At 64.4% G+C, this 56183-nt stretch carries 54 protein-coding genes and 1 tRNA gene (2 of these 55 cut by a window edge); 17 read left to right on the top strand and 38 right to left on the bottom strand.

Features of this window, described 5'->3' with window-relative positions; genetic code table 11:
- The 4 genes from VA599_RS16380 to VA599_RS16365 form a co-directional block, all read right to left on the bottom strand.
- Positions 1-321 carry the beginning of a fimbrial protein gene (locus VA599_RS16380; protein ID WP_346789534.1) on the bottom strand. The gene continues 645 nt to the left of window position 1, outside the view, so the window shows 321 of its 966 coding nt (coding positions 1-321); it begins with the start codon at positions 319-321; the stop codon falls past the left edge of the window.
- Positions 322-365: 44 nt separating this feature from the next.
- Positions 366-2939, bottom strand: a complete 2574-nt coding sequence (locus VA599_RS16375) for a fimbria/pilus outer membrane usher protein (protein WP_346789532.1) — start codon at positions 2937-2939, stop codon at positions 366-368.
- A gap of 55 nt (positions 2940-2994) precedes the next feature.
- Entirely contained in the window at positions 2995-3744 is a 750-nt protein-coding gene (locus VA599_RS16370; protein WP_346789531.1) for a fimbrial biogenesis chaperone, read from the bottom strand.
- A gap of 68 nt (positions 3745-3812) precedes the next feature.
- Positions 3813-4337: a fimbrial protein gene (locus tag VA599_RS16365; protein WP_021476998.1), complete on the bottom strand. Its 525-nt coding sequence runs from the start codon at positions 4335-4337 to the stop codon at positions 3813-3815.
- A 731-nt stretch (positions 4338-5068) separates the two neighbouring features.
- Between VA599_RS16365 and VA599_RS16360 the strand changes: the two genes are divergently transcribed.
- Positions 5069-5938, top strand: coding sequence for an alpha/beta fold hydrolase (locus VA599_RS16360; protein WP_346789529.1), 870 nt, complete (start codon positions 5069-5071; stop codon positions 5936-5938).
- Positions 5939-6083: 145 nt separating this feature from the next.
- Here the strand turns inward: VA599_RS16360 and VA599_RS16355 are convergent, their stop codons facing one another.
- The 10 genes from VA599_RS16355 to VA599_RS16310 form a co-directional block, all read right to left on the bottom strand.
- Entirely contained in the window at positions 6084-7571 is a 1488-nt protein-coding gene (locus VA599_RS16355) for a carboxypeptidase M32 (RefSeq protein ID WP_346789527.1), read from the bottom strand.
- A gap of 148 nt (positions 7572-7719) precedes the next feature.
- Positions 7720-8361, bottom strand: a complete 642-nt coding sequence (locus tag VA599_RS16350) for a hypothetical protein (RefSeq protein WP_021476995.1) — start codon at positions 8359-8361, stop codon at positions 7720-7722.
- 99 nt (positions 8362-8460) lie between these two features.
- Positions 8461-9567, bottom strand: a complete 1107-nt coding sequence (gene ribD / locus VA599_RS16345) for a bifunctional diaminohydroxyphosphoribosylaminopyrimidine deaminase/5-amino-6-(5-phosphoribosylamino)uracil reductase RibD (RefSeq protein ID WP_346789525.1) — start codon at positions 9565-9567, stop codon at positions 8461-8463.
- A complete protein-coding gene (locus VA599_RS16340; RefSeq protein WP_346789524.1) occupies positions 9564-10097 on the bottom strand; it encodes a GNAT family N-acetyltransferase in 534 nt (177 codons plus the stop codon). Before VA599_RS16340 ends, ribD begins: the two co-directional genes overlap by 4 nt.
- Positions 10094-10642 carry a GNAT family N-acetyltransferase gene (locus VA599_RS16335; RefSeq protein WP_346789523.1) on the bottom strand — a complete coding sequence of 183 codons (549 nt, stop codon included), beginning with the start codon at positions 10640-10642 and terminating at the stop codon, positions 10094-10096. The genes VA599_RS16340 and VA599_RS16335 overlap by 4 nt, the downstream gene beginning before the upstream one ends.
- A gap of 57 nt (positions 10643-10699) precedes the next feature.
- A complete protein-coding gene (gene nrdR, locus VA599_RS16330; protein WP_021476991.1) occupies positions 10700-11158 on the bottom strand; it encodes a transcriptional regulator NrdR in 459 nt (152 codons plus the stop codon).
- Between the two features lie 144 nt (positions 11159-11302).
- Positions 11303-12550, bottom strand: coding sequence for a serine hydroxymethyltransferase (glyA, locus tag VA599_RS16325; protein ID WP_046157138.1), 1248 nt, complete (start codon positions 12548-12550; stop codon positions 11303-11305).
- Between the two features lie 104 nt (positions 12551-12654).
- Complete coding sequence (locus VA599_RS16320; protein ID WP_346789521.1) at positions 12655-14535, bottom strand: amidohydrolase; 1881 nt, start codon at positions 14533-14535, stop codon at positions 12655-12657.
- A 64-nt stretch (positions 14536-14599) separates the two neighbouring features.
- Complete coding sequence (locus VA599_RS16315; RefSeq protein ID WP_346789519.1) at positions 14600-15253, bottom strand: hydrolase; 654 nt, start codon at positions 15251-15253, stop codon at positions 14600-14602.
- 87 nt (positions 15254-15340) lie between these two features.
- Positions 15341-16042: a pirin family protein gene (locus tag VA599_RS16310; protein WP_346789517.1), complete on the bottom strand. Its 702-nt coding sequence runs from the start codon at positions 16040-16042 to the stop codon at positions 15341-15343.
- A gap of 173 nt (positions 16043-16215) precedes the next feature.
- Between VA599_RS16310 and VA599_RS16305 the strand changes: the two genes are divergently transcribed.
- Positions 16216-17142 carry a LysR family transcriptional regulator gene (locus VA599_RS16305; protein WP_346789516.1) on the top strand — a complete coding sequence of 309 codons (927 nt, stop codon included), beginning with the start codon at positions 16216-16218 and terminating at the stop codon, positions 17140-17142.
- A gap of 53 nt (positions 17143-17195) precedes the next feature.
- Here the strand turns inward: VA599_RS16305 and VA599_RS16300 are convergent, their stop codons facing one another.
- Entirely contained in the window at positions 17196-18269 is a 1074-nt protein-coding gene (locus VA599_RS16300) for a hypothetical protein (RefSeq protein ID WP_346789514.1), read from the bottom strand.
- 831 nt (positions 18270-19100) lie between these two features.
- On the opposite strand from VA599_RS16300, the gene VA599_RS16295 reads away from it, so the two are divergent.
- The 3 genes from VA599_RS16295 to VA599_RS16285 all read left to right on the top strand — a co-directional run bounded on the left by VA599_RS16295 (position 19101) and on the right by VA599_RS16285 (position 21043).
- Positions 19101-20195, top strand: coding sequence for an AAA family ATPase (locus VA599_RS16295; RefSeq protein WP_021476984.1), 1095 nt, complete (start codon positions 19101-19103; stop codon positions 20193-20195).
- Between the two features lie 162 nt (positions 20196-20357).
- Positions 20358-20726, top strand: a complete 369-nt coding sequence (locus VA599_RS16290; protein WP_104946366.1) for an SMR family transporter — start codon at positions 20358-20360, stop codon at positions 20724-20726.
- Positions 20723-21043, top strand: a complete 321-nt coding sequence (locus VA599_RS16285; protein ID WP_021476982.1) for an SMR family transporter — start codon at positions 20723-20725, stop codon at positions 21041-21043. Before VA599_RS16290 ends, VA599_RS16285 begins: the two co-directional genes overlap by 4 nt.
- 161 nt (positions 21044-21204) lie before the next feature.
- On the opposite strand, the gene ilvD is transcribed toward VA599_RS16285, so the two are convergent.
- A complete protein-coding gene (ilvD, locus tag VA599_RS16280; protein ID WP_346789512.1) occupies positions 21205-23061 on the bottom strand; it encodes a dihydroxy-acid dehydratase in 1857 nt (618 codons plus the stop codon).
- A 197-nt stretch (positions 23062-23258) separates the two neighbouring features.
- Between ilvD and lgt the strand changes: the two genes are divergently transcribed.
- From lgt to VA599_RS16260, 4 genes are all read left to right on the top strand, one after another.
- Positions 23259-24110 carry a prolipoprotein diacylglyceryl transferase gene (gene lgt, locus VA599_RS16275; protein WP_104946364.1) on the top strand — a complete coding sequence of 284 codons (852 nt, stop codon included), beginning with the start codon at positions 23259-23261 and terminating at the stop codon, positions 24108-24110.
- Positions 24111-24293: 183 nt separating this feature from the next.
- Positions 24294-25097 (top strand): ABC transporter substrate-binding protein, encoded by an 804-nt coding sequence (locus VA599_RS16270; RefSeq protein WP_346789511.1) that lies wholly within the window; start codon positions 24294-24296, stop codon positions 25095-25097.
- 76 nt (positions 25098-25173) lie between these two features.
- The gene (locus VA599_RS16265) at positions 25174-25914 is read left to right on the top strand and encodes an amino acid ABC transporter permease (protein WP_221667679.1); all 741 of its coding nucleotides are present in this window, start codon (positions 25174-25176) and stop codon (positions 25912-25914) included.
- Positions 25896-26597 carry an amino acid ABC transporter permease gene (locus VA599_RS16260; RefSeq protein WP_346789509.1) on the top strand — a complete coding sequence of 234 codons (702 nt, stop codon included), beginning with the start codon at positions 25896-25898 and terminating at the stop codon, positions 26595-26597. The genes VA599_RS16265 and VA599_RS16260 overlap by 19 nt, the downstream gene beginning before the upstream one ends.
- A 49-nt stretch (positions 26598-26646) precedes the next feature.
- Here VA599_RS16260 and VA599_RS16255 read toward each other — a convergent pair whose 3' ends face one another.
- Positions 26647-28512, bottom strand: coding sequence for a S9 family peptidase (locus tag VA599_RS16255; RefSeq protein ID WP_346789508.1), 1866 nt, complete (start codon positions 28510-28512; stop codon positions 26647-26649).
- 274 nt (positions 28513-28786) lie between these two features.
- Between VA599_RS16255 and VA599_RS16250 the strand changes: the two genes are divergently transcribed.
- On the top strand, positions 28787-30682 hold the full coding sequence (locus VA599_RS16250) for a M14 family metallopeptidase (protein ID WP_346789507.1): 1896 nt from the start codon (positions 28787-28789) through the stop codon (positions 30680-30682).
- Positions 30683-30780: 98 nt separating this feature from the next.
- Positions 30781-31098, top strand: coding sequence for a DUF190 domain-containing protein (locus VA599_RS16245; protein WP_021476974.1), 318 nt, complete (start codon positions 30781-30783; stop codon positions 31096-31098).
- An 80-nt stretch (positions 31099-31178) separates the two neighbouring features.
- Here VA599_RS16245 and VA599_RS16240 read toward each other — a convergent pair whose 3' ends face one another.
- The gene (locus tag VA599_RS16240; RefSeq protein WP_021476973.1) at positions 31179-31388 is read right to left on the bottom strand and encodes a heavy-metal-associated domain-containing protein; all 210 of its coding nucleotides are present in this window, start codon (positions 31386-31388) and stop codon (positions 31179-31181) included.
- A gap of 38 nt (positions 31389-31426) precedes the next feature.
- Positions 31427-33772 (bottom strand): heavy metal translocating P-type ATPase, encoded by a 2346-nt coding sequence (locus tag VA599_RS16235; RefSeq protein WP_346789505.1) that lies wholly within the window; start codon positions 33770-33772, stop codon positions 31427-31429.
- A 127-nt stretch (positions 33773-33899) separates the two neighbouring features.
- On the opposite strand from VA599_RS16235, the gene pncA reads away from it, so the two are divergent.
- A complete protein-coding gene (pncA, locus tag VA599_RS16230; protein WP_346789503.1) occupies positions 33900-34532 on the top strand; it encodes a bifunctional nicotinamidase/pyrazinamidase in 633 nt (210 codons plus the stop codon).
- A gap of 233 nt (positions 34533-34765) precedes the next feature.
- Here the strand turns inward: pncA and VA599_RS16225 are convergent, their stop codons facing one another.
- The 10 genes from VA599_RS16225 to VA599_RS16180 form a co-directional block, all read right to left on the bottom strand.
- Positions 34766-34999: a DUF1902 domain-containing protein gene (locus tag VA599_RS16225; RefSeq protein ID WP_346789502.1), complete on the bottom strand. Its 234-nt coding sequence runs from the start codon at positions 34997-34999 to the stop codon at positions 34766-34768.
- Positions 35000-35077: 78 nt separating this feature from the next.
- Positions 35078-36142, bottom strand: a complete 1065-nt coding sequence (gene corA / locus VA599_RS16220; RefSeq protein ID WP_021476970.1) for a magnesium/cobalt transporter CorA — start codon at positions 36140-36142, stop codon at positions 35078-35080.
- 7 nt (positions 36143-36149) lie between these two features.
- Positions 36150-37643 (bottom strand): exopolyphosphatase, encoded by a 1494-nt coding sequence (gene ppx / locus VA599_RS16215; protein ID WP_234004553.1) that lies wholly within the window; start codon positions 37641-37643, stop codon positions 36150-36152.
- A 141-nt stretch (positions 37644-37784) separates the two neighbouring features.
- A complete protein-coding gene (gene phoU, locus VA599_RS16210) occupies positions 37785-38489 on the bottom strand; it encodes a phosphate signaling complex protein PhoU (protein ID WP_021476968.1) in 705 nt (234 codons plus the stop codon).
- A gap of 115 nt (positions 38490-38604) precedes the next feature.
- A complete protein-coding gene (gene rpiA, locus VA599_RS16205) occupies positions 38605-39264 on the bottom strand; it encodes a ribose-5-phosphate isomerase RpiA (protein WP_021476967.1) in 660 nt (219 codons plus the stop codon).
- Between the two features lie 221 nt (positions 39265-39485).
- On the bottom strand, positions 39486-39962 hold the full coding sequence (gene ispF / locus VA599_RS16200; RefSeq protein WP_346789500.1) for a 2-C-methyl-D-erythritol 2,4-cyclodiphosphate synthase: 477 nt from the start codon (positions 39960-39962) through the stop codon (positions 39486-39488).
- Between the two features lie 15 nt (positions 39963-39977).
- Positions 39978-40664, bottom strand: a complete 687-nt coding sequence (gene ispD, locus VA599_RS16195) for a 2-C-methyl-D-erythritol 4-phosphate cytidylyltransferase (protein WP_104946356.1) — start codon at positions 40662-40664, stop codon at positions 39978-39980.
- Between the two features lie 4 nt (positions 40665-40668).
- On the bottom strand, positions 40669-41385 hold the full coding sequence (gene dnaQ, locus VA599_RS16190; RefSeq protein WP_021476964.1) for a DNA polymerase III subunit epsilon: 717 nt from the start codon (positions 41383-41385) through the stop codon (positions 40669-40671).
- A 52-nt stretch (positions 41386-41437) separates the two neighbouring features.
- Positions 41438-41881, bottom strand: a complete 444-nt coding sequence (rnhA, locus tag VA599_RS16185; RefSeq protein WP_021476963.1) for a ribonuclease HI — start codon at positions 41879-41881, stop codon at positions 41438-41440.
- A 10-nt stretch (positions 41882-41891) separates the two neighbouring features.
- Positions 41892-42656, bottom strand: a complete 765-nt coding sequence (locus tag VA599_RS16180; protein WP_021476962.1) for a class I SAM-dependent methyltransferase — start codon at positions 42654-42656, stop codon at positions 41892-41894.
- 13 nt (positions 42657-42669) lie between these two features.
- On the opposite strand from VA599_RS16180, the gene gloB reads away from it, so the two are divergent.
- Positions 42670-43437, top strand: coding sequence for a hydroxyacylglutathione hydrolase (gene gloB, locus VA599_RS16175; RefSeq protein ID WP_346789498.1), 768 nt, complete (start codon positions 42670-42672; stop codon positions 43435-43437).
- Positions 43438-43606: 169 nt separating this feature from the next.
- Positions 43607-45433, top strand: a complete 1827-nt coding sequence (locus VA599_RS16170; RefSeq protein ID WP_346789497.1) for a lytic transglycosylase — start codon at positions 43607-43609, stop codon at positions 45431-45433.
- A 68-nt stretch (positions 45434-45501) separates the two neighbouring features.
- Here VA599_RS16170 and VA599_RS16165 read toward each other — a convergent pair whose 3' ends face one another.
- On the bottom strand, positions 45502-46563 hold the full coding sequence (locus tag VA599_RS16165; RefSeq protein WP_346789495.1) for an FUSC family protein: 1062 nt from the start codon (positions 46561-46563) through the stop codon (positions 45502-45504).
- Between the two features lie 4 nt (positions 46564-46567).
- The gene (gene dtd, locus VA599_RS16160) at positions 46568-47020 is read right to left on the bottom strand and encodes a D-aminoacyl-tRNA deacylase (protein ID WP_346789493.1); all 453 of its coding nucleotides are present in this window, start codon (positions 47018-47020) and stop codon (positions 46568-46570) included.
- Between the two features lie 110 nt (positions 47021-47130).
- Here dtd and yaaA point away from each other — a divergent pair, with 110 nt between their 5' ends.
- Positions 47131-47904: a peroxide stress protein YaaA gene (gene yaaA, locus VA599_RS16155; RefSeq protein WP_346789491.1), complete on the top strand. Its 774-nt coding sequence runs from the start codon at positions 47131-47133 to the stop codon at positions 47902-47904.
- A 57-nt stretch (positions 47905-47961) separates the two neighbouring features.
- Complete coding sequence (locus tag VA599_RS16150) at positions 47962-48441, top strand: GNAT family N-acetyltransferase (RefSeq protein ID WP_346789489.1); 480 nt, start codon at positions 47962-47964, stop codon at positions 48439-48441.
- 104 nt (positions 48442-48545) lie between these two features.
- Here VA599_RS16150 and VA599_RS16145 read toward each other — a convergent pair whose 3' ends face one another.
- The 7 genes from VA599_RS16145 to VA599_RS16115 all read right to left on the bottom strand — a co-directional run bounded on the left by VA599_RS16145 (position 48546) and on the right by VA599_RS16115 (position 55064).
- Entirely contained in the window at positions 48546-48749 is a 204-nt protein-coding gene (locus VA599_RS16145) for a cold-shock protein (protein WP_021476955.1), read from the bottom strand.
- Between the two features lie 416 nt (positions 48750-49165).
- On the bottom strand, positions 49166-49405 hold the full coding sequence (locus VA599_RS16140; protein ID WP_346789488.1) for a hypothetical protein: 240 nt from the start codon (positions 49403-49405) through the stop codon (positions 49166-49168).
- A gap of 240 nt (positions 49406-49645) precedes the next feature.
- Positions 49646-49722, bottom strand: a tRNA-Met gene (locus VA599_RS16135).
- Between the two features lie 436 nt (positions 49723-50158).
- Entirely contained in the window at positions 50159-50785 is a 627-nt protein-coding gene (locus tag VA599_RS16130; protein ID WP_346789487.1) for a VC0807 family protein, read from the bottom strand.
- A 153-nt stretch (positions 50786-50938) separates the two neighbouring features.
- Entirely contained in the window at positions 50939-51124 is a 186-nt protein-coding gene (locus tag VA599_RS16125; RefSeq protein ID WP_021476952.1) for a hypothetical protein, read from the bottom strand.
- 465 nt (positions 51125-51589) lie between these two features.
- Positions 51590-53659: a methionine--tRNA ligase gene (gene metG, locus VA599_RS16120; RefSeq protein ID WP_425536219.1), complete on the bottom strand. Its 2070-nt coding sequence runs from the start codon at positions 53657-53659 to the stop codon at positions 51590-51592.
- A 145-nt stretch (positions 53660-53804) separates the two neighbouring features.
- Entirely contained in the window at positions 53805-55064 is a 1260-nt protein-coding gene (locus VA599_RS16115; protein WP_346789486.1) for an MFS transporter, read from the bottom strand.
- 272 nt (positions 55065-55336) lie between these two features.
- Between VA599_RS16115 and apbC the strand changes: the two genes are divergently transcribed.
- Positions 55337-56183: the 5' portion of an iron-sulfur cluster carrier protein ApbC gene (gene apbC / locus VA599_RS16110; RefSeq protein WP_346789485.1), read on the top strand. It continues 305 nt past the right edge of the window; 847 of the gene's 1152 nt are visible here — the first part of the coding sequence; it begins with the start codon at positions 55337-55339; its stop codon lies beyond the right edge, outside the window.

The following is a 56183-nucleotide window of genomic DNA, read 5'->3' as shown; positions in this document are numbered from 1 at the left end:
GTAGGTCTGGCCATTGAAGATGATGCCGATCTGCAAGCCGGGAGCCAGCGTCCGCCCCTTGGGATTCACCCAAAAATACACATATTCGCCAACGCTCTGTGAGCAGTACAGGTTGAGGTTCTGCAATGACGACTGCCAGATGATGGTGCCGACCGGCGCGTTGGCGGAAACATACAAGTTGCCCGGCAGATTGAACGTGGAGGTGACATTGCCGGAACTGCTGCTGCCGTTCCAGCAACCCAGCGCGTAGCTGGTCGCCGGCATGGCCAGCATCAGCGCCAGCAGCCATCCATATACTCCGCAGCAGATCAGTTTCTTCATTTTCCTATCGCTTTCCCGGTATCTCTAGTGGCTCGCGCCAAACATCACAGCGGCTCGCAAACGGCATCGGTCCGCATATAGGCCGCGTCGCCCGTCTTCTGCGGCAGTTGATAGCTGAAACGGCATTGCTGGCCGGCGTCGCTGCCCCAGCTCGCCGTCAACGGCTTGCCTTCCACGCCGCGCAGGAAGGCGCGTCCGCCCTGCCCCACCATGGTGAGGAAATCGTCGCCGCCGCTGACCGTGGCGCCCACCGGCAGATGGCTGCCGTCCGGCCGCTTCAGCGTCACGATCACCGGCTTGCCCTGCTGGGTGTTGAATTTCAGCATCACGATGGCGCCGGCGCGCGGCGCGTCCTGCACGCTGGTTTCCTGCAATTCCACGTCTTGATCCATGCCTTTCGGATCCAGCGTGATCTCATTGCGGCGGTACGGCATCAGCGAGGACACCACCGCGTAGCCGTTCTTGTTGACGCGCACGCCGTTGGTGTTGCTCACTGCCGCGCCTTCGGCTCCCGGCGCCTCGACCACGGCGAAGGATTCGCCCAGCGACTGGGCCGCCGTCACGCCGCCCGGATGGAACACCAGCGCGCCGCTGATGCCGGCATTCGCCTGGGAGTTGCCGCCGCTCGAGCTCGCGCCCGCGGTCAGCGTCGCCACCGAGGTGGCGTACTGCACGCTGCCGCCGCCGCCGCGGCTGCTGTTGGCGCCGGCGCTGCTGCGGTTGCCGCTGGCGTAGACGTTGTAGCTGAGGTTGCGCAATTCGCCGGTGGTGCCGCTCAGATTGATCTGCGCGTTGCCGCTGCGATCGCTGCTGCCGCTGACGCTGGTGCTCAGCAGCGGGGAATACGGCTCGCGGCCCAGCGGCATCGACAGGCTCAGCATGTACTGGTTGACGATGCGGCCGGTCGAATCCTGGGTACGGCCGGCGGACAGGTTCAGGCTCACCGACTTGAAGCTGTTGCTGTAACCCAGCTGGTAAGTCAGATCCCGGCCCTTCTGGTTCCAGTAATCCTGGGTGGAGCCGGTGAAGAACAATTGTCCGCGGCCATCGCCCAGCGGCTGGTCGGCGTTGAGCTGGAATTTGTTCTTGGCGCGGTAAACCACGCCGACCTGGTTGATCAGGTTGGCATAGTCGCGCAGTTCCAGATAGCCATCGGTGGAGAAGCGATAGGCGGCCACCGTGAAGTTGGTGCGCGTCGACTCCATCAGCTTGCTGTAGGTCACCCGGTAGCTCTGGCCCTGCATATTGGCGGCGCTGGCGTTGAACGGCAGATTGCTGGCCCAGGACTGGGTGACATCCAGCGCCAGCGCGCCCAGCGGCGTATTGACGCCGGAGCCGAACAGCGCCGACTGGTAATGGTCGGCGGCGATCAGGCCGCCGTACAGGGTCAGGCTGTTGCTGATGCCGCGCTGGTAGGTCGCTTGCACGAAATCGGGGCGCTTGTTGAGCGAGTTGTCGCGCCATTGCGCCGCGGTGATCGCGTAACGGGATTGTCCTTCGCGCAGCAGCTGGGGCACGGCTGCGTAAGGCACGACGAATTTGCGCACGCGGCCGTCCGCCTCGGTGACCGTCACTTCCAGGTCGCCGGAGAAGCCGGTGTTGTAGAGATCGTCGATGCTGAACTCGCCCGGCGGCACCGCGTTTTCGTAAATCAGATTGCCGTTCTGGCGAATCGATACTTTGGCATTGGTCTCGGCGACGCCGCGCACCACCGGCGCGTAGCCCTGCATCGACTCCGGCAACATCCGGTCGTCGGAGCTCAGCTGCACGCCGCGGAAAGGCACACTGCTGAACATGTCGGAGGGCGTGAAGTAATCGCCCAGGGTCAGCACCGAGTGCCAGTCGGTGACATCGCGCTGGGTATAGGCGGACGCGCCCTGGTAGTTGCGCTGGCTCTGGCCGTTGCCGCTGTCCTGCTGCGTCAGCGAGCCGTTATAGCGGAAGCGCCACAAGCCGATGTTCAGGCCGGCATTGGCGCCGAAATAATACTGGGTCGACTTGCCGGCGGCGCCGTTGTCGTAGCGGTAGCCATTGGCGTTGTAATTAAGGAAGCCGGCGAACGGCGCGCCGGCGTCCCAGTATTCCGGCGCGACGTAGCCGCGCGCCTGGGCCCGCAGGTATTTCTGCGGAATGCTGACATCCAGGCGCAGATCCGAGCTGTTGAAGCTGGAGAATGCGCCGGGCACCACCGTGGCGATGTCGACGCAGCGGGCGGGCTCATCCCGTCCCGGTACGCCGGCCACACTCCCCACCTTGGTGAAGTCCACGCCCAGCTCGTCCATCATCGCGCGGTTGAAGCAGGCCAGCACCTTGCCTTCAGCCAGTTCCTTCATCTGCACGTCGCGGCGGCCGATCCAGACGGCGTTGGCGTAGACGTCGGCGCGGTAATTGCCGGGAAAAGCCCCGCCCATCTGGTTGAAGCGGGAAAGATCGACTTTTTTCCCGTTGGAATTCTGATTGATGAAGACAGGATTGAACTGCACATCGCCCAGCGCGGCGTTTTCCGCCGCGGACGTATCCGCCAAGGCAGCCTGGCCGCCGAACAAGCCGAAAATCAACAAGCTGAGCGGGCTAAGGGCCCAGCTGTTATCGGACTGTCGTGTCATCAAGTGCTTCATGGCTAGATCGTCTCCTGCGGGAGCGCGCAGCCCCGGCAGGCCTACGCTGGAATTATCAGGGAGCTAAGGGCGCGCTGTGCATGACTGGGGCGCCGTAATCGTTGATGCTTTCGTAGGTGAGCTTCGCGCCGGCGTCCGGCTTGAGCTTCAAGTCCTTTAGCGCGAAGTCGTGGCTGCCGCCCGGCGGCACCATGCCGCCGTCGGTTTCGTACTCATGCTTGCCCACCAGCAGCATCGCCCGGTTCAGCGAGACGTTGTACGCGGCGCGGTTGGACGCGCGCAGCATGTAGCCCTTGCCGCCGGCCTGCGGCAGCAAAGTCCAGGAAAGCTTGTCGGCTGCATCGTCCGGCGTGCCCTGCAGGCCGGTGGGACGATAGAACAACTTGATGCGGGAACGGAAAGCCACTTGCATGAAATTGCGCTGCTCGTTGCCGGCCTTCGGCAGCGGCGGCACATCCAGCACGTTCAGCCAGAACACCGACTCGCGCTCTTTGGGCAGATCGGCGCCGGTGAAGGTCAGGCGCAAGGTTTGGCCTTTGGCCGGGTCCACGCGGAAAATCGGCGGCATGATCAGGAAAGGCGCGTCGGCGGTGTCGGGAACGGATTTCTCGTTGCCGCTGTCGGCCCACACCTGCACCAGGGATGGTTCCTTGCCCGGGTTGCTGACCTTGACGGTCACTTCGCGGTCTTCCGCCTTGTACACGACGCGGGTTCCGGAAATCACCACGCCGGCCGAGGCCGCGCTGGTCCATACCGAGCCGGCGATCGCCAGGGCGAGCGCTCCTCGCCATACTGCTTGTTTCATTTCCTAACCCGCCTCCATGCAAAAGATACCGGCGGGCGGCTCGCAAGCCGCCTGCCGGATGACGCCTGTTACTGGTAGGTCATCGAGTACTGAACGCTGGTATTCACCGAACCCGCGCCAGCCGCGCCGGTGGCGATGTACTGGGCGTAGTAGCCCATGGTGGCTGCGCCGCCGCTGATGGCGACTTGCTGCGAGTTGGCGTTGGTGCTCAGGTTGATCGCGTTGAAGGTGTTGTTCAGCAGCTGTACTTCAACGTTGGAAGCCGAGCCGGCGCCGGTGCTGTTCAGCAGGTTGCCGGAAGTCGGGTTCACGGTCGGGCCCACTTCGAAGCGGGTCTGCGCGCTCTTCAGGCTGGACGGGCAGTTGCTCAGGTTGATCGCGAACGGGGTGGCGCCGGCGGTCTGGCCGGTGCTGGCCAGCGAGGAAGCGCCCACGGTCGGCAGGTTCACGGTGACGTTGGAGCCGGAAGTGCCGGCGATGGTGCAGGTCTGGGCAACGATGTTTCCAGTGACGGTGATTTTGCCGTCAGCGGCCATGGCGCCGGAAGAGTACACGCCCAAGCCGATCAGAGCTGCGGTTACGATCTTTTTCATTTAAATAGTCTCCGTTTAAATTGCAGGCAGTGCTGTTGCCCGATTGCCTGCCCGCCAGGGGCAGAAGTTGAAGAGCTGTCCGACACGTCAAGGCATCTTCGGCAATCTTGCGATCCCTGCCTGCACTTGAGATGTTCCGGCGCCGAGCCCGTCCGAAGCCGGCTTCGCTGCCGCCAATTTTCAATAAAACAATAATCAGATTTCACAAAATACATCAAATCTAATCAAAGCCATCTGACAGTCGTTCGTCATCAGATTGAAAAAACAGGCGGGCAAAACGCTGAAGATCGGCGGCGGACACTGTTGAAAATGGCTGTCTGTCGCCTTCCATGGCTGGACAATGCTCAGCTTCATCGCATCCGGCATCCCTTGCCGGGAGCCTCCGCTTGCGTGGTTTGGCTGCGATATGGACGTAAGGTTAAATCAAAAAAGACATAACTTTCAACATCCTCTTACTTGAGCATTTATGTAAAAATTAAAATCAATCCATTGATTAAAAAGGATTTTTATCAAGATAACAGTTTGTCATGACTGTGCTGGCGTGTCGCATTCTTGCATCAAATTAACAACATTTTAAACTTTTAATTTAATAAATACGCCAAATTCCAAAGAAAAGGCAAACCATAATGACATTTTCATTTCCATTGCCAATAATGCCCGAGCCGCCACTATCCGCACCGTCATCGCGCAGTTACACTGAACGGCTGCGCACCGAACGGAACCCGCCCGACATGCCCCCCGCCTCCAGCCAATACCTGACGCTCAATCAACGCCGCTGCCATCTGCGCCGCTGGGGCGCCGACGACGCGCCGCTGCTGGTGCTGCTGCACGGCTGGATGGACAGCTCCGCCACGTTTCAATTCATGGTGGACGCGCTGCAAGAAGAGTGGCGGGTCGTCGCGCCCGACTGGCGCGGCTTCGGCGATAGCCAATGGAATGACGGCAGCTATTATTTCCCCGACTACCTGGCCGACCTCGACGATCTGCTGCGCCAACTGTCGCCGGACCAGCCGGTCAAGCTGCTCGGGCACAGCATGGGCGCGATGATCGCCGGCATCTATGCCGGCGTCTGTCCGCAAAGAATAGAGAAGCTGGTACTGGCCGAAGGCTTCGGCCTCAACCCCACCCGCCCGGCCGAGGCGCCTGGCCGTTACGGCCGCTGGCTGCGGGAAACCAGCCAAGCCATGGGGTTCGAACCGATGGAGAGCCCGGAACAGGCGGCTAACAAGCTGGTTGCCCGCAATCCGGGGGTGACGCTCGAACGCGCGCGCTGGCTAGCCGCGGAGCTGACCCGGCCGGTAGACGGCGGCGTGGTCTACCGCGCCGACCCGCGCCACAAAATGGTCAATCCGGTGCTGTACCGGCTGGAGGAGGCGATGGCCTGTTGGCGCCGCATCAGCGCGCCGGTGCTGTGGCTGCTGGGCGAGCAGCCGTTCGGCCACCCAGTCGTCAGCGACGTGATGGCCACGCTGGACCAGCGCCGCGCCTGTTTCGCCCGCCTCAGCGAGGCCACGATCGCCGGCGCCGGCCATATGCTGCAATGGGAGAAGCCGGAACAGATGGCTGCCGAAGTCGAACGCTTCCTGCTGCGGCAAGACTAAGCGCCGCCGGCAAAGCCTCGCAAAGAAGCTGGGCCAAGGCGCGCCGACGCAAACCATGCCAGCCGTACGACAAGGAAGCGCAACGCGGGATCAGGGGGTTTGTCCGCGTGTCTAAAAGAGCCGGAACGACTCCGGCCCCCGGCGGCTAGCCCAGATAGCGCGCTTCCAGATGCGCGCGATAGTGCGCCGGGTTCAACGCTTCGCCGGTGGCGCGCCGGACCAGTTCGTCGGTGCTCCAGCGGCTGCCCTGGGTCCAGATGTTTTCGCGCAGCCAGCCGAACACCGGCTCCAGCTCCCCCCGGCCGATCTTGTCGTCCAGCCCCGGCTCCCGCCGCCGCAACGTCGCGAAATATTGCGCCGCGTACATCGCGCCCAGCGTATAGCTGGGAAAATAGCCGAATGTGTCAGTCCAGTGGATGTCCTGCAAACAACCGTCGCGATAGTTGCCGCGCGTGTCCACGCCCAGATAGGCCATCATCTTCTCGTCCCATAGCGCCGGCACGTCTTCAGCCTCGATTTCGCCGTCGATCAGCGCGCGCTCGATCTCGAAGCGCAGGATCACGTGCGCCGGGTAGCACAACTCGTCGGCGTCGACGCGGATGTAGCCGGGCTCGACCCGGGTGAACAGCTTGGCCAGGTTGTCGGCGTCGAAGGCCGGCTGAGCGCCGAAATGGCGGCGCAGCATCGGCGCCAGCAATTGCAGGAAGCCGCGGCTGCAACCCAGCTGCATTTCGAACGACAGGCTCTGGCTCTCGTGTATGCCCATCGAACGGGCGCGGCCGACCGGCAGCGACAGCAGATCGCGCGGCAGGCCCTGTTCGTAGCGGGCGTGGCCGGTTTCATGAATGATGCCCATCAGGCTCTGGACGAAATCGTCGTCGCGATAACGAGTGGTGATGCGCACGTCCTCCGGCACGCCGCCGCAGAACGGGTGGGCGCTGACATCCAGCCTACCGCCGTCGAAATCGAATCCCAGCAGTTTCATCGCCTCCAGGCCCAACTCGCGTTGCCGCTCGACTGGAAACGGCCCCTGTGGCCGGATCACCGTCTCGCCGACCTGCTTGGCGCGGACCTGGGCGATCAAGCCGGGCAGCCAGGTCTTCACGTCGTCGAAGATGCGCGCGATCTCGGCGCTCTTCACGCCCGGCTCGTACTTGTCCAGCAGCGCGTCGTAACGGCTGACGCCGTTGGCCTCGGCCAACAGCGCCGCCTCTTGCCGCGCCAGCCTCAGCACCTCGCGGAAATTGGGCAGAAAGCCCTTCCAGTCATTATTCTTGCGCTGGCTGCGCCAGGCATGCTCGCAGCGCGCGGCGGCCAGCGTTTTGGCCTCCACCAGCTCGGCGGGCAGCAAATTGGCCTGCTGCCATTCCCGGCGCATCTCGCGCAGATTGGCGCGTTGCAGCTCGTCCAGATCCTCCCGCTCGGCCCCGCTCAGTTGCTGCGCCAGCTCCGGAGCGGTGATCAACTGATGCATCAGCACCTGCAGCTCGGCCTGGGCGGCGGCGCGCGCCTCGTTGCCCTTGGCTGGCATCATCGCCGCCTGATCCCAGCTGGCGATGGAACCCAGATGGCCGAAATGATGCAGCCGTTGAAAAGTGCGGGTCAGGCTCTGATAGGCCGTCTGATGTCCCATCGCATTCTCCTTTGTGTAGAAAGCGCATGTTCACATCGCCAGCCTAGCGGGTCAATCATGGGAATTCATCCTTATGAACAAAGGATGGAAAGCACAACGCGCATGGCAGGCACAAAAACAACTGATGAGTTTTACTCACCAGAATCCTTCACCGCGCCCCGCTTTTCCGATGATGGGAAAAGGGGAAGGACTGCCAGTAGCCGAAATACTCACGCACCAGCGCCAGCAGCTGCTGCCGGGCCGCAGCGTCCGCCAGATGCTGCAACAGCGCATCCACCGCCATCCGGTAATGGCTGGAGGTGGGAGGATGGGGATCGAGCAGGAAAAGCAAGGCCTTGAGCAGATGTTCGCGCTGGCGGATATCGGCCTCGTCGGCGCCGTCTTCGAACGATTTTCCCAGATACAGGCCCAGCGAGGGCGGGAAGCGCGAAAAGCCGGACTCGCGCATCGCGCCCAGCAGCGCGTTGAAATCGCCATGCCAGGGAAAATCCGGGTTATGGATGGAAAAGCCGGCGCGGGCCGTCATTTCCACCATTTTCTTCATGTCGTCGAGCCAGAAATAATAGAACTCGCGGGCGCAGGTGATGGCCAGCACCCGCTCGGATTGCCCGCAATCCGCGACGAACCCCCCGACATGGGCGTGATAATCGCCGGAAGTCCGCTTCGCGCCGGCAAGCCGGGCCAGCAAACGCCGCAGCATTTCCCGCCGCGCCGCCACCACCCCGTCGTCGGCGCCCAGCCGGGCGATCAGCTTCAAATAGGCATCCAGCGTCGCCTCGCGGGGATTCATGCCCCAGCCCTCGCAACCATCGCACTCTCCCATGGCGGCGGAAACGCCGCGCCTCCGATAGCGATAACGCAGCCGGAGCCGGCAAGAAGACAGGCGGCGCTAAACGCGGCGCGGACGCAACGACAGCCGCAGATCCCGTCCAACTTTGCCGATGTCGGCGATATCCAGCTCGATCTTGTCGGCCAGATCGTCCAGCGCCGGCCAAGCGAACAGGCCGCGCGCGGCGTCGCCGGCCAGCGACGGCGCCAGGTACAGCACGATCTCGTCGACCAGCCCGGCCTGTAGCATCACGCCGTTGAGGCCGGCGCCGGCCTCCACCATCAGTTCGTTGACGCCGCGTCCGGCCAGCTGCTTCAGCAGATCGGCCAGATCGGCCTTGCCGTCGCGGCGCGCCAGCGCCAGGACGTCCACCCCGCGCTCGCGGAACGCGGCCAAGCGGCCCTCGTCCGTCTCGCAGCTGGCCAGCAATGCGCCGCCGCCCTGATAGACGCGCGCGCCGGCATCGGTGCGCAGATCGCCGTCCAGCACCACCCGCCAGGGCTGCGCCGCCACCTGCAGCTCGCGCACGGTCAATTGCGGATCGTCGGCCAGCACGGTGCCGCTGCCGGTCAGGATCGCGCCATGCGCGGCGCGCAGCCGCTGCACGTCCATCCTCGCCTCCGGCCCGGTGATCCACTTGCTGCGGCCGTTCAGCAGCGCGGTCTTGCCGTCCAGCGTGGCGGCCGCCTTCAACGTCACCCAGGGCCGGCCGCGCTCGACGCGCGACAGGAAGCCGCGGTGCGTCCAGCGCGCCTCCGCCTCCATCAACCCCGCCGACGCCTCTACGCCGGCCGCGCGCAGCATGGCGATGCCGCGGCCCGCCACTTCATGATAGGGGTCCACCATCGCCGCCACCACCCGCGCGACGCCTTCCGCGACCAGACGCTCCGCGCACGGCGGGGTGCGGCCATGGTGGCTGCACGGCTCCAGCGTCACGTAGGCGGTGGCGCCGCGCGGGCTTTCGCCGCGCGCCAGGCAGTCCTTGATCGCCTGGATCTCGGCGTGGTCGCCGCCCACCGCCAGCGTCGCGCCCTCGCCCACCACCCGGCCGTTGTTGACCAGCACGCAGCCGACGCCAGGGTTCGGCGCCGCCCGACGCGTCGCGCCCTCGGCCAAACGCAGCGCGCGCTGCATGTACAGGTAGTCGTCGGCGCGGTAGTCCGTCATGTTCGATTCTTCCACTCATCGGCCAATAGGCCGTAACAACGCATATTCCAGAAACGGCCGCGCAGAAACTGCGCGTCGCGCAGCTCTCCTTCCAGCTTGAAGCCCAGCCGCTCGGCGACGCGGCAACTGCGCAGATTCTCCGGCGCGCAGCCCAGCTCCACCCGATGCAGCTCCAGGTCTTCGAACGCGTAGTTCAACAATAGCGTCAACGCCTGCGACATCACGCCCCGGCCGACGTGGCTGTCGGCCAGCCAGTAGCCGAGGCGGGCATAGCGATGGGCGGCGCTGATGCCGTGCAGCGAACAGATGCCGGCGATTTCGCCATCCGCCAGAATCACCCGATGCGCGCAACGGCCCTCGTCGTTGCCCTCTGCCTGCGACCGGAGAAAGGCCTCGGTATCCGCCGTCGACTGCGGCCTGACGATGCCGGCCATCCATTGCGACAGAGTGGCGCGATAGCGTTCGATCAGCGCATAAATCCGTTCGGCGTCGCCCGCCGGATCCGGCGGGCGGATCTCCACCACGCTCATCGCCGCGCCCGCCACTCGCCGGCCAGCATGCTGTACTGGCAGGCGTCATGATAACGGCCATGCAGATGGAGCCCCTCGCGCTGCGCCCCCTCTTGGACAAACCCCAGGCGCTCGGCCACCGCGCGGCTGCGGGCATTCGCCACGCCCGCCAGGATGGCGATCCGGTTCAACTCCAACGTGCCGAAGCCCGCATCCAGAGCTTGCGCCGCGGCCTCGCCCATCACGCCCTTGCCGACGAAACGGTCGGCCAGCCAGTAGCCCAGAAAGCCTGATCGGTGCAGTTTGCTGATGCCATGGATGTCGATGCAGCCGGCCAGCTCCCCATCCAGCGCGATCAGCCAGGACGCGCAAGCCGATCCGCTGCGCGCGCCTTCGGCGACGCCGGCCAGGAACTGCCGGCTGTCCTCCGCGCTGAGGGTGGCGTCCACCCAGGGCAACCAGGCGCGCAGCGTCTCGCGGCTTTCGTCTATCAATGCGAACAGCCGCTCGGCGTGGATGACGTCGGGCGGCAGCAGGGCAATGCGTGTCTGGGCGATGGCGGTCATGGCATCTCGAAAAATGACAATTCAATTATCCAGCCTAATCAACCCAATATCGGACTGTCAATGCGACGACTTCTGAATTTCCTTGATCGCATCGGTAAATTCTGAAATATCCTGGAAACTGCGGTAAACCGACGCGAAACGGACATAGGCCACCTTGTCCAGCCGCGCCAGCTCGTTCATCACCATCTCGCCGATCTGGCGGCTGCTGACCTCGCGCTCGCCCAGCTGCAGCAGCTTGTGGCAGATGCGGTCTATCGCCTCGTCCACCAGCGTGGTGGACACCGGCCGCTTGTGCAGCGCGCGCAGGAAGCTGGTGCGCACTTTCTCAATGTCGAACTCGGACCGGTGGCCCGCGGTCTTCACCACCTGCGGCATGCGCACGTCGGCAGTCTCGAAGGTCGTGAAACGCTTGTCGCAGGCCGGGCAGCGGCGACGGCGGCGGATGCTGCTGCCGTCCTCGCTGACGCGGGAGTCGATCACCTGGGTGTCCGAGTTGCCGCAAAACGCGCATTTCATGACAATAATCCTGTGGGTTGCAATAGTTGGATGTTATCAGCAATGCCGTCCGCCCGCACCGCCGGCCGCCACCAGAATAGGACCCGCCGCAAACAAAAAGCCGCCCCTGCGGGCGGCTTTTCTGCATCCGGGCGAGCCGGCTGATTACTTGGCATACACCGGGAAGCGGTGGCACAGCGCGGTGGCCTTCTCCGCGATGCGGGCGATCAGCGCGTCGTCGTTCGGGTTGTCCAGCACGTCGGCGACCATATTGGCCACTTCGATGGCCTCGGCTTCCTTGAAGCCGCGGGTGGTGATGGCCGGAGAGCCGATGCGCACGCCGGAGGTGACGAACGGGGTTTCCGGGTCGTTCGGGATCGAGTTCTTGTTGACCGTGATGTGGGCGCGGCCCAGCAGCGCGTCGGCTTGCTTGCCGGTCAGGCCCTTGGGACGCAGGTCGACCAGGAACACGTGGCTCTCGGTGCGGCCGGACACGATGCGCAGACCGCGCTCGGCCAGGGTCTTGGCCATGATGGCGGCGTTCTTCAGCACCTGCTGCTGGTATTCCTTGAACTCCGGCTGCAGCGCTTCCTTGAAGGCCACGGCCTTGGCGGCGATCACGTGCTCCAGCGGGCCGCCTTGCAGCGTCGGGAACACATTGCTGTTGATGCTCTTCTCGAACTCGGCCTTGGCCAGAATGATGCCGCCGCGCGGACCGCGCAGGGTCTTGTGGGTGGTCGAGGTGACGAAGTCGGCGTGCGGCACCGGGTTCGGGTACAGACCCGCGGCCACCAGGCCGGCATAGTGAGCCATGTCCACCATGAAGTAAGCGCCGACCTTCTTGGCGATCTGGCCCATGCGCTCGAAGTCGAAGCGCAAGGCGTAAGCGGACGCGCCGCCGATGATCAGCTTCGGCTTGGTTTCCATCGCCACGCGCTCCATGTCGTCGTAGTCGATTTCTTCCTTGTCGTTCAAACCGTAGGCGACGATGTTGAACATCTTGCCGGACAGGTTGGCCGGGGAGCCGTGGGTCAGGTGGCCGCCGTGGCCGAGGTTCATGCCCATCACGGTGTCGCCCGGCTTCAGGATGGAGAAGTACACCGCCTGGTTGGCCTGGGAGCCGGAGTGCGGCTGCACGTTGGCGTATTCGGCGCCGAACAGCTGCTTGACGCGGTCGATGGCCAGTTGCTCAACGACGTCCACATGCTCGCAACCGCCGTAGAAGCGCTTGCCCGGATAGCCTTCGGCGTACTTGTTGGTCAGCTGGGAGCCTTGGGCTTCCATGACGGCCGGGCTGGTGTAGTTTTCCGAGGCGATCAGCTCGATGTGATCTTCCTGGCGTTGGCATTCAGCCGCGATGGCGGCGGCGAGTTCTGGGTCGAATTTGGCGATCGTCTGGTCAGCAGCGAACATCTTTGACTCATCCATCAAAGGGTTAACGATCCGGGCATTCTACACGAAATGCCTCGCGCGAAACCTTAACGTGAAGCAAGCTCGCCCAGGCTGCGCCGCGCCCCTCACACCGCCCAGCAGGAACAGCCCAAGGCGCCGAAAAAGCCCTTGGCGTCCGACACCGGCAGCTCCGCGCCCCAGGCCCGCGCATGCTGGTGGCCATGCAGGCCGCAGGCGCTGGCGCAGCCGCAAGCGGCCGCCGCCTGGCGATGAAGCGAATGGCGGCCGGCGCCTTGCGGATCGCCCCAGGCGGCGTAGCCCTTGAAGGTCCGCGCCGGCGACCAGTCCGGCATCGCCGGCGGCAGGGGATTATCGTCCAGCTCGGCGAAGCCGCCCGCGGCGTAGACGATGCGGCCGCCCACCATGGTCAGCTCGGACACCAGGAAAGAGACGTCGTCCTCCGGGCAGGCGAAGAAATCCCGGTCAGGCACGACCAGATCTGCCAGCTGGCCCGCTTCGATGCGCCCGCGCCCGCCCTCCTCGTTGGTGAACCAGGCGACGTTCTCGGTCCACATCCGCAGCGCGGTTTCGCGATCCAGGCAGTTGCGCTGCGGATAGAGCCGCATGCCGCCGACGGTCTTGCCGGTGATCATCCACGCCAGCGACACCCAGGGATTGTAAGAAGCGACGCGGGTGGCGTCGGTGCCGGCCGACACCTTCAAGCCCTTGTCCAGCATGCGGGCGATGGGCGGCGTCGCCTCGGCCGCCGCCGCGCCGTAACGCTCGACGAAATACTCGCCCTGGTAAGCCATCCGGTGCTGCACCGCGATGCCGCCGCCCAGCGCGGCGATGCGGTCCATCGAACGTTCGGAAATGGTCTCGGCGTGGTCGAAGAACCAGTTCAGCCCTTGCAGGGGAATGTCGCGGTCCACTTTCTCGAACACGTCCAGCGCGCGGGAGATGGTTTCGTCGTAGGTGGCGTGCAAGCGCCATGGCCAGCGGTTCTGCGCCAGGATGCGCACCACCTCTTCCAGCTCGCCCTCCATCTCCGGCGGCATATCGGGCCGCGGCTGGCGGAAATCCTCGAAATCGGCGGCGGAAAACACCAGCATCTCGCCGGCGCCGTTGTGGCGGAAATAATCGTCGCCCTGCTTGTAGCGGACGCTGCCGGTCCAGGCGAGGAAATCCTCTTTTTCGTCCTTGGGTTTCTGGGTAAACAGATTGTAGGCCAGCCGCACCGTCATCTGCCCGGCGTCGGCCAGCTGCTGGATCACCGCGTAATCGTCCGGGTAATTCTGGAAGCCGCCGCCGGCATCGATGACGCCGGTCACGCCCAGGCGGTTCAATTCGCGCATGAAGTGGCGGGTAGAGTTCAGCTGGTAATCGAACGGCAGCTTGGGGCCCTTGGCCAGCGTCGCGTACAGGATGGCGGCGTTGGGCTTGGCCAGCAGCAGGCCGGTGGGATTGCCATTGCCGTCGCGGACGATCTCCCCGCCCGGCGGCGCAGGCGTGTCGCGGCCGTAGCCGACGGTGCGCAGCGCGGCGCCGTTGAGCAGAGCGCGATCGTACAGATGCAGCAGGAAAACCGGCGTGTCCGGCGCGATGGCGTTGATCTCGTCCAGCGTGGGCAGGCGCTTCTCGACGAACTGGTGCTCGGTGAAGCCGCCCACCACCCGTACCCATTGCGGCGCGGGCGTGACGGCCACCTGCCGCCGCAGCATGTCCATCGCGTCGGCCAGCGAGCGCACGCCGTCCCAGCGCAGCTCCATATTGAAGTTGAGCCCGCCGCGCACCAGATGGGTGTGGTTGTCGATCAGGCCGGGCAGCGCGCGGCGTCCCTTGAGATCGACAACGCGGGTGGCCGGACCGGCCAGCGCCATGATCTCATGGTCCTCCCCCACCGCGAGGAAGCGGCCGTCCTTGACGGCGACTGCGCCGGCCAGCGGCTTGCGCCTGTCCAGCGTGGCGATGCGGCCATTGCGCAAAATCACATCGGCGGTAGCCATGATGGTTTCTCCCGGAATATTGGCCGCCGCCGGAAAGCGCCTGCTGCCGGCGGCGGCGCGGCGATCAGCCTTCGTGGCCGCCGAACATGGTTTTGGCGTAGCGGATGCCCAGGCCGTAGCCGCCGCCCAGCTTAGCGGCGATGCCGGTGGTCAGCTCATAGGTGTCGGCGCGCGCCCAGTCGCGCTGCAGCTCCAGCAGGTATTGCAGCGAGGTGATGGGCCGCGCGCCGGCCTGCACCATGCGCTGCATCGCGCGCTCGTGCGCCTCGGCCGAGATATCGCCGCAGGCATCGGCGATCACATAGACCTCGAAACCCTGATCCAGCGCGGACAAGGCCGGGCCGACGATGCAGACGCTGGTCCACAGGCCGGCCAGCACGATGCGGCCCTTGCCGATCTGATTGACGCGGGCGATCACCGCGGCGTCTTCCCAGGTGTTCATCGACGTGCGGTCCAGCATGCGCAAGTCCGGAAACGGCGCGGTCACCTCATCGAACATCGGGCCGGAGAAGCTTTTCTCCGCCACGGTGGTCAGGATGGTGGACACGCCGAATCCGGCGGCGGCGCTGGCGACCAGGCCGGCGTTGTTGCGCAGCGTCGGCATATCGATGGAATGGGTGGCGAAGGCCATCTGCGACTGGTAGTCGATCATGATCAGCGTGTGGTCGCGCGGGGCCAGCAGCAAGGGGCTGGGCACGGCGGTTGCGGTCGGTTTCATCACGGTTTCTCCATTGTAAATATGCTGGCGGCCGGTTAACTGGATGGGCGTCAGTGGGGGCCGCCGCCCCGCTGCTCGCCAAGCATGTCATTCCCGGGTGTCCACCAGGATCAGTTCGGCGTCTTCGCCGGCCTCCACTCGGACCACGTCCTCGTCGCGGATGGCCGCGCCGTCGCCTGCCCGCAGCGCCACGCCGTTCACCCGGGCCGAGCCGGCCGACAGCACCAGATAGCCGCTGCGGCCCGCGCCCAGCCGATAATCAGCGCTTTCGCCAGCCTTCAGCGTGGCCCCCAGCACCCGGGCGTCGGCCCGTATCGGCAAGGCGCCGTCATCGCCGGCCATACCGCTGGCCAGCGCGACGAAGGCGCCGGAGCGGTCGGCCTTGGGAAAAGGCTTGCTGCCCCAGGACGGCTCGCCGCCGCGGCTGTCCGGGTAGATCCAAATCTGGAAGATGCGGGTGGCGATCGGCTCCAGGTTGTATTCGGAATGGACGATGCCGCTGCCGGCGCTCATCACCTGCACGTCGCCGGCCTCGGTGCGGCCGCGGTTGCCCAGATTGTCCTCGTGGCTGATCGCGCCTTCGCGGACATAGGTGATGATTTCCATATCGGCGTGCGGATGCGGGGCGAAACCGCCGCCGGCGGCGATGGTGTCGTCGTTCCACACCCGCAGCGCGCCCCAGTGCATGCGCGCCGGGTCGCGGTAGTCGGCGAAGGAGAAATGGTGCTTGGCGTCGAGCCAGCCGTGGCGGGCGGCGCCCAGGCTGGCGTGGGGACGGTGTTCGATCATGGCGTGCTCCTGCGATGGCGGAAGAATGATGTAGCCACTATAAACAGCCGATATCAGGATTAAAATGGAATAGATTGAATAGCATCATTTCTATTTTCATCATGATCAATGCGCCATCCTGGCAGTTGACTGATAGACTTCGGCATCCATCCCAATTCTTTCCGGCATAGAACATGAAACGACTCCCCGATCTGGAAGCCTGGGCCATCTTCGCCAAAGTGGCCGAGTGCGGCTCCTTCGCCCGCGCGGCCGAGGAGCTCGCGTTGTCGCAGGCCACCGTGTCCAAGGCGGTGACGCGGCTGGAGGCGCGGATCAAGGCCACGCTGCTGCACCGCACCTCCCGCCGGCTGTCGCTGACGGCGGCCGGCGACGCCGCGCTGGAGCGGGCTGCGCGCATCCTGGCCGAAGGCGAGGCGGTGGAGGCCGATGTCGCCGAGCAGTCCGGCAGCCTGCGCGGAACGGTGCGCGTCGCCGCGCCGATGTCCTTCGGCATCTCCCACCTGTCGCCCCTGCTGCCGGAATTCATGGCCCGCCACCCCGAGGTGGAGTTGGATTTTCATTTCAGCGACGAACAGGTGGACCTGGTGGCGAACCGGATGGACCTGGCCTTGCGCATCGCCTCGCCGGCCGATTCCAGCCTGCTGGCCAGACGCCTGTGCGCGGTGCGCATCCTGCTGGTGGGCGCGCCCTCGTATTTCGAACGCCACGGCCGGCCGGTCCATCCGAGCCAACTGACCGGGCACCGCGCCTTGCGCTACAGCAACGCGCCAAACCGCCATTGGCGCTTCCGCCATCCGCAAGAAGGAGAGTTCGCGCTGGACATGCCGACGGCGCTGAGCGTCAACAACGCGGAAGCGCTGGCGCCGGCGCTGCGGGCGGGGCTGGGACTGGCCTTGCAGCCGGAATTTCTGGCCTGGGAAGACTTGCAAGCGGGGCGGCTGGAGGCGGCGATGCCGGGCTGGGAGGTCGACCCCATCGCGCTGTACATCCTGACGCCGCCGGGACGCGGACGGCCGGCGCGCGTGCAGGCGCTGATCGACTATCTGGCGGGAAAGCTAGCCGGCGCGCCCTGGGTGCGGAGGGAGGACGCCGCCGGCTGACAGGCAAAACAAAGCCCCGCGCCAGGCGGGGCTGATATTGCGAGGCTGCCGCCTTACAGATCGTCGGCGGTGAAGAACAGCGGGACGCCGTCGCGGCTTTCCGGCTGCAGCTCCGGCAGCACATGCACATCGCGCACATGGCATTCGCGCATCAGTTCGCGGAAGTTCTCTTCGATCAGCTTGACGTTGTCCAGCGACGCCAGCGGCCAGACGAAGCCTTCCCAATTGCGATCGTCGCCCTTGGCCGACAAGGTGAAATGCAGCTCGCCGTTGTCGTGGGCGGACAGGATGGCCACCGGCTCCTTGTCCAGCTCCCGCAGGCGGCGGATCTGGCTGCTGGCAAACACCTGCAGCGCCACTTCGAAACGGGCGAAATTGCCGGCCACCAGCGCCTGCATCGCCGGCAGCGGCGGACGGGCGATCGGGAACAGCGTCACGCCGTCGGTTTTCAGTTGCTCGCCGAGAAACTTCATCACCGGCATGCCCCAGGCGCCGACCGAGCCGCCCAGCTTCACCGGCGGCTCCGCGCCGTCGCGCAGAATCGCCGCTCCCAGCAGATAGCGCAGGAACACGCCCTCCTCTTTCACCGTGATCGGCGCCGGCTGATTCGGCAAGCTGGCGCGCGCATCCGCACCCTGGCGCGACATCTCGTACAGCTTGACGGCGTCGAGCCCGGTCAGGCTGTCCGGGTGCAGCAGCGCGCCGCCCAGCGCGGCGTCGCCGTCGGCGAACACGCCGTGCCGGCGCAACAGATCGTTCAGGCCGTCGATATCGGCGATTTCAGCCGGCAGCGTCGCCTGCTCGCGGCTGCCCGCCACCAGCACCAGCGGCAGCGCGAACAGCGCGACATTGGCGCTCCCGCCCTCCACGGTCTGGCGCAGCGCATCCCATACCACCTGGTAGCAGGCCTGCGACGGCACCATCGCCAGCGCGACGGAGATGGACAGCAGCTCGCGGCGCTGCAGCATTTCGTCCATCGCGCCCGCCAGCCCTTGGCGCCACATCTCGCGGTCGTCCGCGCTCGGCGCGTCCAGCACCGACTGGGCGTGATGGATCAGGCGGTTGGTCAGGGAAACCTGCGGGTGGTACTGGCGCGGATCGGGAAGAATATGGCGGACGGCGTCCATGGTGCTGACATCCTGCAACTATCGAAAACGCCTATTGTGGCACAGCCGCCACGTTCTTGCGCGGAGGGAAACGCGACATGCCAACGGGCTGAAGCAATGGAAAATCAGGCATTCCAGCAGGCAATGTATCAAGGCGCGACAAAAACTTACATTTCTCGACATTTTCGAAAACGCACATGTTGACACTCGGTACCGCAATCCGGATAATCCGTTCTCGTTGAGATGCAGCAATTGCTTCTTGATAGTTTCTCCTCTATTTCTCCTTTGTAGACTTGGCGCGGGCCGTAAGGCACCGCGCATTTTTTTTGCCTGCTCGTCACACAAACACCCCCGAAAATATTAAAAATCATTGCGATACGGACATTCCGTCACAATGAAACCACCTGGATCACCGCGCTCCCGCAGCCTGTCATCCAAGCGGCGATGCTTCTTTTCCATCAATGCTCAGCAGTCCATCAAAATGCCATTGGTGTACAATTGAAAATATATCAATTCCATATGCATTTAACAGATATTTCATTTTCGAAACAAAACGAATCTTCAACGGACAGTATTGTTCGGTTTTTCACGAAGTGAACCGAGCAAGCTGGGTGAAAGGCATGGGGAGGAATACCAGAACGGACCGCGCGCGGCTTGACGAGTTCCCAACTGTCAGACAGCGCAGGCGTATGCTAACAGGATCGCGCTGCGGCATTATGACAATAATCAATACCCAATAACTTTCCCCCCCCCCCCCCCCCCCCTCCCAGACTGGCGTCGCCATCCAGCGGCCCGGGAACCGCCATCCTTGCCGCGCGGTCTCAACCCTTCCCTTCGCCCAAACCTTTCCACATGCCGATACACAGCCTCCATCTCGCCGGGTTTCGCTCGATACGCAAGCTGACGCTTGAACTGGACTCGCTCAATGTCGTCGTCGGCCCCAATGGTTGCGGCAAATCGAATCTGTACAAGGCCATCCAGCTGCTGCACGCGGCGGCGGAGGGCCGGCTGTCCGCCGCGCTGGCCCAGGAAGGGGGCGCGCAGAAGGCGATGTGGGCCGGCGGCGCCCGACGCGGCGACAAGGCGCGCGCGCCGAAGAGGATGATCCTGTCCGCCCGCCTGGACGACTACGACTATGAACTGCAGCTGGGTTATCCGGAACCCAGTCTCAGCCTGTTCTCGCTGGACCCGCTGGTGAAGGAGGAAAGCCTGTGGCTGGCCGGGCACGGCCGGCGGCCTTCCACCCTGCTGCTGGAGCGCCGCAACCAGGCCGCCTTTCTATGCGGCGTGGAGGGCGAGCGCAACAGCTATCCCGCCAGCCTGCGCGCCGAGGAATCCATCTTCGGCCAGTTGGCCGAGCCCCACCGCTACCCGGAACTGTCGCAACTGCGCGAAACCCTGCGGAACTGGCGCTTCTACCACGAATTCGCCGTCTGGCCCGGCTCGCCGCTGCGCGCGCCCCAGGTCGGCATACGCTCGCCGGTGCTGGCGCACGACGGCGCCAATCTGGCCGCCGCGTTCCAGACCATCGTCGAGATCGGCGACCGCGAGCTGCTGGACAGCATGCTGGCGGATGCCTTCCCCGACTGCCGCTTTCTGGTGGACGCGCAGCAGGGGCGCTTCCAGATGCTGATGCAGCGCGACGGCCTGCTGAGGCCGCTGGAGGCCGCCGAATTGTCCGACGGCACCTTGCGCTTTCTGTGCCTGGCCGTGGCGCTGCTCAGCCCGCGGCCGCCCGCCTTCATGGCGCTGAACGAGCCGGAAAACAGCCTGCATCCGGCGCTGCTGCCGGCGCTGGCGCGGCTGATCGCCGAAGCCAGCCGCCACAGCCAGCTGTGGGTGACCAGCCACTCGCCGGAGTTGGCGGAACGCATCCGCCGCCATCGTCCGCTGAAAACCTTTCAGCTCACCCAGCAGGACGGCGAAACCCAGCTGCTGGACGACTGATCCTCCCCCTCCCCAAGCCGCCGCAAGGCGGCTTTTTTGCATGCTCTTTTTGGCTAAATTCGCCGATTTTCGCCCATATGCCAATCCAGTAACGCGATATGCGGGGAACTCCGGCCATAACGTCAAGGTCCTACCCCTGTCTTGTTTATTTTATTGAACACTATGTATAAAAAATTCTTCTCCCCTTTAATGGTTGCTTGGCTGATCCTGATGGCGGCCATCGTCTGTGAAATCGTCGGCACCTCGTTCATGGCGATAGCCGCCCGCAGCGGCGGCTATCTGGGTTATCTCTGGATGTCGTTGGCGCTGGCCCTGTCTTATTACTTGTTGTCCCTCGCCCTGCGCGCGATCTCGGTCGGCGTCGCCTACGCGGTATGGGAAGGTTTGGGCCTGGTCGGCCTGACCGCGGTCAGCGTCTGGCTGTTCGGCGAAAAGCTGGTGCCGCAGGAAGTGCTGGGCCTGGGCCTCGCGCTGCTGGGTCTGGTCTTTGTGACGATGGGCGAAACCCATGATGAGGAGGCCGCGGCATGAAAACCGTATACCTCTTGTTCGTGCTGGCCTCGGCCTTGATTGAAGTGGGCGCCAACCTGATGCTGGAAAAATCCGACGGCTTCCGCCGCCGCGCCTGGGGCATCGGTGCCATCCTGCTGGTGTGGCTGGCCTTTGCCTTGCTGGGCCAAGCGGTGAAGGGCATGGACCTGGCGATCGCCTACGCCTTGTGGGGCTCCATCGGCATTCTCGGCACCGCCATCGGCGGCCGCCTGCTGTACAAGCAAAAACTCAAGCCCATCGGTTGGGCCGGCATCGGCATCGTCGCGGCGGCGGTGGTGACCTTGTCCACCGTCTAAAACAGCCAGGCCCGAAAATTCCACCGTCCCGAACGGGACTGCGGCGAAATTTTCAGGCCCGCCTGGAAACATGAAGGGGAGGCGCTTGGCCTCCCCTTCCTATTAGGTGCGTCGCCCCTTTGGGGTGACGCACCCTACTCCCAACGGCACCCTACCGCGGATTATTGACGTTCGACCTGAGACACGTCGCGCACCGCGCCGGTGTCGGCGCTAGTGGTCATCGCCGCGTAGGCGCGCAAGGCCGGGCTGACAACTCGGTTGCGGCCCAGCGGCTTCCAGGCATCGCGGCCTTTAGCCTCCATCGCCGCGCGGCGGCGCGCCAGCTCCTCGTCCGGCACCGCCAGATGAATCCGGCGATTGGGGATGTCGATCTCCACCGTGTCGCCCTCTTCCGCCAGGCCGATCGCGCCGCCTTCGGCCGCTTCCGGCGAAGCGTGGCCGATGGACAGGCCGGACGTGCCGCCGGAGAAGCGGCCGTCGGTCAGCAAGGCGCAGGCCTTGCCCAGACCCTTGGACTTCAGATAGGAGGTCGGGTACAGCATCTCCTGCATGCCCGGCCCGCCCTTCGGCCCCTCGTAGCGGATGATGACGATGTCGCCGGCGACGATCTGGTCGGCCAGAATGCCCTCCACCGCCGCGTCCTGGCTCTCGAAAATGCGGGCGCGGCCGGTGAACTTGAGGATGGAGTCGTCGACGCCGGCGGTCTTCACGATGCAGCCGCGCTCGGCGATATTGCCGTACAGCACCGCCAGGCCGCCGTCCTGCGAATAGGCGTGTGCCTTGTCGCGGATGCAGCCGTCGGCGCGGTCGTCGTCCAGCGTCGGATAGCGCATGCTCTGGCTGAAGGCGATGGTGGTGGCCGCGCCTCCCGGAGCCGCGCGGTAGAAGCGGCGCGCTTCGCTGTCCTCCGCCTGGCGCATCACATCCCAGGCCTCCAGTCCTTCGCCCAGCGTTCTGCTGTGCACGGTGGGCACGTCGCGATGGATCAGGCCGGCGCGGTCCAGCTCCGCCAGGATCGCCACCACGCCGCCGGCGCGGTGCACGTCCTCCATGTGGTATTTCTGCGTCGCCGGCGCCACCTTGGACAGGCAGGGCACGCCGCGGCTGATGCGGTCGATGTCGGCCATCTTGAAATCGACGCCCGCCTCGCTGGCGGCGGCCAGCAGGTGCAGCACGGTATTGGTGGAGCCGCCCATCGCCACGTCCAGGCTCATCGCGTTCTCGAACGCCTCCTTGGTGGCGATGCCGCGCGGCAGGATGGAATAATCCTCGCCCTCGTAGTGGCGCTTGGCCAGTTCCACGATCAGGCGGCCAGCCTTGAGGAACAGCTCTTTCCGGTCGGCGTGGGTGGCCACCAGACTGCCGTTGCCGGGCAGGGACAGGCCCAGCGCCTCGGTCAGACAGTTCATCGAGTTGGCGGTGAACATGCCGGAGCAGGAGCCGCAGGTGGGACAGGCGGAGCGCTCGACGCGGTCGACGTCTTCGTCGGACACCGCGCTGTTGGCGGCCTCCACCATCGCGTCCACCAGGTCCAGCTTGCGCACTTCGTTGCCCCACTGCACCTTGCCGGCCTCCATCGGCCCGCCGGAGACGAACACCACCGGGATATTGAGCCGCATCGCCGCCATCAGCATGCCGGGGGTGATCTTGTCGCAGTTGGAGATGCACACTAGCGCGTCGGCGCAGTGGGCGTTGACCATGTATTCCACGCTGTCGGCGATCAGATCGCGGGAAGGCAGGCTGTACAGCATGCCGCCGTGGCCCATGGCGATGCCGTCGTCGATGGCGATGGTGTTGAATTCCTTGGCCACGCCGCCGGCTTTTTCAATCTCGCGCGCCACCAACTGGCCCATGTTCTGCAGGTGCACGTGGCCGGGCACGAACTGGGTGAAGGAGTTGGCGATGGCGATGATGGGTTTGCCGAAGTCGGCGTCGGTCATTCCGGTGGCGCGCCACAGCGCGCGGGCACCCGCCATATTGCGGCCGGCGGTGGAAGTGCGGGAGCGGTATTGAGGCATGATGCATCCTTAATCTGTAAACAAAACCGGTCGCTATTCCGTCACGCCAGCAGGGTAAGCTGGCGGCGGCTGGTCCGCGGGTGCCGGGTGGACCAACCAGGGTGCCGAATCGCCGCGGGTGAGCGGCGCGACGGCGGGGAACGCTTTCCGTATAATCTCGTCACATTTCTTTTACCGCAAACGCACATCACTGACAAATGCTGATTCATCCTCAGTTCGATCCGGTGGCCATCCACCTGGGCCCGCTGGCCGTTCATTGGTACGGCCTGATGTACCTGCTGGGCTTCGCCCTGTTCCTCACCATGGGCAAGTACCGCCTGAAAAACGGCAACGACGTGCTTACCGTGCCCCAGCTGGACGACATGCTGATGTACGGCGCGGTCGGCGTGGTGGTCGGCGGCCGCCTGGGCGAGGTGCTGTTCTACCAGCCCGGCTACTATTTCAGCCATCCGCTGGAAATCTTCATGGTGTGGAAAGGCGGCATGTCCTTCCACGGCGGCTTCCTCGGCGTGCTGATCGCGGTGGCGATCTACGGCCGCAAGGTGGGCCGCGGCTTCTGGCAGCTGACCGACTTCGTCGCGCCGCTGGTGCCGCTGGGCCTGGCGGCCGGCCGCGTCGGCAACTTCATCAACGGCGAGCTGTGGGGCCGCGTGGCCAGCCCGGACCTGCCGTGGGCGATGCTGTTCCCGCAGGCGCGCATGGAAGACATCGCCGAGGCGCAGCAATCGGCCGATCTGATGAACATGCTGATGCAGTACGGCGGCCTGCTGCGCCACCCGTCGCAGCTGTACGAGTTCGCGCTGGAAGGCATCGTGCTGTTCGGCGCGCTGTGGATCTACAGCGCCAAGCCGCGCGCCACCGGCAAGGTGTCGGCGCTGTTCCTGATCGGCTACGGCCTGGCCCGCTTCATCAGCGAGTACTTCCGCAATCCGGACGCCGGCATTTTCGGCAAATCGGACGTGATCAGCATGGGCCAGTGGCTGAGCCTGCCGATGATCGTCATCGGCGTCGCGCTGTTTGCCTTCTTCAGCCGGCGCAAGCAAGGCTGAGCGGCTCCAACGCGAAAGGCCGGGACATCCCGGCCTTTTTTGCGTCCTGAAAACGGAAGACACTGGCTTTAAAACAAATTACGGAATATATAACTAATTTTTTATAATTTCTGGATATTAATTGATTCGGGTAAGATGGCGGCAATCCGCTTCACATCGGCACACAACCATACAAGGCTCGCCATGAAAAAGACCATCGCCGTCGCACTCGCCGTTGTCCTGACCTCCACCGCCGCCCTGGCCGACCGCCTGGACGACATCAAGAAAGCCGGCGTGCTGCGCGTCGCCGCCTTCGACAGCAACCCGCCGTTCGGCTTCCTGGACGCCAAGACCCGCCAGATCTCCGGCCTGGACGTGGACGTGGCCCAGCACATCGCCAAGAAGCTGGGCGTGAAGCTGCAACTGGTCCCGACCAACCCGGCCAACCGCGTGCCGCTGTTGGTGTCCGGCAAGGCCGACATCGTCGCCGCCAACTTCACCGTCACTGACGAGCGCAAGAAGCAGGTGGACTTCAGCCTGCCTTACTTCGCCTCCGGCCAGCAGTTCATCGTCCGCAAGGGCGCGCTGCAGAAGCCGGAACAGCTGGCCGGCCTGCGCGTAGGCGTGGACAAGGGCACCACCCAGGAAGTGTATCTGCGCGAGAAATACCCGAAGACCACCGTCGTCGCCTATGACGACACCCCGCTGGCCTTCACCGCGCTGCGCAACGGCAACGTCCAGGCCATCACCCAGGACGGCTCCAAGCTGGCCGCGCTGTTGGCCAACGCGCCGGACAAGGCCAAGTACGAGCTGGCGCCGTTCACGCTGACCCGCGAATACCAGGCCATCGGCCTGCCCAAGGGCGAGGCGCGGCTGACCAAGCTGGTGAACGAAACGCTGCAGCAGCTGGAGAAGAGCGGCGACGCGGCCAAGATCTACGACCATTGGTTCGGCCCCAAGACCAAGGCGCCGCTGCCGCGCGATTTCAAGATCGGCGACGCGGCCTGATTCCGGCCCGTCCCGCTTCGCAACCGCCGGCATCCCCGGCGGTTTTGCCGTTTCACCGCTGTAGAAAGACACACGCATGACCCCACCCGCCTGGCTCGGCCACAACTGGCTGGAGCCGCATTACCTACTCTGGCTGGGCAAGGGCGCGCTGCTGACCGGCTGGCTGTCGCTGCTGGTCATCGCCGCCGCCAGCCTGCTCGGCATCGCCTTCACCGCGCTGCTGGACGGCGGCCCGCGGCCGCTGCGGCTGGCGACGCGGCTGTTTCTGGAACTGCATCGCAACACGCCGCTGATGGTGCAGCTGCTGCTGTGGTATTTCGGCGTGTCCGGCCTGCTGCCGGACGAGGCGAAAATCTGGCTGAACACCCCGCGCGCGCTGGCCTTGCCGTTCGATCTGGCCCTGCCCTGGCCGTCGTTCGAATTCCTGGCAGCCTTCACCGCGCTGACGCTGTACAGCGCCGCCTTCATCAGCGGCGAGCTGCAAGCCGGGCTGAACGCGGTGCCCAAGGGCCAGCGGCTGGCGGCGCGGGCGCTGGGCATGAGCGGCTGGCAAGTGCTGCGCCTGGTGGTGCTGCCGCAGGCCTGGCAGCTGGTGAAGCGGCCATTGGTCGGCCAGTACACCGCCATCGTCAAGAACACCTCGCTGACCATGGCGATCGGCCTGGCGGAGCTCTCCTACGCCTCGCGCCAGGTGGAGACGGAAACGCTGCTGGCCTTCCAATCCTTCGCCGCCGCCACCGCGCTGTATCTGGTCCTGGTGCTGATCACCCAGTTGCTGGCCCAGCGGCCGGAGCCTGAATGGAGGACGCTGAGATGATTCCGGCGGTAATACAAGACAATCTCGACTACCTGCTGTGGGGCAATCTGTCCGGCGGCGAGCCCGGCGGCCTGCTGCTGACCGCGGCGCTGAGCCTGGCCGCGGCATTGCTGGCCAGCGCGCTGGGACTGGCGCTGGGCATCGTCCAGTTGATGGGCGGACCAACGTTGCGGCGCGGCCTGATGGCCGCCACCGCGGTGCTGCGCGCCATCCCGGTGCTGATGTTGATCTTCTGGTGCTATTTCCTGCTGCCGCTGCTGTTCGGCGTCGACATCCCCGGCCTCGCGACCGTGATCCTGGCGCTGGCGCTGATCCACTCCGCCTATCTGGGCCAGGCGGTGCTGGCCGGCCTGACGGCGGTGGGCCGCGGCCAATGGCACGCTGGGCTGGCGCTGGGCTTCTCCCGCTGGCAGACGCTGCGCTGGCTGATCCTGCCGCAGGCGCTGCGCATCATGCTGCCCTCCTTCGTCAACCAGTGGGTGTCGCTGCTGAAGGACAGCTCGCTGGCCTATATCGTCGGCGTCGCCGAATTCACCTTCGTCGCCACCCAGGTCAACAACCGCGAACAGGTGTATCCGCTGGAAATCTTCAGCGCCATCGCCGTCGGCTACCTGTTGCTGTGCAGCCTGTTGCAGATGCTGGGCCATTGGAGCGCGCGGCGCTGGCGGCCGGCCCGGGCATGAAAAAGGCCCGCGCAGACGCGCGGGCCGGTTGCCGAGCGGTGGGCCGCGCTCAGTCCAGGTGCTTCTTGAAGAACTGTTCCATCGCGCCGTAAGCAGCGAAGCGGTTTTCCTCGTTGTGGAAACCGTGGCCCTCGTTGTCCTTGACGATGTATTCGACGTCCACGCCGCGTTTCTTCAGCGCGTCGACGATCTGGTTGGACTCGTTGATGTTGACGCGCGGGTCCTTGGCGCCTTGCAACACCAGCAGCGGCGACTGGATGCGGTCCACATGGAACACCGGCGAGCGCTCGCGCAGCAGCTCCTTGTCCTTCTCCGGATTGCCCACCATCTCGTACATCGAATCCAGGAACGGCTTCCAGTACGGCGGAATGGTCTTCATGAAGGTGAACAGATTGGACACGCCGACGTAATCCACCGCGCAGCGGTACAGCTCAGGGGTCTTGGTGATGCCGGACAGCGTGGCGTAGCCGCCGTAGCTGCCGCCGTAGATGCACACCTTCTTGGGATCGGCCACGCCTTGCTTGACCAGCCAGTCGACGCCGTCGCTGACGTCGTCCTGCATCTTGCCGCCCCATTCCTTGAACGAGGCTTCCCAGAACTGGCGGCCATAGCCGGTGGAGCCGCGGAAGTTCATCTGCAGCACCGCCCAGCCGCGGCTGGCGAAGAACTGCACTTCCGGATTGAAGCGCCAGCTGTCGCGATACCACGGCCCGCCGTGCGGATTGACGATCACCGGCAGGTCCTTGGCGTCTTCCTTGCCCTTGGGCAGCGTCAGGTAGCCGTTGATGGTCAGGCCGTCGCGGCTGCGGTACTGGATGGGCTTCATGCTGGCCATCTTGTCTTCCGGCAGCCAGGGCGTGATTTCGGCCAGCAGCGTCAGCTTGTCGCTCTTCTTGTCGTACAGATAGCGCTTGCCCTGGGTCTTGTCATTCCAGGCCGCCACCACGAAACGGTCCTCGTTGCGATTGCCTGAGGTGATGTCCACCTGATAGCCCGGGAAATGGGACTGCAGCTTGGCGTATAGTTCGCGGGATTGCGGATCGAAGCACTCGCGGCCCGGCTTGTCGGTCTCGAAGCCGGCGCAAGTGATCACCTTGCGCTTGTGCGAGAAGTCGAGTCCGGAAACATCGACATCCTGGCGCGCGTAGATCTCCTTCGCCTCCTTGCCGGTCTTGGGATCGTACTCGACGATGGCAGCCTTGTCGCGACCCAGGCTGCTGGAAGCATAGAAACGCTGGTTGTCGAAGGTGAAGAACAGCGGCGTGAAGTTCTCGCGGAAATTGGTGGTCATCAGCTTGCGGAATTTGCCGCCGGGCTGGTCGCGGTACAGCACGGTGTTGTTGACGCCGTCGGTCTCGATCGCGATGCGGATATTGCCCTTGTGGTCGGTGATCCAGCTGGCCACCTTGCCCGGGTTTTCCGCCTCCAGCGTCAGCTTGCCGGTTTGCAGGTCGATGCGGTAAACGTCGAATATTTCCGGATTGCGCTTGTTCAGGCTGATCAGCAGCTGCTTGTCGTTGTCGACCAGGCCATCGACGATCTCGGCGCGCACGCCGGGAAACGGCGTCAGATCGCGGGTCTTGCCGCTTTTCAGATCCACGCTGTACAGGTGGAAGTTCTCGTCGCCGGCATTGTCCTTGACGTACACCAGCCTGTCGTTGCCCTTCCAGAAATAACCGGACAGGTCGCGGTCCTTGATCGCGGTGACGCGCTTGTCCGGCTGGCCTGGGCGGCGCACCACGATGTTGCGGCGCGACTCCCACGGCGACAGGAAGGCCACGCTCTTGCCGTCCGGCGACACCGTGAAGTTGCTTTGTTCCGGAAGGCGGAAAAAGTCGCGCAGCGGGATATCCGCCGCCAACGCGGAACCAGACAGCAGCGACGCCAGCAGCACAGTCAGAGTTTTCGTTTTCAACGCGGTTTCTTTCTTGATAGGGACGTGGAATCCGGCCATCGCAGCGGCCCGGCGCCAAGCGCGGTTTCGCGCGGAAAAATGATGGTACTGCCAGGCCGCCCAGCCATCAACATGCAAATGGAATTCAACCTAATTAAAATTTTCATAACAAAAACCACAGCAAGAAAGCAGGAAAAACCTTCGGTTTGACAGCCATCAAGCAGGATGAATCAGGCAATCCGAAACCAACGGCACAAGGCGTAAGCTTGCGCGATCCTCACTCCCGGAGCCTGCCATGCGCCGCCTTCTGCCTTCGCTGACTTTTCTCGCCGCCGTACTGGCCAATCTGCCCGCGGCCGCCGCTCCCGCCGCGCCCGATTACGTCGATCCCAGCCAATTTCTCAAGACCGCCGGCCAGCGCGTGCTGCCGCCCGACATCCCCTGGAATGGCAAAAGCCAGCAGTTCGCCGCAGCCAAAGACGATCCCTGGGCCACGCCGCTAGAAGCCTCCGGCTTCGCCCACACGCCGCCCTATCCGGAAACGCTGGCCTATCTGCAAAAGCTGGCGGCGGCGAAGCCTGACCTGATCCAGCTGACCGAATTGCAAGAAAAAACCGGCGAGGGCCGGCCGTTCATGATGGCGGTGGCGTCCAGCAGCGCCGACAAGTCCGCGGCCGGACTCAAGGCCTCCGGCAAGCCGACGGTCTACATCGAAGCCGGCATCCACCCTGGCGAAGCGAACGGCAAGGACGCCGGCCTGATGCTGCTGCGCGACCTGACCGTCGGCGGCGCGCAGCGCGCCTTGCTGGACAAGGTGAACATTCTGTTCGTTCCCACCGTCAACATCGACGGCGACGTGCGCTATGGCAAATACGGCCGCATCAACCAGAATGGTCCGGACGAGACCGGCTGGCGCGTCAACAGCCGCAACCTCAACCTGAACCGCGACTTCGCCAAACTGGACAGCCCGGAAATCCGCAACGTGGCGCGCGTGCTCGGCCAGTACCAGCCGGACTTCTTCATCGACACCCACAGCACCGACGGCGTCAACTACCGGTACGACGTCACCTACTGCAACAACGGCCAGGGCTGGTCGCCGGCCTCCAGCCGCTGGATGGACCAGGTGATGACGCCCTATGTCTACAGCCAGCTGCGCGCCTACGGCCACGAGCCCAACGTCTGCATCTCGATGAACGACAACGAGGACATCGGCAAGGGCTACTACCCCTACTACAGCGATCTGGCGCGCTTCTCCAACCAGTACGCCGACGTGCGCGGCATCCCCGCCATCCTGGTGGAGCTGCACGCGCTCAAGCCGTACAAGCAGCAGGTGCTGGGCAATTACGCGCTGTACAAGGCCATTCTGGAAAGCGTGGCCGCCAATCGGGATAGCCTGCGCGCCGCCATCGCCGCTGACCGCGCGGCGCGGCCCAAGAACGTGACGCTGACCTGGAAAGCGGCCGACGGCCAGCCGCAGATGGTGGACTTCAAGGGCGTGAAATTCGACAAGGCGCAATCGCCGATCACCGGCGACAAGATCGTGCGCTGGAGCAACCAGCCGCAAGACTACAAGATTCCGATCACGCCGCAATCCGAGCCCGATCTGGTCGTCGCGCGGCCCAAGGCCTACGTGGTGCCGGCGCAATGGCGGGAAGTGATAGAGCGGCTGAAGACGCACGGCATCGCGATGAGCACACTGGACAAGCCGACCGCGTTCGACGTCACCGCCTATCGGCTGGATGAGGTCAAGCTGGGCACGCCGTTCGAGCCGGACCGCGAATCGGCCGACAAGATTCCCGGCTACGAAGGCCGACTGCTGATCAGCGGCAAGCCGGTGGCGATGCCGCGCAAGGTCACTTATCCGGCCGGATCTGTCGTCATCAACCCCGACCAGCCGCTGGGCGCGCTGGCCATGGTGCTGCTGGAGCCGTCCAGCCCGGACTCCTTCCTCAGCTGGGGCTTCTTCAACGCCAACCTGACCTCGGCCGAAGCGCCCGAAGCTTATGTGATGGAGCCAATGGCGCGGCGGATGCTGGCGGAAAGCCCGGAACTGCGCAAAGCCTTCGCCGCCAGGCTCAAGGCCGACCCCAAGTTCGCCAAGGACCGCAACGCCCGCCTCAACTGGTTCTACGAGCGCACGCCCTTCGCCGACAGCAACCGCTATCTCTACCCGGTAGGCGTCATCCGCTGAGGACGCTGCGGCCGCCCGCGGCGGCGGCCGGGTCTACAATGCAGGTACCGGCGGGCGCCTTGCCCGCCGCCGGCGGATAGCGCTACCGGAGACCCTCGATGCAAGGCTACCAACTGTCGTTCTTCACCCAGCAGGGGCATCGCCACCACGGCGTGCCCTTGGCGGAATGGATTTTGCAGGAGGCCCGCCGGCTGGGCATAGGCGGCGCCACGCTGTTCGCCGCCAGCGAGGGCTTCGGCGGCGACCGCCGCATCCACGCCGCCCGCTTCTTCGAGCTGGCCGATCAGCCCGAGGAGGTGACGATGGCGCTCAGCGCGCAGGAGGCCGAGATGTTGCTGGACCGGCTGCGCGGCGAAGGCGTCAAGGTTTTTTATGTGAAGACGCCGGTGGAATACGGCATGCTGGGAGAGAAGTAAGGCCGGACTTCGGCTCAAAATGGCGAAGACCGTCCCGGCCCCTCAGGGAAACGAGACGGTCCGGGCGATTGCGCGGAAAATCAGAATGTCACATCGAAGCCTGCATCCGCGACTGCCGCAGCCAGCTCCTCAGGCGATACCGTTTCAGCGTCGTAAGCCACGCGCGCCTGTTTTTCCTCCAGGCTCACCTGGGCATCGCTGACGCCGGCCATGCCGTTCAGCACGCCGGTCACGCTCTTCACGCAGCCGCCGCAGGTCATGCCGTCTATGTTCAAAACCAGTTCTGCCATGTTCATCTCCATCGTTGGAATAAAAGTTGGTTGAAGCTTCAGCGCCAGCGCCGAAGCAGCAAAGAGTTGGACACCACCGACACCGAGCTGGCCGCCATCGCCGCGCCGGCGATCACCGGGTTCAGCATGCCGGCGGCCGCCAGCGGAATGCCCAGCACGTTGTAAACGAAAGCGAAGGCCAGGTTCTGGCGGATCTTGGCCAGGCTGGCGCGCGACAGGCGGATGGCGTCCACCGCGTGCGCCAGATCGCCGTGCATCAGCGTGATGTCGGCGGCGGCGATGGCCACGTCGGAGCCGGCGCCCATCGCCAGGCTGACGTCGGCCGCGGCCAGCGCCGGCGCGTCGTTGACGCCGTCGCCCAGCATCGCCACCTTGCTGCCCCGCTGTTGCCAGTATTTGACCACATCAGCCTTGTCTTGCGGTTTCATGCCGGCGCGCCACTCTTCGATGCCGGCTTCGGCGGCGATGCTGCGCGCGGTGCTCTCATGATCGCCGGTCAGCATCACCACCTTGACGCCCAACCCGCGCAGCGCGGCGACCGCGCCCTTGGAGCTGCCGCGCAGCGGATCGGCCAAGGCCAGCAGGCCCAGCGGCCGGTCGTCCAGGCTGACCGCCACCACGGTATTGCCCTCCAGCGGCCAGGCGGCCGCCTCTGGCGGCAGAGCCAGGCCGATCCAGGACGGCACGCCCACCTTGACCGTGCCCACGCCTGGCAGCGCGGCCTCGACGCCGTTGCCGACGTCGGCGCGGAAACGCTCGCAAGCCAGCAAGGGCAGCGCCGATTCTTTCGCCCGCTGCAGCAAAGCATGGGCCAGCGGATGCTCGGAGCCGGCCTCGGCGCTGGCCGCCAGCTGGATCAAGCGGTTCTCGTCGCCATCCAGCGCCAACGCATGGCGCAGCGTCGGCCGGCCCTCGGTCAGCGTGCCGGTCTTGTCCACCAGCAGCACATCCACCTTGCCGGCCTGCTCCAGCGCCGCGGCGTTGCGGAACAAGATGCCGCGGCGCGCGCCATTGCCCACGCCCACCATCACCGCAGTCGGCGTGGCCAGGCCCAGCGCGCACGGGCAGGCGATCACCAGCACCGCCACCGCGTGGATCAGGGCCTGCGCCCAGTCGCCGTACAGCCAGCCGGTCAAGACGAAGGTCAGCAGCGCCACCGCGCTGACCGCCGGCACGAAAATGGCCGAAATGCTGTCGGCCAAGCGTTGGATCGGCGCCTTGCTGCCTTGGGCCGCCGCCACCATGCGCACGATCTCGGCCAGCTGGGTATCGCCGCCGACGCCGGTGGCGCGCACCTTGAGCATGCCATCCTGGTTGCGAGTGGCGGCGTAGACCTTGTCGCCGGCCTGCTTGGCCACCGGCCGGCTCTCGCCGGTCAGCATGCTTTCGTCCAGCCAGGCCTGGCCGTCCACCACCTCGCCGTCCACCGGCAGGCTGTCGCCGTGGCGCACCACCACCAAGTCGCCGCGTTGCAGCTTATCCACCGCCACCTCGACCAGCTCGCCGTCGCGCTCGACGCGGGCGGTCTTGGGCGCCAGCTTCACCAGCGCGGCGATCGCCGCCGAGGTCTTGCCCTTGGCCCTCGCCTCCAGCAGCTTGCCCAGCAACACCAGCGTGATCACCGCCGCGCTGGCCTCGAAATACACGTGCTGGTCTTCCAGACCCAGCAGGGTCACAGCGGCCGACAGCAGCCAGGCCATGCTGGTGCCCAGCGCCACCAGCACGTCCATATTGGCGACGCCGCCGCGCAGCGCCTGCCAGGCGCCGCGGTAGAAACGCCAGCCGACGATGAACTGCACCGGCGTCGCCAGCGCCAGCTGCCACATTCTGGGCAGCCAGCCATGGTGGCCGCCGGCGAACATCGCCGCCATTTCCACCATGAAAGGCAGCGTCAGCAGCGCGGAGGCGGCGAACCACGCCAGCTCGCGGCGGTAGCGGGCGGCGGCTTCGGCCTCGCCGCCGCCATCCTCGCGCAGCGAGGGCTCGAAACCGGCCTTGCGCACCGCGTCCAGCACTCGGTCGCGGTCCGTCAATCCAGGCAAGAAATCCACCCGCGCCGACTCGGCGGCGAAATTGACGCTGGCCTCCACGCCCGGCAATCGGCCCAACGCCTTTTCCAGCCGGGCCGCGCAGGCGGCGCAACTCATGCCGCCGATGCCCAGTTCCAGCGTCTGGCGTGGCACGTCGAAGCCGCAGCGGACGATGGCGTCCACCAGTTGCTGCGGCTTGGTTTGATCCGGGTCGTAGCGCAGCTGGGCGCTTTCATTGGCGAAACTGACCGCCGCCTCCACGCCGTCCATGCGGTTCAGCTGCTTCTCGATGCGGGCTGCGCAGGCGGCGCAGCTCATGCCGGCGACCGGCAGCGTCAACAGGGATTGTGTCATCGCATCCTCCTGCCCTTGTTATACCCCCACGGGGTATTAAACGCAAGAGTGGAAAGACCCGCTCCCCCTTTACCCGCGGGCCTGCCCGTGTTAACAAGATGGAAGACGACAACAACAAGGTAGTCCCATGCCCCTGAAACGCTATGGTGCCGACTGCGCATTGCTGGTGGTGGATGTGCAGAACAGTTTCTGTCCGGGCGGCGAGCTGGCCGTACCGGGCGGAGACGAAGTGGTGCCCTTGATCAACCACCTGTCGCTGCTGTTCGAAAACGTGGTGCTGACCCAGGACTGGCATCCGGCCGGGCACGTGTCGTTCGCCTCCAGCCACCCCGGCATGCAGCCCTTCCAGAGCCTCGACCTGCCCTACGGCCCGCAAACGCTGTGGCCGGACCACTGCGTCGCCGGCAGCCGAGGCGCCGACTTCCACCCCGAGCTGGAAACCGAGCACGCCCGGCTGATCGTGCGCAAGGGCGTCCACGCGCAGGTGGACAGTTATTCCGCCTTCGTCGAAGCCGACCGCGCCGCCACCACCGGCCTGGCCGCTTACTTGAACGCGCTGGGGGTGAAAAAGGTATGGCTGGCCGGCCTCGCCACCGATTTCTGCGTGGCCTGGAGCGCCATCGACGCCTGCGCCGCCGGTTTCGAGACCTTCGTGGTGGAGGATGCCTGCCGGGCGATAGACATGGACGGCTCGCTGGCCGAGGCCTGGATGGAAATGCGGCAGGCCGGCGTCAAGCGGCTACGCTCCGACGAGGTGTAAAGCACAATCAGCCGGTGCATTGCCGGCTGATTGACATGATTCGTGATCAGAAATGGTGGTGGATGCCCGCCTGCTTCACGATCTCATTTGCGGCATGCCTGGACCGAATACTGCTATCCACCGGAAATTTCGTATCTGTGATGAGGCTATACCAGATTTCGTGGTCGCCTTTCCCTTGGCGATCAAAGCGGCAGCCATGCTCCTTCAACTTTTTCTTTACCACAGCGGTAAAGTCAGTCACAAATTACCTCGGTTGAGACCTGTTCCGATTTCAGACGAAAACGAATCTCTCCCTCGGGCAAAGGCTGATCATTCAGCTCCAGCAACTCCGGAATGCGAGCCTTAAGCATGGCCACCAGCTCCTCACGCGTAGCCGCCTCTGCGACCAGCCCTCGTACATCTTTACTGCTGGCCACCCAAACACCGGCTTCATCGTCCCAGATTGCATGAACCGAAAACGGCTTCATGGCTCTCTCCCGTAATTCTGACTAGAATCAATAGCCTATTTAAGCTTCGATTCATGATGGCACCGCGAAGATAGAGCGTCAAATCCACCGCCGCTTCCAGAACCACCAGCTCATGCCAGCGGAAATCCCGCCCATCGCCAGCAGCACGATGAAGTAGCCGTAATGCCACTTCAACTCCGGCATGTACTCGAAATTCATGCCGTAGATGCCGGCGATCAGCGTCAGCGGCATGAAGATCATCGTGATCACCGTCAACACCCGCATCTGCAAGTTGAGCCGGTGCGACTGGGTGGAAAGATACAAGTCCATCATGTCGCCGACCATTTCGCGGTTCATCTCCAACGACTCCAGCACATGGACCACGTGGTCGTAGGCGTCGCGCAGGTAGACGCGGGTATCCTCGCCGAAGCGCTCCTCGTCGCCGCGGTTCAGCGACAGCAGCACCTCGCGCAGCGGCAGCAGCGCGCGCCTGAGTTTCAGGCAATCGCGCTTCAGCCGCTGGATCTGGCGCAGCACGCCGTTGTCGCGCCCTGCCAGCAGCTGGCCGTCGGTGCGCTCCACCTTGTCGTTGAACTGGCCGAGCACGCCGAAGTAGTCGTCAATGATGGCGTCCAGCAGCGAATAGGCCAGGTAGTCGGCGCCGCGGCGGCGCAATGCGCCGCGACCCTTGCGCAGCCGCTCGCGCACCTGCTCGAACACGCCGGTGGGCTTTTCCTGAAACGACAGCACGAAGCCGTCGCCCAGCACCAGGTACATCTGGTCGGATTGCAGCCGCCCGCCCTGCTGGTAATCGAACACGCGGCAGGCGAGGAACAGATAGTCTTCGTAGTCTTCCAGCTTGGGCCGCTGGCGGGCGTTGAGGATGTCCTCCTGCACCAGCGGGTGCAAACCGAAGCGCTCGCCTATCGCCTGGATGGCGGCGGCGTCGCTCAGGCCGTAGACATTGAGCCACAGCACCTCGCCGCGGCGGCGGTAGCTGGCAAGATTGGCCAGCGGCAGGTCGGCCAGCTCGATCGCCTCATCGGCGCAGAAGTCGAACAGCGACAACTTGGTGCCCGCGTGCTTGGCCTCGCCCACCGGCAGCAACGTCCCCGCCTGCTCGCCCAGCGTCGGCAGCCTCTCCTTCAATTCCGGATGGCGCATCGGCGGCTTATTTCTGCACGATGTCGAGCTGGAAGCCGACATTCTTCCACTGGCCCACTTCCTGCTGGAAGCTGCTGGCCGACAGCGGGTTGGCCTCCAGCCAGTCGCCGCTCAGCGACAGCGTGAAGCCGCGCGCGTGCTGGCTCAGGTCCAGCTCCGCCGGCAGCGCGGCGTTGATGCGGCTGCGGTAGAACAGCACCGCGACGCGCAGCGCCACCACCGCCTGCCACAAGGCCGGCTGGCTGATGTATTGCGCCATCTTACCCATGTCGCCGCGGTGGCCCAGCACGATGGCGGCCAGCGTGGCCTGCTCGCGCTTAGAGAAGCCCGGCATGTCGGCGTTCTGCAGGATATAGGCCGAATGCTTGTGGTAGGCGGTGTGGGCGATGGTCAGGCCGATCTCATGCAGCTTGGCCGCCCACGACAGGCGCTTGAGCATGTCCTGGTCCACGTCCTCGCCGGCCAGCATCCGGTACAGGCGCTCGGCCAGCTGGTTGACGCGCTCGGCCTGCTGCGCGTCGGCGTGGTAGCGGCGCTTGAACAGCGCCACCGTGCTGTCGCGCATGTCCTTCTCGCGCTGGCGGCCCAGCAGATCGTAGAGCACGCCGTCGCGCAGCGCGCCCTCGGTGACGATCATCTTCTCGACTTCCAGCTCCTCGAACACCGCGATCATGATGGCGAGGCCGCCGGCCAGCACCGGCGCGCGATCGGCCTTCAGGCCGTTGACCTTGATCGCGTCTATGCTGCCCTGCTTGATCAATACTTCGCGCAACTGCTCCATGCCGGCCAGGGTGATGTCGGCTCGGCTCCAGTCATTGATCTCCAGCACGTCGCGCAGCGAGCGCGCGGTGCCGGAAGTGCCGACGGCGATCTGCCACTCGCTGGGGCGGTATTCGTGGCGGATGCGCTGGATCTCGTTGCGGGCGGCCAGCGTGGCGTCGCGGAAATTGCCGCGGGTCAGCTTGCCGTCCGGGAAAAAGCGCATCGTGTAGCTGACGCAGCCCAGCGGCAGGCTTTCGGTGACCAGCGCCTTGTAATGGCTGCCGATGATGAATTCGGTGGAGCCTCCGCCGATGTCCACCACCATCCGGCGCTCCTTGGTGTCCGGCAGCGAGTGGGCGGCGCCCAGGTAGATCAGCCGCGCTTCTTCGCGTCCGGCGATCACTTCGATCGGGAAGCCCAGCCGCTCCTCGGCCTCGGCGATGAAGGCCGGCGCGTTCCTGGCCACGCGCAGCGTGTTGGTGCCGACTACGCGGACCTGGGCGGGCACGAAGCCGCGCAGCCGCTCGCCGAAACGGGCCAGGCAGGCCAGCGCGCGCTCTTGGGTGTCGTCGTTCAGGTGTTTGTCGGCGGTGAGGCCGGCGCCCAGGCGCACGGTTTCTTTCATCACGTCCAGGGCGTACAGCTGGTCGTCCACCACGCGGGACACTTGCAGCCGGAAGCTGTTGGAACCCAGATCGATGGTGGCCAGCACGGTGTGCGGGGGCGTGGCGTGTGTCAAGGACACCCCTTTTCTTGTTCGGTTGCGCCCGCGGGGCCGCAGCGGAGCGAACAACGCCCGGCGCGCCCGGCAAGCAAAATGGCGGTAACCGCGAGATGTTACCGCCATTTTGCGCTCAGCGTCATGTCCGGACCGCGCCGCTCAGCGTCCCATGGTTTCGCGCTTGATGTCTTCCAGCGTGGTGTGGCGGATATCCTTGCCCTTGACCAGGTAGACCACGTATTCGGAGATGTTCTTGGCGTGGTCGCCGATGCGCTCGATGGCCTTGGAGATGAACAGCGTGTCGATCGACATGCTGATGGTGCGCGGATCTTCCATCATGAAGGTGATCAGCTGGCGCAGCTCGGACGCGAAATTCTCGTCCAGCCGCTGGTCTTCCTCGGCCAGCTCCAGCGCGGCGCTGGTGTCCAGCCGGGCGAAGGCGTCCAGCGCGCGGCGCAGCATCGCCAGCGCCACGTCTGCCATCTTTTCGATTTCGCGGAAGCGCGGCATCTGGAAGCGTTCGGACTGGTGGATGGTCTTGCCCATCCGCGCGATCTTGGCCGCCTCGTCGCCGATGCGCTCCAGATCGGTGATGATCTTGATCACGGTGAAGACGATGCGCAGATCGCTGGCCGCCGGCTGGCGGCGGGCGATGATATGCAGGCAGTCGTCGTCGATGCCGACTTCCATCGCGTTGACCAGCGCGTCCTCGGCCATCACCTTGTCCAGCCGCGGCACGTCGCCGGCCATCAGGGCATCGACGGCGGACAGGATCTGCTGCTCCACCAGGCCGCCCATCTGCAGCACACGGGTACGGATGGTTTCCAGCTCCAGATCGAACTGCTTGGAAATGTGTTCTGCCATGTTTGCCTCGGAAATCTCGCGAAAATGGTAAATTGTAAGACAAGCAGATGACAGCCGCGTGACATGCCATCTTCGCCCGGCCGCGTCCAGCCGGCCGGGACGGACAGGATTCGCCTCAGCGCAGCACTTCCACGCCGCTCTGCTTGCCCAGCACCAGCACGTCGGCGCGGCGGCGGGCGAACAGGCCACAGGTGACGACGCCGGCGATGTGGTTGATGATTTCCTCCAGCTCCACCGGCTTCATGATCTGCAGGCCGTGCACGTCCAGGATCACGTTGCCGTTGTCGGTGGTCACGCCCTGGCGCAGTTCCGGGTGGCCGCCCAGACGCACCAGCTCGCGCGCGACGTAGCTGCGCGCCATCGGAATCACCTCGATCGGCAGCGGGAAAGCGCCCAGCATGGCCACGTACTTCTGCTCGTCGGCGATGCAGATGAACTCGTCGGCCACGCCGGCGACGATCTTCTCGCGCGTCAGCGCCGCGCCGCCGCCCTTGATCATGTGCAGGTGGTGGTTGATCTCGTCGGCGCCGTCGATATACACCGGCAGCTTCTCCACTTCGTTCAGGTCGAACACCGGAATGTGGTGAGCCTTCAGCCGCGCGGTGGAGGCCTCGGAGCTGGATACCGCGCCCTTGATGCGCCCCTTGATGCCGGCCAGTTCCTCGATGAACAGATTGACGGTGCTGCCGGTGCCCACGCCGATGATGGCGTCTTCCGGCACGAATTCCAGCGCCTTCTTGGCGACGGCGAGTTTCAGTTGATCCTGGGTCAGCATGATGGGGCCTCCTGGTTGGTGTTGTGCCGCCCATGCCCGGCATGAGCGATGATGCGCGATTATCCCATAAGCGGACTGCGCCGGCATGACGCCTGGCCGCTTGTTCAAAATCTTGCAGAGCAAGTTGATCATCCCGCTGGCCCGAGGCTCGCCAAAGCGAGCCATTCAAGCCACACGGCGCAGAGGCTCGGCTCTGGATCAGCGTTTTTTGGCCGCGGCGCTTAGGCCGGCATCAGCAGGCAGACAGCCTGCGCCTCTATCGCCTCGCAGCGGCCCAGATAACCCAGCTTCTCGTTGGTCTTGCCCTTGACGTTGACCGCGCCGACATCCAGCCCCAGATCCGCCGCGATATTGGCGCGCATCTCGTCGATGTGCGGCGCCAGCTTCGGCCTTTGCGCGATCAGCGTGCTGTCCACATTGACCGGCCGCCAGCCGGCAGCCCGCACCCGCGCCGCCGCTTCGCGCAGCAGCGCGCGGCTGTCGGCGCCCTTGAATTCGACTGCGGTGTCCGGGAAATGGCGGCCGATGTCGCCCAGCGCGGCGGCGCCCAGCAGCGCGTCGGTGATCGCGTGCAGCAGCGCGTCGGCGTCCGAGTGGCCGAGCAGGCCCTTGTCATGCGGAACGTCCACTCCGCCCAGAATCAGCGGGCGGCCTTCCACCAATTGGTGCACGTCGTAGCCTTGTCCGATGCGAAACATGTTCTTCCTTGCTGTTCAGTAGTCTTCGCGCGCGGCCAGGATGGCGCGGGCCAGCGCCAGGTCGCGCGGATAGGTGACCTTGAAGTTCTGCGCGTCGCCCTCCACCAGCAGCGGCTTCAATCCCAGGCGCTCGACGGCGGCCGCCTCGTCGGTGATGTCCTCGGCCGCCACGCCGCGCAGCGCGTTCTCCAGCACGCCGGCGCGGAACATCTGCGGCGTCTGCGCCAGCCACAGGCCGTTGCGCGGCACGGTGGCGGCGACATGGCCGTCGGCGTCGGCGCGCTTGACGGTGTCCGGCACCGGCAGCGCCAGCAGGCCGCCCACCGCATGGCCGGACAAGGCTGCGATCAGGCGCTCCACGGCGGCCACCGACAGGCAGCAGCGCGCGGCGTCGTGCACCAGCACCCAGTCGTCCTCGGCGCAGGCGAGCGCGGCCAGTCCATTGGCCACGCTTTCGGCGCGGCTGGAGCCGCCGACTCGGCGCACCGACAGCTTGGGCAGATCCCAGTCGAAACCGTCGAACCATTCGTCCTGCGGCGACACCACCACCGCCACTTCGTCCACCCCCGGCACCGCCGCCAGCGTGGCCAGCGTGTGCCACATCAGCGGCTTGCCGTTCAATTGCAGATATTGCTTGGGGCTGGGCGCGCCGAAGCGGCTGCCGGAGCCCGCCGCCGGCACCAGCGCGATCATTCTGGCCATCGCCTCAATCCCCCGCCTGCGCCGGCTGCTCCAGGCCGCGCCAGACGCAGGCGCCCTTCACCGTCTTGTCCAACACATCCAGATAAGCCTGATGCTCGGCCTCTTCGGCCTCGCTGGCGGCCAGCACTTTCAGCGGCTTGCGCTCGAACTGGATGGCGCCAGCGTCTCCCGGCAGCTCCACCTCGATGTCCATCGCCAGGCTTTCCTGGCCGCGCGTCATCCATAGATAGACTTCGGACAACAGCTCGCAGTCCACCAGCGCGCCGTGCAGGGTCCGGTTGGAGCGGTCGATCTCGAAGCGGTCGCACAAGGCGTCCAGGCTGTTGCGCTTGCCCGGAAACATGTCGCGCGCTTCGCGCAGCGTGTCGATCACGCTGGCGCAAAGCTTGTCGATCGGCTCGATGCCGATCTTGGCGAACTCGGCGTTGAGAAAGCCGATGTCGAAGGGCGCGTTGTGGATGATCAGCTCGGCGCCGCGCAGAAAATCGGCGATTTCCTGCCCCACCTTGGAGAACACCGGCTTGCCGTCCAGAAACTCCAGCGAGATGCCGTGCACGCGCTGGGCATCGGGATCGATCTCCCGCTGCGGATGGATGTAAAGATGCAGGTGCTTGCCGGTCAGCTTGCGGCCGACCATTTCCAGGCCGGCGAACTCAATGATGCGGTGGCCCTGCTGCGGATCGAGACCGGTGGTTTCGGTATCGAGAATAATCTGTCTCATGCTGCGTCCTGCCCGCGAAACCGTATCGACGGCGCCGCGGTGTGTCTACTGGTCAGACCGACTCCACGCCCTTGTTGGCGAGTTGATCGGCTCTCTCGTTGAACTCGTGGCCGGAGTGGCCCTTCACCCAGCGCCACTCCACTTCCAGATGGCGGTTGCGCTCGGCGTCCAGCTCCTGCCACAGATCGGCGTTCTTCACCGGCTCCTTGGCCGCGGTTTTCCAGCCGCGCGCCTTCCAGCCGTGTATCCATTCGGAAATGCCCTTCTGCACATACTGGGAGTCGGTGTAGACCACCACCTTGCACGGCCGGTTCAACGACGCCAGCGCCCGGATCACGGCCATGATTTCCATTCTATTGTTGGTGGTACCGCGCTCGCCGCCGAACAATTCCTTTTCCTTGCCCTTGTAACGCATCAACGCGCCCCAGCCGCCGGGGCCGGGATTGCCCTTGCAGGCGCCGTCGGTGTAAATCTCGACTCTGTCTTCTGTCGTCATGCTGTCTCGTTCATTGGCAGGACGATACGCCGTCCCGCTCGGTTGTTTCCGGCCGCTTGTGCGTGTGCTGGCGCTCGTTGCCCGCCACCACGCCCAGCGCGCCCTTCTTCTTGGCCTGCTGCTTCCAGTTGGGCGTGATCAGCCGCATGCCGCGCTGGCGCTTGACCGCCTCGATTCCATATACCCCGGCCGCCAGCGGCCACCAGCGTTCGCCCGCGTCTTCCATGAAGCCGCATCGGCCCAGCCAGTCCTGGCGCGAAAACGGCGGCGCATACGCCATGAAGGCGCCTTCCTCCAGTTCCAGCTCCAGCAGCGCCAGCCAGTCCTTGATCCGGGGCTGGGTGAAAAAATTGCCGTTCCAGGGCGCCGATTCCCGGCCCTGGATCAGCCTCCGCACGCCCCACAGCGACAGCGGGTTGAAGCCAGTCAGGATCAGCCGGCCCTCCGGCATCAACACGCGGTCCGCTTCGCGCAGTACCTGGTGCGGCTGGGTGGTAAAATCCAGCACATGGGGCATCACCAGCAGATCCAGGCTGCGGGTTTCGAACGGCAGGAAGGCGGGATCGCAGCGCACGTCGACATCGCCGTAATCGGCCACCCGGCACTGCCAGGGAATGCGGTTGCCGCTCAAGCAATCCATTTCCGGCAACCCGACCTGCACCGCGTGGTAGCCGAAGGCGTCGGCCACCGCCCGCTCGAAATATTCCTGCTCGCGCTGCAGCAGGTAACGTCCGAGCTCGGTGCCGGTCAGCCAGGCGCCAAACGAATTTTTCATGGGGGAAAGCCTTATGGCAGCCACGTTTAGCATCGCCCCGGTAGGGGCATTCACTGACAATTATATCTGGGTTTTGCGCGAGGGCGCTCGCGCCGTCGCCGTGGACCCCGGCGAAGCCGCGCCGCTGCTGCGCTATCTGGAGCAGGAGAAGCTGCGGCTGGAGGCCGTGCTGATCACCCACCACCACGCCGACCATTGCGGTGGCCTGCCGGAGCTGCTGCGCGCCTGTCCGGGCGTTCCTGTCTATGGCCCGGCCGGCATTCCCGGCGTCAGCCATCCGGTGACGGAGGGCGACGCCATCGAGCTGGACATGGGACAGGCCAAGGTGCTGGAAGTGCCCGGCCACACGCTGGACCACCTGGCATACCTGCTGGACGACGCGCTGTTTTGCGGCGACACTCTGTTCGCCGCAGGCTGCGGCAGGGTATTCGAAGGCACGCCGGAACAGATGCTGGCTTCGCTGAAAAAACTGGCCCGATTGCCGCCGCAAACCAAGGTTTACCCCGCCCACGAATACACGCTGTCCAATCTGCGCTTCGCGCTGGCTGCCGATCAGCATAATCCGATACTCGCGATGCGCCACAGCCGCGACAGCGCGCTGCGCGAACGCGGATTGCCCACCCTGCCCAGCACCATCGCGCTGGAAACCGCCAGCAACCCCTTCCTGCGCAGCGGCGAACCGGCGCTGCGCGAAGCGCTGCGGCAGCGCGGCGGACATCCCGGCGACAGCGAGGAAACCTGCTTCGCCATGCTGCGGGAATGGAAGAACGATTTTCGCTGACAGGCATGCCGGATACGTAACTTTTCGCAGTCCATCCGCGGAGCCCTTCACTTGCTCGCGAAATGGGCTATAAGCAATGAAAGCGCATGAAATGATTTGCCTTTTTCAATTGACACCCCCCTGACGCATGTTTAGCATCAGCCGGAATCAGAAATACGGGCTCGTCTGAATGAAACGCTTCACTCCATTGGCACTCGCCGTGTCGCTCGCATTGCCATTCGCATCGCTGGCCCTGGCCGGCCCCGCGCCGTCTTCCGGCGTGGACGAGGCGATGGCCGCCGGCCTCGACATGATGCTGCTGAACTCCAGCCTGCTGCGTAACGGCGACGACGTCTGGAAGCGCGTGCGCGAAGGCTTTCAGCTGGATGAGGTCAACGCCGACACCGTCCGCCGCCAGGAGCGTTTCTACGCCAGCCGTCCCGAATACTTCAAACGCACGCTGGACCGCAGCCGCAAATACCTGTTCCACATCATGAACGAGGTGGAGCGCCGCGGCATGCCGACCGAGATCGCGCTGCTGCCGATGGTGGAAAGCGCCTTCGTGCCCACCGCCAATTCCCGCGTCGGCGCCGCCGGCTTGTGGCAGTTCATGCCGGCCACCGGCCGCCATTACGGGCTGGAGCAGACCTGGTGGTATGACGGCCGCCGCGACGTGACCGACGCCACCCGCGCCGCGCTCGACTACCTGCAGAACCTGTACGCCCAGTTCGGCGACTGGAACCTGGCGCTGGCCGCGTACAACTGGGGCGAAGGCAATCTGGCCCGCGCGATCGCCAAGGCCCAGGCCAGCGGCATCGAACCCACCTACGAAAACATCCGCCTGCCGAACGAGACGCGCAACTACGTGCCCAAGCTGCTGGCGGTGCGCAACATTCTGCTCAGCCCGGACAAGTACGGCGTCCACCTGGACAAATTCCCCAACAAGCCCTACTTCGTCGCCGTCTCCACCGGCAAGCACATGAACATCGACATCGCCGCCAAGCTGGCCGGCATCTCGGTGGCGGAATTCAAGGAATTGAACCCGGCCTTCAACCTGCCGGTGTTCGCCTACAAGGCCGGCCGCCAAATGTTGTTGCCGGCCGCCAAGGTCGACAAGTTCCAGGCCAATCTGGACAAGTGGAGCAAGCCGCTTCTGACCTGGGAAGTTTACGTTCCCAAGAGCGACGAGAACATCAACGCCGTCGCCGGCGACCACGGCATGAGCAGCGGCCAGCTGATCGCGGCCAACCGCATCAGCGGCGGCACGCTGAAAGCCGGCCAGCCGGTGCTGGTGGCGATGAACAAGCCGCTGAACGACGGCCAGTCGTTCGAATCGGTGGATACCCCGATCGGCGATGCGCCGGTCAGTGCCGGCGCGACGCTGATCGCGCAAGCCGAACCGGCCCCTGCTACGGCCCAGCCTGCGGTGACGCAGGTCGCGCTGGCAGCAACGCCGCAGGCCGCGGCGCCGACAGCCGTCGCCTCCGTCCAGCCGCAAATCACGCCGCAGCCAGCAACAGACACCGGCCTCGCCGCGCGCCAAGCCGTGCTGCTGGCCAGTTCGGCCAATACCGCCGAAGACAGCGCCGCCGCCCGCTCGTTGGCCACCCGCGATCTCGGCAGCTACACCGTCGCCAGCGGCGACACGCTGTACAGCATCGCCCGCCGCAGCAATCTCGACATCAACGACCTGAAAACGCTGAATCAACTGGACGGCAATCTGGTCCAGGTTGGCCAAAAACTGAAACTGAAAGCCGACAGCGCAACCGATAATCTCGTCGCCAACAGCGACGACGACGGCGCGGATCCAGCCTTGGTCAAGGTAGCCGAGCGCCGCCCGGCCGCCAACGCAAGCCATGCCCACCGCAGCAAGGAATACGTGGTTCAGCGCGGCGACACGCTGTTCAGCATCGCCCGCCGTTTCGGCGTCACCCACAACGACATTCAGCGCATCAACGGCAGCCGGCACCCCAACCATCTGCAACCGGGCCAGAAGGTCAAGATCGTCGGCCTGTAATCAATCGAAAAACGGCAATGCCCGCATGAAATCGGCCCGAAAATACCGGGCCGATTTTCATTAAATCATCAGGACTTTCTGGGCGCGCCGCGCATCCTCCTCACCAGGCTGCGCGCCGGCGGCGGCGCGGCGATCAATTGCGGCAGGATATCCTGCAATTGTCCGCGCAGCTCCTCGACCGTCAACGACAACTCGGCCACCAGCCAATGGCAATGCGTGGGCTCGCGCATCCGCGCGGGATTGTCGGCCGCAGGCAAGGGGTCGGCCAGCAGCTGCGGCTGGTTGAAGCGCAAGGCGTGCGCCGCCCGCAGCAAGGTGCGGACGATGGCCCGCCGCGGCGAACGCTCCTCCGCCAAGGCCGGGGTGGATGCCGATACCTCGCCCATCCGATCCAGCAAGGTCCAGATGCTGCGTTGGCAACGCTGGACCTGATCCAGCTGGCGGTGCGACAGCGCCGACTCCTGCGTCACCGCGGGCAGCAGGCCGCGCAAGCGGATCAACCGGCTGTTGAACTGGTCCAGCGCCGCGTCGCCCTCCACCGGCAGCCGGCGCGCGATGCGGTTGTACAGCAGCGCGGCCTCGCGCAGATTGTCCGCCAGCAGGAAACGCCAGCTGTCCAGCGCTCGCAGCGGCAGCGTGGCGGCGGCGGCCATGCCGATCAGCGAACCGATCAGCACATTGCAGCTGCGCCACAGCGCCTCGTTGATCGGCTCGTCGCCCAGCCCGCCGACGATCACCAGCGTGATGCCGGTCAGCAATGCCAGATAGCCTCCTTTGCCCTGCGCGTGCCAGCAACTGAGCGCCACCACCGCCAGCATCCAGGCATAGCAGAGATACGGCGATACGCCGTGCAGCAGAATGGCGGCCAGCCCGGCTACCGCGCCCAGCAGAGAGCCGCCCATCCGCTCCAGCGCCTTGCGCCTGACGCCGCCCCAGTGCGGCACCCCGCCCAGCACGATCAGGATCGTCACCAGCATCCAGCCGCCGTGGGGGATGCCGGTGGCCAACACCAGCGCCAGGCCAGCCAGAAAAGCCAACGCCACCCGCAACACATGCGCCTGTCGCGCATAGCGGTTCAGGTAGTAAGGCACCACCAGAACCCGCCACGGATGCTGCCATCTCCCGCCCATGCCTCTACTCCGGATTCCGGCTGTCCAGCCAGATCGTGACCGGGCCGTCGTTTATCAGGCTGACCTGCATGTCCGCGCCGAATACGCCGGTCGGCACCGGTTTGCCCAGCGCGGCGACCAGCTCGGCGACGAAACTGTCGAACAGCGGTTGCGAGATCTCGCCGCGCGCCGCGCGCGAGTACGAGGGCCGATTGCCCTTCTTCACGCTGGCATGGAGCGTGAACTGGCTGACCGCCAGCGCGTCGCCGCCGCAATCGAGCAGGCTGCGGTTCATCACCCCCGCCTCGTCGTTGAAGATGCGCAGCTGGCTGATCTTGCGCGCCAGCCAGACGATGTCGTCCGGCCCATCCTCCTCCTCCACGCCAACCAGCAGCAAGGCTCCGGCGCCTATCTCGCCCACCGTTTGCCCCTCCACCCTCACCGCCGCCTGGCTTACCCTTTGCACCAGCACCCGCATTCGAACATTCCTCGTCGTGACTCTCGTTTCATTCTACCCATTCCTTCGCGGCGGACGCGAGCCGCCGCGCTTCGGTACAATAGCGCCAACTCAAGAAAAGGAAACGCCGCATGTTGATGGTCATCTCGCCGGCCAAGACGCTGGATTACCAAAACCCGCCCGCCGTCGACCAATACAGCCAGCCCGACCTGCTGGATCACAGCGCCGAGCTGATCGGCGTCCTGCGCCAAAAAAGCCCGCTGGACGTCGCCAAACTGATGAGCATCAGCGACGCCTTGGCCAATCTCAACGTCGGCCGCTACGCCGACTGGCAGCGCCCGTTCACTCCCGACAACGCCAAGCAGGCGATCTACGCCTTCATGGGCGACGTCTACGAAGGCCTAGATGCCGCCACGCTGGCTCAACCCGCCGTCGGCTACCTGCAGAACCATCTGCGCATCCTGTCCGGCCTGTACGGCGTGCTGCGCCCGCTCGACCTGATGCAGGCCTACCGGCTGGAAATGGGCACCCGCCTATCCAACGGACGCGGCAAGAATCTGTACGAGTTCTGGGGAGAAACAGTTACCGCCAGGCTCAACGCGCAATTGGAAGCGCTGGGCCAGCGCACGCTGGTGAACCTGGCATCGGATGAGTATTTCAAATCGGTGAAACCCCGGGCGCTCAACGCGGCCATCGTCACCCCGGTGTTCCAGGATAAAAAGAATGGCCAGTACAAGATCATCAGCTTCTACGCCAAGCGCGCGCGCGGCCTGATGGCGCGCTGGGCCGCCGAGCGCGGCGTTGTCGATCCGGAGCAGCTGCGCGGCTTCGACAGCGAAGGCTACGCCTTCGACGCGGCGGCTTCGAACGAACTGAACTGGGTATTTCGCCGCGACCGCGAATAAGCTGGCCAGCCCAGACCATCGTCATTAAGATCGTGCCTTTATCTGACAGGAAAAGGCATGATCGCCACCCGCCTTGCGACGCCGGCCGACTCCTCGGCGCTGGCCGAATTGTTCTACCGGATCGACTTGCACTACTTCGGCCCCGAACGGGCAAGCCGCGAGGCCTCCGCCCGCTACGTGGCCGGCAACTTGTTCCAAGCGCATTGCGGCGTGCAAGTCATGCTGGCGGAACGCGAGAACATCGCCATCGGCCTCGCGACCTTTTCGCTGCTATACCCAGCGCCGGAATATGGCGGCCAATTGTTCATGAAGGATTTGTTCGCCATTCCTGAAGCGCGCGGCGGCGGCACAGGCAAGGCCTTGATGAAGGCGCTGGCCCGCCATGCCATGGAGCACGGCTGCAAACGGCTGGATTGGACGGCGGAGCGAGGCAATGCGGACGCGATGGCGTTTTATCGCAGCATCGGCGCCAGCATCGTGGCTGACAAGATTTACTACCGCTTCGATGGCGAGGCCTTGAAAGCCTTTGCGGCATGATCGAACGCCGGAATGCAAAAAACCGAGGCTTAGCCTCGGTTTTTCACTTGAAAGACCCAGGCAAAAAAAAGCCCGCTAGGGGCTTTTTTGATAGCAGCAATAATTTAGAGAGGCTGAATGCCGGATGCTGCCGGGCCCTTTTGGCCCATAGCGCGGGTGTAGCTTACCTTTTGGCCTTCATGCAGGGACTTGAACCCATCGGCACGAATTTCAGAAAAATGAGCGAACAGATCATCACCACCATTGTCCGGGGTGATAAAACCAAAGCCTTTTGCGTCGTTGAAAAACTTAACGGTACCCGTTTCCATAATGCACTCCTTGTGTCGGTTAGCGGCAATAAAATCGCCAAAAGCATGATAATCAAGGAATAGATAAGGAAACAAAGAAGACCAACGGGGTGGGCAACGAGGTGTCGATAGATATGACGCTTGAAGATCCTGCTTCTTTAATTTTGCACCGATTACTTTTCAGTTGTCAACAATATTATTAAGGAAGGGCTCAAGCCGGCGCCGCGACAGGCGCAGAGCAACCGGAGCCCAAACCGACCCGGCTTACTCCTGCCCGGCCCCGCCCAGCGCGGCTAAATATGGAACCTCTCCACCGCGCCCCTGGGCTTAGTAGCTTGATCCAAGATCGAGCCAGCGCTCTGCGCAGCCTCCGACAAGGAACGAGCCATGCCCTTGATGCACTCGGCGTCGTCGACGACGTTGCCGACAACAGAGGACTACTCCCAGGTGAGGTAGATAATTTGCGCGAAAGTCTCCACCGCCCGCGGCATTAGCCCGCCGATGCCCTCGATCTCGCTTGCCGCGCTCCAAGCCAGGCCCACGCGCTGATCCACGGCGCTCTGCGTCTGCTGCATGCCCTGAGTTTGCGGTGACCTCGGCCATGCCTGAGCCGTGCGTTCTGCCAGCTTGCGCACCCCGCCCGCCACCATGGCAAAGCCGCGGCCTTGTACGCCCACGCGGACGGCCTCAAGACAGCACTCAGCAGATTCGTCTGGTCTACGATGCCCGGCTGGAGGTAGGAAACAACAGGCAGCTTGGCGAGGGGGATGCTTGGAAGCGCATCACGCAGATGCCGCCTTCTGGCCACGCGGACTCACAGCGGCCGAAATGGATCGAATCCGCTTGCACCGCGGTTACAGTAGCCGGAAAAGCAAAAAGGCCAACTTCGAAAAGTTGGCCTAAATGCTTTACTTATTTGGTTGCGGGGGCAGGATTCGAACCTACGACCTTCGGGTTATGAGCCCGACGAGCTACCAGACTGCTCCACCCCGCGTCTGAATTCTGTTCTGCGCTTCGTGCAGAGAAGTGAACTATACCGAACAGTATATTTACTGTCAACAGCCAAATGAAACTTTCTTTAAAACCCATCGCACTTCGACTTCATAATCTTTAACAGATGCCGGCCGCAAAAACATAAGCGGTCAACAAAAAGCCGCTACATTGACATCGTGGTCGGCGTTGATGCGAAAGCAAAGACGACCAGCTTGCCATCCGGGTCTGCCAACCTGATGGAGAGCCAGCCGGCCTCTTGTGCATTTTGACAGGTGTTGCAAGCTGCATGCGACTGCCAGCGCGTACAGCCCAGGCGATGCCTGTTCTCCTAAGTGTTCATCACGGAACTTCGGGCCGCCTCGCGCGGCCCTCTTTTTTTGTCCAACCGGCTGATTGTATACCAAATAGATACAAAATGCCAATAAAATACCAGTTGCTCAGCTGCTGGCAGTCGCTCGCGGCAGCCCAGCTCCCATTCGCTTGCGCATCAGCAAGGTCGCCGCGGTCAGCGCACCCATCACGCCATAACTGATCCAAGGCAACAGCAGCACCGAACGCTCCACCGGCCAATGCCAGGCCAGCCAGCTGCGCAGCGCCATTTCCGCCACCAAGCCCACACCCCACATCACAGTCATCGTCCGTATCCCGCCACGGAAAGCCGCCTGCTGCCACAGCCTCTCGCAGCGCTCCCGGCCGCCCTCTTCCTTGCGCTCTATCGTCGCCCTCGCCAGATAGAAAACCAAAGGACGGGGCAACAACAAGGACAACAAGAATGCCGCGCCGAACAAACCCGTCAGCAGGGATTCGCGCAACAGCAGCATTTTCTCTCCGCCGCCCAGCAACATCGCCAGCAACGACAGCGCGATCCCCAGCAGCACCATCATGCTGAGAGCATCCACCCGTCGCGTCCGCCACAGCTCCCACAAGCTCCAGGCTATCGGCGGCGCAGCCGACAGCAGCAAGCCGCCCATTTCGCCCCAATGCGGCTTGGCCCAATGGTAACAAAGCCAGGGCAGCAGGAAATTGACGACCAGTTCGAGCAGCAGCAAGGCGCGTCGCGGCATGGCGCGGACTCCAAAATGAAATCGTTACAGTGCAGACCCATCATGCAATTGTCAATGCGGAGCCATCCTCGCCGCCGCGCAAAAAACCAAGCCCCGCTCTAGGCGGGGCTTGGCGCGCCGGCTCTCCGGCCGACGATTCGGAATTGGGAAGACTCAGGCCGCGGCCTGGATGAATCCGTTGGCCGGATACATCGCGCTGGCCAATCCCAGCGCGGACTTGAAAGTCACTTCAAACATCTTGCCGACCTGGCGCACGCTGATCACTTCATAGTGAACCACGTCGCCGCACTCCTTATGTTCGAAAACTTTGTAGCCCGGCTTCAGTTGCGAGATTTTCATAATTCAATCCTTATTCTTTTTTTCGATAAAAAACAGATAGATATTCGTTGTTTGTCAGTGTCCGCCGGAAAAAGTTCCAGCCAGGCGCACAGTCAATCTGTTGCCTGCCTGCAATCTAGCAGGCGTGGATGACAAGCCCGTGACGAAGTCCATCATCCGCAAGCGCCCACTACAGCGCTGATCCGCGCGGCACAACCGTAGCATCCGCGCAATCCACCATGCTATAGCAAGCCGACGGTTCGCCGCAGCTGGACTTTTGTCAGTGTTCGCCACACGGCGATGACAAAAGACCATGGCCGCAATCGGACAAGAAAGCAGTGCCCGCCGCCTAGCAACTTTCCTTAAGGGTAAAACAAGACCCCAGTTACCAATATGGCAACCGGGGCCAGGATAACCAAGCATCATCAAAATACCTGGTGATACTACTTATCCGCCATGACCTAGGTCAATGGCGGACGGTGGAAATCAGCCGACGCGCATGCCCGGCTTGACGCCTGCGTCCACGTCCAGCAGGAACAGGCCTTCGCTGTCGTCCACGCCGGACGCGCAGACGATCATGCCCTGCGACACGCCGAAGCGCATCTTGCGCTCGGCCAGGTTGGCGACCACGATCACGTGGCGGCCCACCAGCTTTTCCGGTTCCTGATATGCCTTGCGGATGCCGGAGAAGATGTTGCGGGTTTCGAAGCCCAGATCCACCTTGAACTGCAGCAGCTTGTCCGAGCCTTCGACGAAGTTGCACTCCAGCACTTTGCCGACGCGCAGATCCACCTTGGCGAAGTCGTCGATCTTGATGGTTTCGGCCAGCGGCTCGTGCGCGGCGGCGGCCGGCGCGTCTTGGGTAGCTTGCATATTCTGTTTGTTCGCTTCTATCAATTTGTCGATCAGCGCCGGGTCGATGCGCTGCATCAGGTGCTGGTAGGCATTGATCTTTTTGCCCAACAGCAGGGTTTCCGCGTCGCTCCAGGACAGCGGTGCCACGTCCAGGAAGGCTTCCACGCCCTCGGCCAGCTTAGGCAGTACCGGCTTCAGGTAGATGGCCAGCAGGCGGAAGGCGTTGACCAGCACGGTGCAGACGTCTTGCAAGCGCGCGTCCTGGCCTTCCTGCTTGGCCAGCTCCCACGGCTTGTTGGCGTCCACGTAGCCGTTCACCACATCGGCCAGCGCCATCACGTCGCGCAACGCCTTCGCGTATTCGCGCGCCTCGTAGGCGGCGGCCAGTTCTTCGGCCGCCGCCTGCAGCTTGGCCAGGATCTCGCCGTCGGACACCTGGGCGGCCAGCATGCCGTCGAAGCGCTTGGCGATGAAGCCGGCGGAGCGGCTGGCGATATTGACGAACTTGCCGACCAGGTCGGAATTCACCCGCGCGACGAAGTCGTTCAGGTTGAGGTCGATGTCCTCGATGCGGCCGTTCAGCTTGGCGGCGATGTAGTAGCGCATCCACTCCGGGTTCAGGCCGCAATCCAGATAGCTCTTGGCTTGGATGAAAGTGCCGCGCGACTTGGACATCTTCTGGCCGTCCACGGTCAGGAAGCCGTGGGCGAACACGCCGGTCGGCGAACGCAGGCCGGAATAGTTCAGCATCGCCGGCCAGAACAACGCGTGGAAATACAGGATGTCCTTGCCGATGAAGTGGTACATCTCGGTCTGGCTATCCTTGGCGAACCATTCGTCGAAGTTCAGACTCAGACGCTCGCACAGGTTCTTGAAGCTGGCCATGTAGCCGATCGGCGCGTCCAGCCACACATAGAAGTACTTGCCCGGCGCGCCCGGGATTTCGAAGCCGAAGTACGGCGCGTCGCGGCTGATGTCCCAATCCTGCAGACCGCCGCCGATCCACTCGTTCATCTTGTTCAGCGATTCCGGCTGCAGATGCTGCTGCACGGCGCCGTCGGCGCGGCGGCTGGAGCCGCTGGTCCAGGCTTTCAGGAAGTCCGCGCATTCGCCCAGGCGGAAGAAGTAGTGCTCGGAGGTTTTCAGCACCGGTTTGGCGCCGGACACCGCCGAGTACGGGTTCTTCAGCTCGGTCGGCGCGTAGGTGGCGCCGCAGACTTCGCAGTTGTCGCCGTACTGATCCTTGGACGCGCACTTCGGGCATTCGCCCTTGACGAAGCGGTCCGGCAGGAACATCTGCTTTTCCGGGTCGAACAGTTGCTCGATGGTGCGGCAGGCGATCTTGTCGTCGGCCTTCAGCGCCAGGTAGACCTGCTCCGCCAGCGCCTTGTTTTCCGGGCTGTTGGTGCTGTAGTAGTTGTCGTGGCCGATCAGGAAACCCTGCGAATCGGCGACGTGCAGCTCGCGCACTTCATTCACCAGCTGCTCGGGCGTGATGCCGCGCTTCTCGGCGGCCAGCATGATGGGCGCGCCGTGAGTGTCGTCGGCGCACACGTAATAGCATTCGTGGCCGCGCATCTTCTGGAAGCGCACCCAGATATCGGTCTGGATCTGTTCCAGCATGTGGCCCAGGTGCAGCCCCGCGTTGGCGTAAGGCAGCGCGCTGGTCACCAGAATCTTGCGTTTGGTCATTCGAATCATTCCCCAGTCAGGCAATCTCAAGCGATCGATTATAGAGACAGAACGGACGGGCGGCCATCGCGCCGCGCCGCCGATATTGCCGCGCACAAAAAACACAAGCCCGGGACGCGCGGCGGCCGGGCTTGTGATGGTCTAAACGGACGGATCAGGCGCTCTGGCCAGCCAATTCGCCCTGTCGTTCCGCCGGCGCGGCGCGCTCGGCCATCGCGATGCCCACCATCTTGCGGCCCAGCAGCACATAGGCCAGCGAGAAGCACAGCGACAGCACCGCGAAACCGGTTAGGCCGCTAGCCTGGTACACCTGGCGGAACAGCTCGATGCCCACCGCGTAGCCGGCCATCGAGATCATGCTCATGCTGGCGGAAATGGTGCCGCGGCCGGCCAGATCGCAGGACATCAGCGCGAAGCGGTACAGCACGCCGAAAGCCAGGCCTTCGCCGAAAGCCATCAGGCTCATGCCGGCCACCATCCAGTACTGTGGCACGGACGAGAACAGCACGCCGCCCACCATCACGGCCAGGCCGCCGACGATAGGCCACATGCCAACCAGCGCGGAGCGGCCCAGCGGCCAGCGGTCTGCGATCACGGCCAGCGCCAGGTTGCCGGCGATCAGGCCGCCGAACACCGGGAGCTGCATCAGGCCGTACTCGACAGTGCTCATGTGCAAGTCGCGCACCAGCAGCACCGGCGACAGCGCGATCCAGCCCATCAGCGGCAGCGCCAGCAGGGGAATGCACAGCGCAGCCAGCACGAAGCGGCTGTGGCCGAACACCTTCAGGTAGTCGCGGCCCATGCTGGACAGCGGCAGCTTCTCATGGCTGGGCGCTACGGTTTCCGGCATCCGCAGGTACAGGCCGATCAACGCCAGGAAAGACAGGCCGGCGATGAACAGGAAGCCGCTGCGCCACGGCGCCAGCTCCAGCAACGCCGCGCCGGCCAGCGGGCCGACCAGCGGCGCGATCAGCGCCACATTGGCCATCAGCGCGGTCACGCGCACCGCGGCGCTTTCTTCAAACGATTCCTGCAGCGAGGCGTAGCCGACCGCGTTGATGAAGCACAGGCCCACGCCCTGCAGCAGGCGCAGCGCGATGAAGGCTTCGATCGAGCTCACCAGATAGGTGGCCAGGCAGGCGATGGTGAAGTAAGCGACGCCGAACAGCAGCACCGGACGGCGGCCGATGCGGTCGGACAGCGGGCCGGTCAGCCACGGCAGCAGCGCGCCGCCGATCAGGAAAGCGGTCATCGACGTCGGCGCCCAGGAGGCGTCGACCAGAAACTCGCGGGTCACCGCCAGCATGGCGGGCTGCACCATGTCGTTGCAGATGTAGACGGCGAATTCGAACAGGACCAGGGCCAGCGGGAACAGCAGATTGGCCCAGGTAAGCTTGGCGTGTTTGGACTGCATAAAGCGGAGAAAGCCTTTCGATCAAAGAGCAGGGCCCGCGGCCTGACGGGGCCGAGCCTTGGAACGCAAGCGTCGCGCATTGCGTAAAGAACCGGTAATACTACGCTTTTCAAAGACTTTTATCAAAAAAAACTTATAAACCAAGCCCTGATACACAATAAATTCCCTGACCGATGGAAGCCCGCAGGAGTAAGATGCGGACATCGCGGAGCGCGATGCGCCCGAGACAAAATCCGATTAAAATTGTCGGAAATATCCATCCGGAACCTCGCATGTTCTCCAAACTCACCCGCCTGTTCGGCGGCCAAGCCGACCGGGCCACCCAGAACGAAACCATGGCACAGCTCGAAAACCAGATCCTCGATACCCTGAAGCCGCTGATCGACGCCAATACCGGCAAAAGCTACGTAGCGGCCAAAAACGTCAAGAACCTCAAGTGCGGCGACGCCGAGATCAGCCTGGACGTGGTGCTGGCCTACCCGGCCAAGAGCCAATTCGACGCCGTCCGCCGGCAGTTCGAAGCGGCGCTGGCGCCGCTGGCCGAAGGCCGCGCCGTCAAGGTGGCGGTGAGCAGCCAGATCGCCAGCCACTCCGCCCAGCGCGGGGTGCCGCTGCTGCCCGGCGTGAAGAACGTGATCGCCGTCGCCTCCGGCAAGGGCGGCGTCGGCAAGTCCACCACCGCAGCCAACCTGGCTCTGGCGCTGGCGGACGAAGGCGCGCGCGTCGGCCTTCTGGACGCGGACATCTACGGCCCGTCGCAACCGCTGATGATGGGCTTGCAGGGCCAGCGTCCGGAATCGGTCGAGGGCAAGCTGACGCCACTGTCCAATCACGGCGTGCAGACCATGTCCATCGGCTACCTGGTGGACGCTGATCAGGCGATGGTGTGGCGCGGCCCGATGGTCAGCCAGGCGCTGCAGCAGCTGCTGAACGATACCCGCTGGGACGATCTGGACTATCTGGTGATCGACATGCCGCCGGGCACCGGCGACGTGCAACTGACGCTATCGCAAAAGGTGCCGGTCACCGGCGCGCTGATCGTCACCACCCCGCAGGACATCGCCCTGCTGGACGCTCGCAAGGGCGTCACCATGTTCCAGAAGGTGGGCGTGCCCATCC

Origin of the sequence: Chromobacterium indicum (assembly GCF_039708975.1) — a bacterium.
GTDB classification, from domain to species: Bacteria; Pseudomonadota; Gammaproteobacteria; order Burkholderiales; family Chromobacteriaceae; genus Chromobacterium; species Chromobacterium piscinae.
This window is presented reverse-complemented; position numbering and strand designations above follow the sequence as displayed.

Bases quoted from the DNA above. Each gene is read 5' to 3' on its own strand.
- VA599_RS16375 (WP_346789532.1), bottom strand. From the start codon at position 2,939: ATGAAGCACTTGATGACACGACAGTCCGATAACAGCTGGGCCCTTAGC.
- VA599_RS16370 (WP_346789531.1), bottom strand. From the start codon at position 3,744: ATGAAACAAGCAGTATGGCGAGGAGCGCTCGCCCTGGCGATCGCCGGC.
- VA599_RS16365 (WP_021476998.1), bottom strand. From the start codon at position 4,337: ATGAAAAAGATCGTAACCGCAGCTCTGATCGGCTTGGGCGTGTACTCT.
- VA599_RS16360 (WP_346789529.1), top strand. From the start codon at position 5,069: ATGCCCCCCGCCTCCAGCCAATACCTGACGCTCAATCAACGCCGCTGC.
- VA599_RS16355 (WP_346789527.1), bottom strand. From the start codon at position 7,571: ATGGGACATCAGACGGCCTATCAGAGCCTGACCCGCACTTTTCAACGG.
- VA599_RS16350 (WP_021476995.1), bottom strand. From the start codon at position 8,361: ATGAATCCCCGCGAGGCGACGCTGGATGCCTATTTGAAGCTGATCGCC.
- ribD (WP_346789525.1), bottom strand. From the start codon at position 9,567: ATGACGGACTACCGCGCCGACGACTACCTGTACATGCAGCGCGCGCTG.
- VA599_RS16340 (WP_346789524.1), bottom strand. From the start codon at position 10,097: ATGAGCGTGGTGGAGATCCGCCCGCCGGATCCGGCGGGCGACGCCGAA.
- VA599_RS16335 (WP_346789523.1), bottom strand. From the start codon at position 10,642: ATGACCGCCATCGCCCAGACACGCATTGCCCTGCTGCCGCCCGACGTC.
- nrdR (WP_021476991.1), bottom strand. From the start codon at position 11,158: ATGAAATGCGCGTTTTGCGGCAACTCGGACACCCAGGTGATCGACTCC.
- glyA (WP_046157138.1), bottom strand. From the start codon at position 12,550: ATGTTCGCTGCTGACCAGACGATCGCCAAATTCGACCCAGAACTCGCC.
- VA599_RS16320 (WP_346789521.1), bottom strand. From the start codon at position 14,535: ATGGCTACCGCCGATGTGATTTTGCGCAATGGCCGCATCGCCACGCTG.
- VA599_RS16315 (WP_346789519.1), bottom strand. From the start codon at position 15,253: ATGAAACCGACCGCAACCGCCGTGCCCAGCCCCTTGCTGCTGGCCCCG.
- VA599_RS16310 (WP_346789517.1), bottom strand. From the start codon at position 16,042: ATGATCGAACACCGTCCCCACGCCAGCCTGGGCGCCGCCCGCCACGGC.
- VA599_RS16305 (WP_346789516.1), top strand. From the start codon at position 16,216: ATGAAACGACTCCCCGATCTGGAAGCCTGGGCCATCTTCGCCAAAGTG.
- VA599_RS16300 (WP_346789514.1), bottom strand. From the start codon at position 18,269: ATGGACGCCGTCCGCCATATTCTTCCCGATCCGCGCCAGTACCACCCG.
- VA599_RS16295 (WP_021476984.1), top strand. From the start codon at position 19,101: ATGCCGATACACAGCCTCCATCTCGCCGGGTTTCGCTCGATACGCAAG.
- VA599_RS16290 (WP_104946366.1), top strand. From the start codon at position 20,358: ATGTATAAAAAATTCTTCTCCCCTTTAATGGTTGCTTGGCTGATCCTG.
- VA599_RS16285 (WP_021476982.1), top strand. From the start codon at position 20,723: ATGAAAACCGTATACCTCTTGTTCGTGCTGGCCTCGGCCTTGATTGAA.
- ilvD (WP_346789512.1), bottom strand. From the start codon at position 23,061: ATGCCTCAATACCGCTCCCGCACTTCCACCGCCGGCCGCAATATGGCG.
- lgt (WP_104946364.1), top strand. From the start codon at position 23,259: ATGCTGATTCATCCTCAGTTCGATCCGGTGGCCATCCACCTGGGCCCG.
- VA599_RS16270 (WP_346789511.1), top strand. From the start codon at position 24,294: ATGAAAAAGACCATCGCCGTCGCACTCGCCGTTGTCCTGACCTCCACC.
- VA599_RS16265 (WP_221667679.1), top strand. From the start codon at position 25,174: ATGACCCCACCCGCCTGGCTCGGCCACAACTGGCTGGAGCCGCATTAC.
- VA599_RS16260 (WP_346789509.1), top strand. From the start codon at position 25,896: ATGGAGGACGCTGAGATGATTCCGGCGGTAATACAAGACAATCTCGAC.
- VA599_RS16250 (WP_346789507.1), top strand. From the start codon at position 28,787: ATGCGCCGCCTTCTGCCTTCGCTGACTTTTCTCGCCGCCGTACTGGCC.
- VA599_RS16245 (WP_021476974.1), top strand. From the start codon at position 30,781: ATGCAAGGCTACCAACTGTCGTTCTTCACCCAGCAGGGGCATCGCCAC.
- VA599_RS16240 (WP_021476973.1), bottom strand. From the start codon at position 31,388: ATGGCAGAACTGGTTTTGAACATAGACGGCATGACCTGCGGCGGCTGC.
- VA599_RS16235 (WP_346789505.1), bottom strand. From the start codon at position 33,772: ATGACACAATCCCTGTTGACGCTGCCGGTCGCCGGCATGAGCTGCGCC.
- pncA (WP_346789503.1), top strand. From the start codon at position 33,900: ATGCCCCTGAAACGCTATGGTGCCGACTGCGCATTGCTGGTGGTGGAT.
- VA599_RS16225 (WP_346789502.1), bottom strand. From the start codon at position 34,999: ATGAAGCCGTTTTCGGTTCATGCAATCTGGGACGATGAAGCCGGTGTT.
- corA (WP_021476970.1), bottom strand. From the start codon at position 36,142: ATGCGCCATCCGGAATTGAAGGAGAGGCTGCCGACGCTGGGCGAGCAG.
- phoU (WP_021476968.1), bottom strand. From the start codon at position 38,489: ATGGCAGAACACATTTCCAAGCAGTTCGATCTGGAGCTGGAAACCATC.
- rpiA (WP_021476967.1), bottom strand. From the start codon at position 39,264: ATGCTGACCCAGGATCAACTGAAACTCGCCGTCGCCAAGAAGGCGCTG.
- ispF (WP_346789500.1), bottom strand. From the start codon at position 39,962: ATGTTTCGCATCGGACAAGGCTACGACGTGCACCAATTGGTGGAAGGC.
- ispD (WP_104946356.1), bottom strand. From the start codon at position 40,664: ATGGCCAGAATGATCGCGCTGGTGCCGGCGGCGGGCTCCGGCAGCCGC.
- dnaQ (WP_021476964.1), bottom strand. From the start codon at position 41,385: ATGAGACAGATTATTCTCGATACCGAAACCACCGGTCTCGATCCGCAG.
- rnhA (WP_021476963.1), bottom strand. From the start codon at position 41,881: ATGACGACAGAAGACAGAGTCGAGATTTACACCGACGGCGCCTGCAAG.
- VA599_RS16180 (WP_021476962.1), bottom strand. From the start codon at position 42,656: ATGAAAAATTCGTTTGGCGCCTGGCTGACCGGCACCGAGCTCGGACGT.
- gloB (WP_346789498.1), top strand. From the start codon at position 42,670: ATGGCAGCCACGTTTAGCATCGCCCCGGTAGGGGCATTCACTGACAAT.
- VA599_RS16170 (WP_346789497.1), top strand. From the start codon at position 43,607: ATGAAACGCTTCACTCCATTGGCACTCGCCGTGTCGCTCGCATTGCCA.
- VA599_RS16165 (WP_346789495.1), bottom strand. From the start codon at position 46,563: ATGGGCGGGAGATGGCAGCATCCGTGGCGGGTTCTGGTGGTGCCTTAC.
- dtd (WP_346789493.1), bottom strand. From the start codon at position 47,020: ATGCGGGTGCTGGTGCAAAGGGTAAGCCAGGCGGCGGTGAGGGTGGAG.
- yaaA (WP_346789491.1), top strand. From the start codon at position 47,131: ATGTTGATGGTCATCTCGCCGGCCAAGACGCTGGATTACCAAAACCCG.
- VA599_RS16150 (WP_346789489.1), top strand. From the start codon at position 47,962: ATGATCGCCACCCGCCTTGCGACGCCGGCCGACTCCTCGGCGCTGGCC.
- VA599_RS16145 (WP_021476955.1), bottom strand. From the start codon at position 48,749: ATGGAAACGGGTACCGTTAAGTTTTTCAACGACGCAAAAGGCTTTGGT.
- VA599_RS16130 (WP_346789487.1), bottom strand. From the start codon at position 50,785: ATGCCGCGACGCGCCTTGCTGCTGCTCGAACTGGTCGTCAATTTCCTG.
- VA599_RS16125 (WP_021476952.1), bottom strand. From the start codon at position 51,124: ATGAAAATCTCGCAACTGAAGCCGGGCTACAAAGTTTTCGAACATAAG.
- metG (WP_425536219.1), bottom strand. From the start codon at position 53,659: ATGATTCGAATGACCAAACGCAAGATTCTGGTGACCAGCGCGCTGCCT.
- VA599_RS16115 (WP_346789486.1), bottom strand. From the start codon at position 55,064: ATGCAGTCCAAACACGCCAAGCTTACCTGGGCCAATCTGCTGTTCCCG.